We start from the raw sequence: 57,671 nt of genomic DNA on the forward strand, positions 1-57,671 counted from the left end.
CATCGTGGTTAAGCTCGATTCTGAAAATGAAAGACCTTTGCTTGGTAAAAAGGATATTAACAACGTGGTTACCGAGCAAGGTACTCGCTATTACACGGGCAAATACCTTCAAAATATTTCCTTGCACCATATGGAAGAACGGGTTAAACGTATTCCATTGGTTAAATCCTGTGAAGCACACTATGACTTTTCAGGAAAAATCATCATTTCTGTGAAGGAGTATAGCCCAATCGCACGCATACTTCGCAACACCTTAGGCGAATCCAATCAAAATGACCAATATGTCACCCAAGACGGGAAATTTATTGGAACAAGTCCGCTATTTACTCCTAGAATACTGGTTGTTTCAGGTCCGTTCTTCAAAAATAACCGTAAAAACTTGAGTGATTCCAAAGGAAAACACCTCATCGAGCTATTTGAATACATCAATAACAACGAATTTTGGCGGGCACAAATTTCCCAATTGGAAGTGGCAGAAGATGGAGGAGTGGTTCTTATTCCAACAATTGGTATCACAAAAGTTGATTTTGGTTTACCCATCAACATTCCCACGAAATTCAAAAAATTGGCCCTCTTTTATAAAAAAATTATCCCTAATAAAGGGTGGAATACCTATAGCTGGGTACGCCTAAAATATAAGAATCAGGTTATTTGCGATTATTAGTCAAAATAGCTATTTTTAAAACTTTATGGGTTCCTTGTGAGCTAGAGTAATCTTCAATAACAAATTATGCGGAACGATTTAATTATCGGATTAGACATTGGTAGCTCTTTTGTCAGAGCAGTTGCAGGTAGACAAAATAACTCAGGCAAATTAGAGATTATTGCCTCTGGTAAAGCCAATACAACAGGTCATATTTTACAAGGAGAAATTGTTAATATCAACAAAACTTCATTGGCTATTTCTGAGGCCATCAAAAAGATATCGGGAGCATTAGACGGGAAAAACACTAATTATTATTTTTCCTCCAATTTATCAGGGAGTCACATTAATGTTCAGCCATATACTAGTACTAAAATCAGAAAAAATCCTCGAGAAGCCGTTTCTGTACAAGAAATTCAGGCCCTAATCGAAGATGCCAAAAAACCTATCTTAGAAAAAAACCCCATCTTATTGCACACGCTGCCAATTGGGTTTAAGGTAGATAATTTACCTACAACCAATGATCCTGTGGGTCAAGTAGGTCAAAAGATTCAGGCTGAATTAATGATCATCACCGCCAACCCTGACAAATATGGTTTGCTGGTTCAATGCTTATTAGCCGCCGAATCTGAGCATATCAAAAAAGGCAATGTGTATTTTAGCCCAGTGGCTGCATCTACTGCCGTTTTAAGTTCAGAAGAAAAAGAAGAGGGTGTTATCTTGGTGGATATTGGAAGCGGTACCACTGAAATTAGCATGTATCAAAACAGAGGTTTGGTAAAATCCTTAGTCTTAAATTGGGGAGGCGATCGTTTAACGGAAGATATTCGAATAGGATTAAACGTATCCTATGAAAATGCTGAGGCATTGAAAACCACCTTTGGCTCGGCTATCAGTAAGTTAATTGACATCAATGAAGTGGTTATGATTCCAGGCATCGCTGGACGTAAACCTACTCCTGTTTCCGTTAAGAATCTAGCCATCATTTTAGAAGAGCGCTTAAAAGAATTAGCAGCAAAAATCATTGCTGAGGTGAGTCAAGTTGGCGATCCGCAATCCTTTAAGAGTGGAATTGTTTTATGTGGTGGAGGTGCTCAACTACCCGACATAGCCGAACTTTTCCAAAAAGTTACCGATTTAGAATGTCGTGTAGGAGTACCTATGGTAGTTCAGAACTCCCAAGTATCAGAAGAGATTCTTGACCCTTCATACGCTACAGCTATTGGTCTGATTCAAGTGTATTATGAACAATTGAACGAAGCCATTTTATCTGAGGAAGCGGAAGCTACAACTATCATTAGCCAGACGGGTGCTGAAATAAACCAAGGAAATAACAAAGACAAACCAGGTATTAAGAAAATTTTCACCCGAGTAGTAGATGTACTCATGGGTAGTAATGAAGCAGAAGGCGAATACTAATACCTTCGCTCCTATTTAAACATAAAAAAAAATCCGAGGAAGGTGATTCCTCGGATTTTTTGTTGATACCATACATTAAGGCTAAACTCTACCAAAGAGGTGAAACTCTACCAATTGAATCATGATATGAATAACTTTAATGTGAATTTCCTGAATACGGTCCGCAAAACCATCATGCTCCACACGAATCTCAACATCGCCAGTATCTGCCAATTTACCTCCATCTTTTCCTGTTAATAAAATCACTTTCATCCCTTTCTCCCTTGCTGCGCGTACGGCTTCAATAATACTAGCTGAATTTCCACTAGTTGAAATTCCTACTAGCACATCATCCTCTTGACCTAAGCCCTCTAAAAAGCGAGAAAATACATAATTATAGCCAAAATCATTACTCACACAAGTGATGTGAGAAGGATCAGAAATAGCCATCGCAGCTAATGCTGGACGATTTTCACGATATCTTCCTGAGAGTTCCTCCGCAAAATGCATGGCATCGCAATGACTGCCTCCATTACCACAGGAAATGATTTTGTGACCATTTTTCAAAGCCCCAACTAACAATTGAGCAGCCGCTTCAACTGCTTGAATTTGTTTAGGATTATTCATGAAACGGTCTAGTACCGAATGCGACTCAACTAAAGAGTTTTGTATGATTTGCTGTACCATGTTTGTATAATTCAATTAAAAATCTCCACCTGCACCACCCCCACCGAAATCACCTCCACCAAAACCACCAAAATCAAATCCGCCACCGCTACCTCCACCAAATCCGCGTCCATCATTTCCTCCTCCCATAAAAATAGGCGGGAAAAACATACCTCCACCACGTGAGCCTGGACCAGATCCACCTCCCCTATTGATAATTGCCCTAATGATGGTAATTACAATGAGTATAAGCAAAATTACAAAAACCAAAGGTATTCCTTCAGATGAATCTCCTTCTCCGTCTGATTGAAAGGTACCGCTGGCTCTCTGCATCATTTCTGAGGTAGCCGCATTAATTCCACCATAGTAATCACCCTGTTTGAGCGCTGGCTTTAAAATGCGGTTAATGATTCGCTTGCAAATGGCATCTGGTAAGACAGATTCCAAGCCCCGTCCAGTGACAATCCTAATTTTCCTGGTTTCTGAAGTAATCAACAAAACCAAGCCATTATTTTTCCCTTTTTGACCAACTCCCCATGATTTACCAATTTCCATGGCATAATCATAAGGATCAATTTGCCCTGTATTGGGTACGATGACCACTTCTAATTGAGTAGACGTGCTGTCGGCATATCCCCTCAATTTCTGTTCTAAATTTTGCTTTTCCTCTGGACTTAATTTATTGGACAAATCCACCACATAACCGTTCGGCTTATCCGGAATGCCGGATTGAGCTAGAGTATTAGGAATCCATATGCCTAAAAAGGCAATGGATACTATCACCATACGCAACAGGTTAAGCCCCAAAGGACAACTCATCCGTGAGCTCATTGATATCGTCTTTTTGGTAAGGAAAATACTGAGTAAGCACTTCGCCAATGCGACGAACTCCCCAAGCAAGTCCTGCGCCTATTTCATTTTTAGCCAAATAAGGCCTCATTTCGTCTCGAATCGTTTCCCAAAATTCAGGATTTACTCGGGCATCGATTCCTTTATCACCAATGATGGCATACTTACGGTCCTTAATAGCTAAGTAAACTAAGACCCCATTTTGAAGGTCAGTTTGGTTCATGCCTAGTTGAAAAAAGAGCACCTTCGATCGCTCGATCGGGTGCCCTTCACAATGACTTTCTATATGTACACGTATCTCACCAGATGTATGCAACTCTGCTTGCTTGATTGCTTTGATAATCTCAGCTTGCTGATCCTGGCTAACGTGCATACCTATTTCTTTTCGTCAAAATTAACTTCAGGTGCCTTTTCCGCTCCAGCCTCAGCTTGGAAAAAGCCTTTCTCAGTAAATCCAGAGAAAGAAGCAATTAAATTATTAGGGAAAGTTACTACTTGGCTATTATAAGCTTTCACTGAAGCATTAAAACGATCTCTTTCTTCTTTTATGCGGTTTTCTGTTCCTTCCAACTGAGCCTGCAATTCAGAGAAATTCTCAGTAGCCTTCAACTGTGGATAATTTTCTGCAACTACCATCAAACGTGACAAAGCTCCACTTAAGGAAGATTGAGCTGCCTGATATTTCTGCATATTTTCAGGACTTAAATCCTTCGCATCTAATTTCATTTGCGTGGCACTTGCACGAGCTTCAATCACCGCAGTTAAGGTTGACTTCTCAAAATTAGCTACTCCCTGTACGGTCTTGACTAGATTAGGGATTAAATCCGCACGACGCTGATAAGCTGATTGTACATTGGCCCAAGAACTTTTTACATCCTGGTCACTAGTGGCTAAACCATTACGCACGCCTACTCCCCAAAAAATCACAAGAGCAATTACGCCCAAAGCAATCCAAAGTTTTCTGTTCATTGTTGATAGTATTTATTTTTGCCTTACAAAGGTATACAATTTAACATCTGTCCTCTGCAAATTTCCATTAAAATGCTTTTTCAAGGATAAATGTTCCATTTAACTGACAAAAGAATTTAAGTGGGGTTAAAAAGCTTTTTGAGCCATCAAAAAACGGTCTTTGCCATGAAAATCTTGTTTCAATTCCACATTTTTCCACCGCTCATTATCAAATAATGCTGCTGTTTCTGCACCAAATAATTGATTAATTTCTACAATTAGCCAACCCCCAATATTCAAATGCTTAGTAGCCATGCGTTCTAAGACATGATAAAAAATAAGCGGATTTGCATCTGGCACAAAGAGGGCTAAACCTGGTTCAAAGGACTTGACATGGTTTTCCATGCTAGCTGCTTCGGAAAGTTTAACGTATGGAGGGTTGGAAACAATCATATCCCAAGGCTCTGAACTATTTCTATGAGACCACTGAAACACATCTTGCAACTCAAACTGAACTTGAGCACCTAACCTATTTGCATTCTCTTCCGCCTGTGCCTTTGCATCAGGAGAAATCTCCCAAGCCGAAACATTCGCCTGAGCGGCCTCCTTCGCCAATGAAATAGCAATACAACCTGATCCGGTTCCCACATCCAAGACACGATAAGGTGGATTCAAGGTAGTCAATTTGTCGAGTGCCAAATCCACCAATTCTTCTGTTTCTGGTCTAGGAATTAGGGTATGCCGATTCAAATAAAATATTCGATCTCGAAACCATGACTTACCCAGCACATATTGAACAGGTTCATTTTCTGCCAAGCGGCCCAATGAACTTTCCCAATCCTCCACGGGCTCTACTTCCTTCCCCAGCAGGCAATCCATGCGAGAAGCTCCCGTGGACATTTCCACGAAAAAATAGGCGATTGATTCTGCTTCTTGGGGAGAATATAATCCTTGAATGCGAACCTGCACTTGTCGGACTAAATCTGCAGCTAAAACGGGCATATTAGTAAGTTCTAGCCCCAATTTACGCAATATTTTTTTTAGAAATGGCCACTAATACCGACTAGTATTTTTGCGATAATTGTATATATTTGAAATCAGTATGGAAAAAATTGAACTATTTCAATGAATTACCTTGAATCCTAATAAAACAAATTGATTATGAACATAAACCGTAGAGAAGCTGTACAGCGAGTGGTCATGCTAATGGGGGGTGTTGTATCTGCTCCTGCCATGGCTGGACTGCGTGGAGAAAAGTTAAACCACGGCGCATTTGTCCAAGTAACGGCAGAACAAGAGTCCTTATTGGCAGAAGTGGCTGACGTTATTATTCCAAGCAGTTCAACACCGGGTGCTAAAGCAGCGGGTGTTGAAAAATTCATTGTACGAGTGGTACGTGATTGCTATCCAAAAGAAGACCAAGAGCATTTTTATGCGGGTTTAGCGAAATTAGAAGCAAATTGCCAAGCGAAAACTGGCAAGTCTTTTACTCAAGCTAATGCTGTAGAAAAGAAAGATATTCTTACTGGCATTATGCTAGAATCAGATGCAGAAAGAACAGCTAATCGTGGTAAGAAAGCCCCAACTCCATTCTTTTTTATGATGAAAGAATTAACCACTACCGGTTATTTTACTTCCGAAATTGGTGCGACCAAAGCCTTGGAGTATTTACCAATTCCTGGCAAATTCGACGGATGTATGCCATTAGCTCCAGGCCAAAAAACTTGGGCTCTTTAATTTTCATGTCAAGACAAGCATAAAATGAACTTAAACATAGATTCAATAAAAAATCAAACTTACGATGCCATCATCGTAGGTTCTGGAGTTTCTGGCGGGTATGCTGCCAAAGAATTAACAGAAAAAGGCTTACGTGTCCTGGTGCTAGACCGAGGTAGACAAATGGAGCACGTGACGGGATACACACCTAGTTACAAAGACCCATGGGACTTTAAATACAATGGTTTATTGACCAATGAACAAAAGGCTACTCACCCGAAATTAGCCCGTGATTATCCTTACAACGAGATGACGGAAACCTATTGGTTCAATGATTCCGATTCCATGTACAAAGAGGAAAAGAGATTCGATTGGTTTCGTCCGAATATCGTGGGAGGAAAATCCATCATGTGGGGACGTCAAACTTATCGCTTAAGTGATATTGACTTTGAAGCCAATTTAAAAGAAGGAATTGGGGTAGATTGGCCTATTCGTTACAAGGATATTGCTCCTTGGTATTCCTACGTAGAAAAACATGTAGGTATTTCTGGAGAGGCTTTGGGCTTACCACAGTTACCTGACTCGGAGTTCTTGAAGCCAATGGACATGTATTGCGTAGAGAAAGAAGTTAGAAAGCGTATTGAGAAAAACTTCCCTGGTCGCCATATGACGATTGGTCGTGTGGCAAACTTATCAGAAGCCAAACAAGCCCAATTAGGCATTGGACGTAGTGCTTGCCAGTATCGCAACAAGTGCCGTTTGGGATGTCCCTATGGCGCTTACTTTAGTTCACAGTCCTGTACCCTACCTCCAGCAGCTAAAACTGGCTTAATGACACTTCGTCCTGATTCTTTAGTTTCAGAAATTTTATATGACGAACAAAAACAAAGAGCTAAAGGGGTACGTGTAATTGATACAGTAACCAAGGATGTTCGTGAATATTATGCAAAAATCATTTTTGTTTGCGGTTCAACTGTAAGTACCACAGCCCTTTTACTAAACTCTAAATCCCGCCGCTTCGCGAATGGATTGGGAAATGATTCTGGCGAGTTAGGTCACAATTTGATGGACCATCACTTTAAAATTGGTGCTAGTGGTGTATGGGAGGGTGATGAAGACAAATATTACATTGGTCGCCGTGCCAACGGTATTTACATCCCACGTTACCGCAATATCGGAAATGATAAACGTGATTATGTACGTGGATTTGGCTATCAGGGAAGCGGCTCCCGTCAAGGTTGGAACCGTGGTGTGGGTGATTTGAACTTTGGTATTGATTACAAAGAGTCTATGACCAAACCAGGACCATGGATGATGGCTTTGAGTGGTTTCGGTGAGACATTACCTTACCACGAAAACAAGATGTATTTAGATCCAAACACCAAAGATAAGTGGGGTTTACCGGTGGTGGTATTTGACGCAGAATTCAAGGAAAACGAGAAGAAAATGCGTAAAGACATCATGGAAGATGCCCGCGAGATGTTAGAAAGTGCTGGTTTGAAAAACGTGAGAGCCTATGACAACGGTTCATATCCGGGTATGGCTATCCATGAAATGGGAACAGCACGCATGGGTCGTGATCCAAAAACTTCGGTATTGAATGGAAACAATCAAGTTCATGCGGTGAAAAACGTATTTGTGACGGATGGAGCTTGTATGACTTCTGCTTCATGTGTCAATCCTTCCTTAACCTACATGGCTTTAACAGCCCGTGCTGCCGATTTTGCCGTGAAGGAATTGAAGAAACGTAATTTATAAGTTGATTTTCTCCATGAAATGTGGGCCTACCAGCCCACATTTTTTTTCTCATGACCATGAAAAAATACACCTTTTACCTCTTTTTATGCTTAGTAAGCAGTCTTTATAGTATGAACGCACAGGAAAAAAGTTATCCAACTATTGGAAAGATACATCGACTGGATCCAGCTTTGGATAAATTATTAGATGTGAATAGTCCTATCGAAATTTTAGGAACAGGTTATACTTGGTCAGAAGGGCCTGTTTGGGTAAAAAAAGGGAATTACCTGTTGTTTTCCGATGTACCAGAAAATGTCATTCATAAATGGGCTCCAGGAAAAGAGGTAGAGGTATTTTTAAAACCCTCTGGCTATACAGGAACAGTGCCATATTCGGAAGAACCAGGGGCCAATGGCTTGATCATCAATAAAAAAGGCAATTTGGTTTCATGTGAGCATGGAGATCGTAGAATAGCCGAAATGCCTTTGGATAATCCCGCCAAAAAGAAAACATTAGCTCATTTATTTGAAGGTAAAAAACTAAACAGCCCCAATGATTTGGTACAACACAGTTCAGGTGACTATTATTTTACTGACCCGCCCTATGGCTTGCCAGGTAGAGGTAAAGATGAGCCTGCCAAAGAATTACCTTTTCAAGGAGTTTACCGATTGAACAAAAAGGGGGAGTTAAGCCTACAAGTCAAAGACATGACACGTCCGAATGGTTTGGCCTTCAGTCCAGACGAAAAAATCTTGTATGTAGGCCAATCTGACCCGAAAGGTCTGATTTGGAAGGCATTCCCAGTAGACAAAGATGGTAATTTAGGAGAAGGGAAAGTATTTTTTGATGGGGCTGAACTAGCAAAAAATGGATGGAGAGGAGCTCCGGATGGTTTCAAAGTTGACAAAGAGGGCAATTTATGGGCCACAGGTCCTGGTGGTGTTTTGATCATCAGTCCAGCAGGTAAATTATTAGGAAGAATTGAAGCGGGCAGTGCAACGGCCAACGTGGCTTTTGGCGAAGACGGGTCCACCCTATTTATCACAGCAGATATGAACTTGTTACGTGTAAGAACGAAAACCAAGGGGATGGGCTGGTAGGAGATGTTGAAAATTAAATGGTAAATGGTAAATGGTAAATTATAAATTGTAGATTATAAATGATAGGCTTGAGATGTATCTCAAGCCTTTTTTAAATCCCCTGTTCGACATATGCTATTTCGAAATCAGATTCAATGGATTTATAAGCCCACTAAATTGTAAAATATATCTGCCCTTATTTTTATGATAGCGAATTGAAGATGTTTATCATTCATCATCAATTCGACATGCCTTTTAGTACATGTCAAATAGCTACTTTAACTGCCTGTAAATTCATATAAAATAGGCTTGGGAGATTTATCAAGTCTTTTCTATCTATTGTTTTTAAATTATCAGTTTATTGATAGTAAATACCAACATTATATTGATATATTTATCATAAAGTTGGTTTATACAAACATAATAAACTACTCATCAACTTTTAATAAATTTATGATTATATTTGTTGGCATAAACCAACTTTATATACATATATTCAATATTAAGATGGAAAATACCAACATAAATTGGTCAAATAAAAGCGATCAAGCCATCCTAGAATCCATAGGTGCTTACGTAAAGCAAAAACGACTAGAAATCAATAAAACGCAGGCTCAATTAGCCCTAGAGGCGGGATTGAACCGATGGACCGTAACACAAATTGAAAAGGGAGAAGCTATTTCCTTGGTATCCTTGATTCAAATCATGCGGGCGTTAGACATATTGCATTTATTGGACATATTTTCAACAAAAGAAAAAATCAGTCCATTGCTATTAGCTAAACTAGCTAAAAAGAAAAAGCAAAGGGCACGCAGTCCCATAAATAAACCACTTCAAAGCGATTCATCATGGTAACTACAGCTATTATCAAAATATGGAATGAAACCGTGGGTGCTGTGGCATGGAATGCGGAGGAAGGAATCGCGGATTTTGAATATTCCCCCAAATTCTTAGAAAAAAAATGGAATTTATCTCCTATTAAAATGCCCATAGCATCAAGCAAGGGTCGCATATTCTCCTTTCCTGAGTTAAGAGGTTCAAAAACATTTAAAGGCTTACCAGGACTATTGGCGGATGTCTTACCGGATGATTATGGAAATCAATTAATCAACAGTTGGCTTGCTCAGCACGGGCGAGCAGAAAATAGCATGAATCCTGTGGAGTTGCTATGCTTTATTGGAGCAAGAGGTATGGGAGCTTTGGAATTTGAACCTAGTCAATATGCCCACATGAAAGGCACTAATGATATTGAAATAGACAGTTTACTGAAAACTATTAAGAAAATAGGCTATAAAAAAGAAGGCTTTGAAACCAACTTAAATCAAGATGAGGAAAAAGCCATGATGGATATTCTGAAAATTGGAACATCCGCTGGAGGGGCTAGACCCAAGGCCATCATCGCCTATCATCCGAAAACCGGCCAAGTAAAATCAGGCCAAAGTATGGCACCGACAGGTTTTGAGCATTGGTTAATTAAACTCGATACGGTGAGTGATGTGCAATTTGGTGAAAGTACAGGCTATGGTCGTATCGAAATGGCTTATTACTACCTAGCGAAAGCCTGTGGAGTGGACATGATGGAGTCCAAATTAATGGAAGAACATGGACGAGCTCATTTTATGACCAAGAGATTTGATCGAGGGAAAGGAAATGAAAAGTATCATATTCAAACGTTTTGTGCGATGCAGCATGTCGATTTCAACCAAATCACCAGCTTTAGTTACGAGCAACTCTTCCAAACCATGAGGCAACTACGTTTACCTTATCCAGCAGCGGAGCAACTCTTTAGACGTATGGTGCTCAATGTATTGGCCAAAAATTGTGATGATCATACTAAAAACTTTGCTTTCCGACTGCAAAAGGATAGCCACTGGGAATTAAGTCCTGCCTATGATGTTTGCTTTGCCTACCGACCAGACAGCCAATGGGTGAGCCAACATGCACTGAGCGTCAATGGAAAAAGAGATGAAATAAAGAAACATGATTTGGAAATTGTGGCAAAATCCATGAACATAAAACAAGCCAAAGGCATTATTGATCAAATTCACCAATCGGTAAAAAAATGGAACGAATTTGCTGAAATGGCCCAAGTTAATCCCATGCAACGAGATAAAATAAATGGGATCCTGAATAGTATTTGACAGGTAGTTCATCCCGCTGTTCAACATATGCTATTTCGAAATCAGATTAAATGGATTTGGAATCCCACCTCCCATAATAACAAAAAACTGCCTAAACAATTATCAAAGCAAATAAAAGATTATCTGTGTTAGCAAATCAATAACTGCGTAATTATGAGGACATTATTTCACCGTTAAACGAATCATGGGATTCATAAATTTACTTTTTTCAGGTAACGGGTACCTTTGAAGATAATCTCGATTATAATGCCAAGCACTAAAATCATCTTTAACAAAACCCAAATAACGATTCCCAAAGTACCCCATACCTAGAACTTGACCTGGATATTTACCTTTTGTCTGAATTAATTCAGCCGGTAAAACATTTTCAAAGTTTAGCCATTCCATCGCTAAAAGGCATCCTCCTTCTGGAACATAAATATCGTATTGACTAATATCAAATTCGTTCCAGCCCATATGGAGGGCTCGAACAATGACACTTTCTTGACTTAACTCTTTATCTAGCTCACCTTGTTTGATGGAATATATCCTGATCCGAAAGGGATATCTTGGATTCCCCCCATGTGCCAAATAAAAATGAGCTTTGAGCATTTTACGACCCATCAATTTTTCATCATCCAAGAGTAGCCCATATTGAGACCCAACCCCACCCCATTGCTGCAATGCACCTACTTTTTTAGGTTTCTTGCTAGTATATGGTTTATTATCAGAAAATATCCGAAACTCAGGTAATATGATGGATTGGACTGCTAAATAAATCAATAATTCACCCTTGACTTTCGATTTATCTACGATTAATAAAGTATCCTGAAAACCAATGGAACGAATCTTGATGGTATCGATCAATTGATTAGATTTCAAGCTGAATCTACCGAATTCATCTGAATGAAAACCCGTTTTTCTACTTTCAAACAATACTGATGCAAATGGAACAGCGGAACTGTCTGTCTTACTAAGCAATTGAATGTGATAACTCTGAGCTTGTAGGCAGAAACTTGTCAGAAATAAAACAACATAAAGCCTATACCCTCTTGGTTCGTTAATCCTCATAGGATTCAGTGAGAAATCCCAAAATTGAAGCAAATCATACAAAATAATCTTGCGTTTTCTCAAAAAAACTCTATTCCATGATATGATCAACAAATTGATAACCCGCTGTTCAACATATTCCATGTCGAAGACAGATTCAAAGGATACATAAGCCCAAAAAAAAGACCTGAGATCTCTCTCAGGCCTATCAATCAATCTATTTCAATTACAATTTCTTAATCTTAATATTTCTAAACCAAACTGGGTTGCCATGATCTTGAAGACAGATACGTCCTTTCATGTTCACACCAAAGCCTGGCATATTCTTAAACTTAGAACCTGCAATCATCTTTTTCCAATTTTCATCATCATAACGAGTTTCTACAACTTTCTCACCATTTAAGTACAACTGTAATAAACCACGATTATTCACAATACGTGCTGTATTCCACTCTCCTACTGGTTTTGCAGTCTCTTTAGAAGAATGAATCAAATCATATAAATCCCCCGCACGGTGATTGAAAATCTTTCCATCTGGGTGTCCGTCACTGTCCAACACCTGCATCTCTGGACCTGTATTGTACGAGCTGTGGTATTTGGGATCTTCCGTTACATTGAAAATAATACCACTATTTCCTTTAGGAGAAATCTTCCAATCCACCGAAAAATCATAGTTTTCAAACTCCTCATCGGTAGTCAAATCTCCTCCATCCTTTTTAGTTACATCAAAACCAATCTCTCCATTGCTCACGGACCATGAAGTTCCTACGGTGCCTGGTTTATTATAAGCATGCCATCCTTTTAATGAAGTACCATCAAACAAAAGCTTATACCCTTCTTTTTTCTCCTTGCTAGTCAATGTATTAGCTTTCTGAGCCAAAGTCAGTAAGCTGGTTGCCATCAAAGAGCAAACTAAAATAAATTTTCTCATAATTAAATTGTACATTTTGTGAACTGCAATACTATAAAAAGAATCTAAAATTTGTATCCCGAAAAGAAAAAATTACACAAAAAAGCTAAAAATCGAGGATTCATTCTTTCTTCGTAAATTGCAAGTTCATTTAATCATGCTTCATGAAAACTAAAGTTGTTGCCAAACCTTCCATCAATATCGTCACGCTAGGCTGCTCAAAAAACCTGGTGGATTCTGAAGTGCTATTTACCCAACTGAAGGGAAATGGCCTGGAAGTAACTCATGAAGCAAAAAAAGACAAAGCCAACATCGTAGTAATCAATACTTGTGGCTTTATCGACAATGCCAAACAGGAATCCATTGATACGATTCTACGCTATGCGGATGCCAAAGAAGCTGGTAAAATAGACAAACTATATGTAACTGGCTGTCTTTCTCATCGGTATAAAGATGATTTGGAAAAGGAAATTCCATTAGTCGATTCCTTCTTTGGAACCAACGAGTTACCGCGTTTACTGAAGGCTTTAAAGGCAGATTATAAACATGAACTGGTAGGTGAGCGATTACTGACCACTCCTGCCCATTATGCCTACCTTAAAATTGCCGAAGGATGTGACCGTCCTTGCTCTTTTTGTGCTATTCCTTTAATGCGTGGAAAACATGTCTCACGTCCGATGGAAGAATTGGTGAAAGAAGCCCAATCATTGGCAAAAAAAGGAACTAAAGAGCTTATTCTGATTGCACAAGATTTAACATTCTATGGTCTTGATTTCAAAGAAGCAGGCGGAGCCAGCGGAAGGAAATTAAAGGAATTATTGGAAAGACTATCTGATGTCAATGGTATCGAATGGTTAAGATTACAATATGCCTACCCTGCGGGTTTTCCAGTAGAAATTTTGGATACCATGGCCGAAAGAGAAAATATCTGCAAATACCTAGATATGCCTTTACAAAGTGGTTCAGATGCTGTACTTAAACGTATGCGCCGTGGTATAACGCGAGAAAAAACGGAGGCCCTCATCGAAACCATTCGCGAGAAAGTTCCAGGTATCGCTTTGAGAACGACCTTGATTTCTGGTTATCCGGGAGAAACAGATGCCGATTTTGAAGAAACATATTCTTTTGTTGAACGTATGCGATTCGACCGACTGGGTATATTCAATTATAGTCATGAAGAAAATACGCATGCCTATTTGGTAGAGGATGATGTGCCGGAGGAGGTAAAACAGGAGCGTTCCGATGAAATCATGGCGCTACAACAAGGGATTTCGGAAGAATTAAATCAAGCTCGAATTGGAAAAACCTACAAAGTAATGATAGACCGTAAGGAAAGTGGCTATTTTGTGGGGCGTACCGAATTTGACTCTCCAGAGGTAGACAATGAAGTACTGATTCCGGCTGAACAATACGCTCGTTTAGGAGACTTCGTTCAGGTAAAGATTGAACGTGCGGAGGAGTTTGACTTATATGGAAACATTGTTTCCTAGTAGCGCGGAATATCGGGATTAATTCGCCTCGACCAAGCGTCAATTCCCCCCGACAAATTTACGAGATGTTTAAAGCCTTGTTCCTGCTGTAGGTAAAGAATGACACTGGCAGAGCGCATGCCATGGTGACAAAGCACCACACCTCTAGAGCTTTTAGGCAAAAGGGAAAATTTTTCGGGTATTTCATTCATGGGAATATGAATGGCACCATCAATGCGGGCATAATCCCATTCATCTAGTTCTCGTACGTCCAACAAATAATCAATTTGTCCATTTTGCCACCGATAAAAAACTTCTTCTGGACTTAACTCTTTTACTACTTGACTATCGGCAGCAGCAGGAAATATCTTTTGTTCTGCCTTTGGGTCTCTTTCTAATTTAAAAAAATAGGATCGCATAGCTTGGGCATCCCATGTCATCAGTGCCCCCTGTGCGGGTGAATCCATCCCTACTAAAGCAAAAATGGCTTCTTTGGCCTGCATGATTCCTAACATACCGGGCAAAAACCCTAATACACCTGCCTCATCGCAGGTAGGTATTTCATAGGGACCAGGTTCATTGGGATAAAAACAACGGTAGGTCGGAGTCCTTTTTCCACTGCTCAAGGAAAAGTTGCACACACTTAAATGGCCTTCCCAAGTATGAATAGCGGCATAAATAAATGGCTTGCCTAAGGCTACGCAATAATCATTGATTAAATAGCGCGTGCTAAAATTATCCGTACAATCGACAACCAAATCCGCTGCCCGAATGAATGACTCCGCATTTTCTTCGTTCAATTTTTGCGCTATGCCTCGTACCTGAATACTTGGATTTAGCGCCTTGACAAAGGCCTCTGCTTGGATAGCTTTAAATTCTCCTACCCCGGCTTGTTGGTAAATCACTTGTCGGCCCAAATTAGACAAGTCCACGGTATCCTCGTCCAAAATAGTCAAATTTCCTACACCAGCTGCTGCCAAATAGGGCAAAGCACCGCTAGCCAAGCCTCCTGCACCCACGACCAAAACTTGGGCATTGGCCAGTTTCAACTGCTCCTCTTCACCCCAATCAGCCATTTTAAGCTGTTTTTGGTAACGTACGAAATCTTCTGATGTCAACATAGGTTACAAAAAAAGCCTCTTTGATTATCAAAGAGGCTCTAATTTCGTAAAAATTTTACAATCTATAGTGATAAAGTTCCTTTACGTGCAGATGCAATTAAAGTCTTTTCGAAACCATTCTTATTGATGGTACGAATCGCCTTAGCACTTACTTTCATACGTACCCAAACACCTTCAGATTCTAAAAAGAATTTCTTAGTTTGAAGATTTGGGAAAAACTTACGTTTTGTCTTATTGTTTGCGTGAGAAACGTTGTTTCCTACTCTAGTTCTCTTTCCAGTTAATTGACAAACCTTTGCCATAATATGTTGCTTTTAAATGAGACTTGCTCTTGAATTTTATATGTTATCAAATCGGATGGCAAAAGTACTCATTATTTTGTAAAGTTCCAATCCCCTTTCTAAAAATTATAAATTATCCATGCTATATTCTTTTGATTAGTATCTTTGAGCATGGGTAAGCGTAAAAGCTCTGATTCTCTTAGTAAAAAAATACTTTCTTCCATTATTTGGCTAGGAACCTTACCTCTTTGTCTCTACACCCTATTGACTTATTTGTTAAGTTATTCCTTGGTGGTGGATCATTGGCTTGCTGGATTCATCATGATGAGCATGCCTTTTGCACAAATTTTATGCTTGATTTCACTGATTTACTGGATATTCCAACGAGCAAAAAGAGCTCTGCTACCGCTAACCGTTCTTGTTTTCGGCTATAGTTTTATCCAACGTAGTATTGCGGTCAATAATCCCAAAGAAAGTTTGGATAAGCCCATTAAAGTGTTGAGCTATAACGTTTATGGCATGTATTCCAATGCCTATGAATCCAATGAGGAGAACGTAGAAAAGCTTAAAAATTTTATGCGAGATTACGAAGCTGACATCAAATGCTTTCAAGAGTTTTATTCGCATGCTGGTAGACCTGCTTACAAAACCATTAGCATGATGAAGGAGCAGTATCCGCATTATGCTTTTCTGCCCCTAAAAAAAGAGATCTTTGATGCCAAAGAAAAAATGGGCTTGGCCATTTTTTCCAAATACCCCATCATTCATGAGGAAGGGGAGCAATTTAAAAATTCGGCCAATGGATTTCTATTGGCTGATTTAGTGAAAGGAAAAGACACCATTCGTGTCATTAATTTACAGCTTTGGTCCATGGGGATCCGGGTAGGAAAAGTAACTGGCAAGATTAGAGACCAAGATTATGAAGATGCCAAAAAAGAAGGAAGGGGTATTATTGCCTCCTTAAGAAAGGGCTTCATTCGTCATAAAGAAGAAATCAGTCAAATTAATCGAATTATACAAACGAGCCCTTATCCGGTTTTGGTCATGGGAGACCTCAATGAAACACCATATGGATGGGTATATGGAACCCTTCGGGAACGTATGGAAAATGCCTTTGAGTCTGCTGGTAGAGGTTTTGGATTTACTTTAAACCGAAGCCCTTACATGGTCAGAATTGACAATCAATTTTATTCCAAAGAATTTGAAATCTTGGAATTTAACACCCTGCGTAAAATTAGCTTTTCAGACCATTTTCCTATTGTGGGTAGTTACGTCATTAAAAAACGCTAGAATAATCGCTTCAGAGTAATTTCTTTCAAGTGTACTTCGGTTCCCCTTTTGATTAAAAACACAACTTTATCGCCTACTTTGGTCTGCAATAATCGATTTAACTCATCCAGTCGATATTCGGTAGCCTTTTTGTTATTCACCATCCAAATTTCATCTCCAGGTCTAAAATCCACATCATCTGCTGGAGAACCATCTTGTACCGCCTCAACTTTAAATCTTTTAAAATCAGGGGAAAGAGCCATGATGGTCAAGCCCGATAAGCCTTCTTCAAAGGGCCGATTTAGTCTAGAAGGAATGGGCTTAAATACCACATAATTATCTGTATAGTGAAAGGTTAGTTTGAAGCGACGTAAAAATTCGCCACCGATACTCCCTGAAACTGTAGAGGCGCCTTGCATCTGCTTCACTTGATAGGACAATGAATCGGGGAAAGAACTTACAACATCATTCCATTTCCAGGGCCCTAGACCGACTTGATTAATTCTTCCTAAATGGCCAAGAATAACCCCGTTGAGGCCCTTGCCCAATTGAAATTGATAGGGCGAAAGATGAAACTTAGTCGAATCTCCCGTTTGACCCTCAATGGAGAAGGCATGTCCAGCACCAGAATCCAACAACAATAAATCCGAAGTCGTTTGACGTTTATTTCGCAGTTTAACTCCTTGAATGTAGGGCTTATTGTCCATTAAAATTATAGGAAATTTCAATCCTTTACTAGGTCGATACACATATCTGGAGGTATTTCTAAGCTCAACTTTACGGTTCAAATAGTCGACGGTAACTACTAGGTTTTGAAATAAATCAGAACCAATAATTCCATGGATTTTAGTTCCTACGTAACTCGACAAATCCAGCACATCCGTATCAAGATAAATCATAGAGAGTCGATTCGCCCGGGCCTCCCCGATACTCATCCGAATGTCAATGACAATATTAGCATTAATGGGTTCCCCCATTCCCACCCCATTGACTCTAATTTTTCGGACCGACTTCAATCCCAATTGTTTGGCTACTTCAGGATCTGATAAAATAGTGGTTCCAACTCCTGTATCTAAGATGAATTTGAGGGTATCTGAATTATTGATGACTACTGGAATAATCACCAAGTTGGAATACAAATCAAAAGGAATATAAACGGTCTTTTTAGATTTTTTCCAATGAAAACTGATATACTCTTCTTTCGCTGCTTTGTTCTTTTGAGCACAAAGAGCGTAAGATACAAGTAATAGAACACACAGCTTTATGAAAAGCAGTTTTTTCATTTATTTCATGGTAGGCGTGGTAAAAACTAAATTTATCTATTTTTGCTTATTATGTCGCAAAACAACACAACAAATAAACTATGGAAAGTGTTGGGTACAGGCTTTGGTGTGGCCGTCACCTTGGGGGGAACCGTCGGGACAGGCATCCTCAGAAAACCAGGGCCCATTGCTGATTTATTAGGAAATCCCTTCCTGATTATAGGATTATGGCTCTTGGTCGCTTTCTATGCCCTTCTTGGAATTTCCACGGTATTGGAACTTAGTCTTTCCATACCCAAAGCTGGAGCGTGGTACGGATATGCTGAAAGAGCCTTTGGGCGATACATCGGTTTTTTAGTGGGCATAAGTTCTTGGTTAGGTACCGTCACCGCACTTGCATTTGGTTCCTATACTTTTAGCGAATACCTAGGTCTATTATTTCCGGTCCTTGCCCACAAGGAAAATTTTCTGGCAGTTGGTACCTTAGTTTTATTATGGTCATTTCACCAAATGGGCGTCATTCTCGCGGGTAAATCTCAAGAATGGCTCAGCGGAATCAAAGCTTTGGCATTAGCCATTTTCATCCTAATTTGTTTCTGGTATGGTTCAGGTGGCGTTTGGTCTGAACCTATCCATACTCTAAGTGACAGTACTTTGGGGGCAGGTATCATGACGGCTTTATTATCCATTTTTTATGCTTTTGATGGATGGCATACGGCTGCCTATTTTACAGAGGAAAACGCAGACCCGGTCAAAAGCATGCCCAAGTCCATGTACATCGGAGTAATTGTAGTTGCCACTATTTACCTTTTAATAAATATTGTTATTCTGTATGTATTACCTTGGGATATCTTACGACATTCCAAATTAGCGGCTGCTGAGGCCATTTCTTTTTTATTTGGGGAAAATGCAGGGCAATGGATTACCGCCTTTTTAGCCCTCAGTATTTTTGGCATTCTGAACACCCAAGTCATGTTTGCCCCGCGCGTACTATATTCCATGAGCAGGGATGGCTTATTCTGGAACAAAGCAAAAGAAGTAAATTCCTTAGGCAGTCCTAGTTTTGCCACGCATTTAACTGTGGGAATGTCCTGCTTATTATTATTGGCTGGTAAAAATTTAAATGAACGATTATCGGATATTGCTACTTTTTTCTTTGTTGCCAGCTATTTTTCAGGATTTTCCTCATTACTGAAATTAAGACAATCAGAACCAGAATTGGAAAGACCTTATCGAGTGGTGGGCTACCCATACATACCCTCAATACTCTGCCTTGTATCGGGATTGTTTTTGGCAGGTACCCTGATTCAAAATCCCATTAGTGGGATATATGTACTGGGTTTTATTGCTCTAAGCTATATGATTTACTTGGGCCTATTTAAAAAACCTAATTGAGGCTGTTCAAAAATTCTAAAATTTGTTTCTTATTTATTGCCACAGATTGATTAGCCAAATTTGTCATGATACTGAATAAATACAGTTTACCCCGGGAGTTCTTGTAGTAGCCTGTTAAATTATATGTATTCCCAAATGAACCCGACTTAGCCCATGCTCGAGAAATTGGATTCGTTAATTTCATGGATTTTAAAGTACCTGAACGTCCTAGCTCTGGTAACAAAAATTTCCACTGAGAATCTGATAATTTTTCTTGCAATTTCTGCAAAATGAAAACCATATCTTTAGGACGAAATAGATTATACCTAGAAAGACCTGAGCCGTCCACCCATTTTAATTCTTTTAAAAACTCGAATCCGGGTTCTTGAGTCAAACGACTTATAATTTGATTAGTTGGACCATTCCATCCCTTTTGCGCCCCAATGAGATAAATCAATTGTTCTCCTACCATGTTATCGCTGAAGTGCAACAATGGAACCAAAAGGCTATCCAACTTAGATGAATAAATGGTCTTTACTAAGTTCGGGTCAGGCTTAGCGGATCGATAATTAACCTTTTTATGTAAAGTATCCGAGAGTATTTGAGCCGTTAATGCAGGGGATGTCAAAAAGGGGATCGTAATCCGTGTAGGGGAAGAGCTCAACTGTGCTTTAGGTAATCTAAATTGATTAGCATTTCGCTCTCGTGATGCCTCTTTGTCGGCAGTCATTTGAATACTGTTTTGAAAATTAGATGGAATCACCTTCCAACTTTTACCCGTATTGGTGAAATGAGCTAAATTACCAAACAGAGGCAAAGTAGTTGTTTCTGCCGCATAATAATCTTGATAGTCATCCCATGCCCAACCAGCTCCTTGAGGCAGCACATGTTGGGGATTATCAGCATATACTAGGTTTTTATTGGACTGTTGAAGAAAATTCCACAAGGCTACATTTTTAAGTTTTTCGTGTAAAGTGGAGGGATCTCCCGTACCCCAGAAATACAAACTATCTCCTTTCTCTTGATATTGAAAAGACGGAACAGAATCCGGTAAAATCGATTTAGCTACCAATAAGGTTAATAATTTGACATTAGAAGCAGGCATAAAATATTTGTCGGCCTGCTCTGAAAAGACCACTTTCCCCGTAGAGGATTGAATAAGAACACCCGTGTGAAATTGATTGAGTCCCGATTGAACAAAGGCCCTTTTCAATCGCATGGACTGACAAGAACTAATGAGCAAGCTAAGCGATAAAAACAAAAAATATACAGGAGAAATATGGCGCATAGAAAATCTTAGAGGCTATATAAGGAAAAAGCTTAGCTGAAAATTACGTATTTTTAGGTTCATTCTATACAACATGCTCATCGCTTTTGTCCTTTTTTATTTAGCATTAAACCTGGCTGTAGGCTGGTGGGCGAGTAAAAAGGTACATACCACCCAGGATTTTGTATTAGCAGGTAGAAATCTACCGTTTGCCTTGGCAGCTATGGTCACTTTTGCGACTTGGTTTGGATCAGAAACTATTTTGGGTGCCCCAAGGGAATTTGTTCATGGAGGTGTTATGGCCATTATTGAAGAACCTTTGGGCGCGGCTTTAGGCTTAATCATAGCGGGTGGGATCTATGCCCGCAAATTATATGCTTTACAGGTGCTTACTTTCAGTGATTACTTCCGACAAAGGTTTGGCTCATTTTCAGAAAAACTATCTGCGGTAGTGATGGTCCCTTCCTATTTTGGTTGGATTTCGGCCCAGCTGGTTGCCTTGGGTTTAACGTTGCATTTACTTTTGCCCATTAGCACGGAATGGGGCATAGTTTTGGGCGCCTTATTGGTAATGACTTATACCCTGTTAGGCGGCATGTGGTCCATTTCCATTACAGATTTTGTCCATAATATTATCCTGATTTTGGGCTTGGCATTTTTATGCTTCCTGCTGTTTCAACAGCATCCCAACTTAGCGGCTGCGGTAGAAAAGCAACCGGCAGATTTCTTTCGATTTACCCCTTCAGACAGAGATGCAGTCAGTTGGCTGAAATATTTAGCCGCCTGGATTACCATTGGCTTGGGCTCCATTCCTCAGCAAGATATTTTTCAGCGAGTGATGTCCGCCAAATCAGCCCGCGTGGCTAGTACAGCCAGTTTTTCAGCAGGCATTATGTACCTAAGTGTTGCTATCTTACCTTTATTGATTGCCTTTATGGGCGTCAGCTTATACCCCAGTTTAATGGAGGAAGACATGCTACTTATCCCGCACTTAGTTATGAAGTTTACGCCAACGAGCATGCAAATATTATTTTTGGGCGCCTTACTTTCAGCCTTATTGAGTACCACTAGTGGCGCCATTTTAGCTCCGGCATCTGTATTGGGAGAAAACCTCATCAAGCCTTATATGTGCCATCCTAGCGACAAAAAAGTCTTATTCATGATTCGATTGTCCGTCATAGGAGTTACCATGGTTTGTATATACATGGCCATCAAAAGGCAAAATATTTTCGAACTAGTAGGAGAATCATCTGCCTTTGGTTTGGTTTCTCTATTTCTACCATTGAATGCAGGACTTTGGTGGAAGAAGGCAAGTCCAGTTGGCAGCCACCTCAGTATGATCTTAGGCTTAGTAGTCTGGGCTTATTTTCAATTCATTGCCCCTGATGCTATTCCTTCCATTTGGTTTGGACTCGCAGCTAGTTTATTAGGGCTATTGCTCGGAACCTATGCTTGGCCTAATCCACCCAAGGCTGTTGAATAGCTCCAATATATTCCCCCTTTTTTTGTAAAAAGAATGAATCTTGGATGGCCTCTCCCACGTTAGGGTATAAATGAAGTTGAGATAACTGTGAAATGGGTATCCAACAAATTTCTTGAGCCGTTGTTTCTTTGGATTGCAGTATGGGGATTCCTGAAACAATTTTCCCTTCAAACAATATGTGCAAAGACTCTTTATTCTCCTCTTTATTCGTGATTTGACCCATTAAAAGCATTTTCCCAACCTCCACCTCCACGGCTAATTCCTCTTGACATTCTCTCACAATAGTCTCTGTAAAAACTTCCCCCGGATCTGGATTTCCACCAGGGAAATTATATACCATTCCTGTACCAAACTGATAGCGCATTAATAACACATGATCGTTCTCGATGATCACAATGGCCGGTCTACAACGCATAAACTAATTAAATTGAATAGGGTTTATTTGTTTAAATATAACCATTTTTTTCAAAGCTGACGAAAGAATTTTACCTTTGAACACCTAAAAAATAATATGAAAGTTATTGATGTTTGTCGCAGTATGGAAGCCTGGGCTCCTTTAGCCTGGCAAGAAAGCTATGATAATGCAGGCCTCCTAGTGGGAGACCCTCAAATGAGCGTTACAGGCATTTTGATCAGCTTGGATTGTACTGAGGAAATTGTGGAGGAAGCTGTACAAAACGGCTGCAACATGATCGTATCACACCATCCCATTGTATTTAAAGGCCTTAAATCATTGACTGGGAAAAATTATGTGGAAAGGACGGTCATCAAAGCGCTGCAACATTCCGTTGCACTTTATGCCTCACATACCAATTTGGACCATGCACCTAAGGGCGTTTCCTATCATTTGGCTCAAAAATTAGGCATACAAGGTCAAGTACTATTAGCGGCCAAAGACAATTTAAAACAACTGACTTATTACGTTCCTACAAGTCATCAAGCTGAGGTAAGAGAAGCTTTGCATGCCGCAGGAGCGGGAAATATTGGCGAATATTCAGAGTGCAGTTTTAGTGCAGAGGGTATTGGTCGATTTACTCCATCCGAAAATGCCAATCCAACATTAGGTCAAAAAGAGCAAGCCACGGAAGTGCCAGAAGTAAAAGTGGAAATGATTTTTCCTTCTTATTTGGAAACTAGTTTGTTGACAAGTTTGAAAAAAGCCCATCCCTATGAAGAGGTCGCTCACTCCATTCATCACATATCCAATACTTGGCAGGAGGTCGGTACAGGATACATAGGTGAATTACTTGAGGCTATGGAAGCGGATGATTTTATCCAATTTGTCAAAAAAAGTCTGGACCTTTCCGTCATTCGTCATAGTCCCATTGTAGCTAAAAAAATCAAAAAAGTAGCTCTTTGCGGAGGTGCTGGAAGTTTTTTAATCTCAGAGGCTAAAAGACAAGGAGCCGATGTATTTTTGACAGGTGACCTTAAATATCATGAGTTCTTTGATGCCGAAAATAGCTGCATGCTTTGTGATATAGGACATTATGAATCTGAAGTAATGATAAAGGATGCTATCCATGATTATTTATCAAAAATTTTTAGTACTTTTGCCGTTCTAAAATGCAAAACCTTGACCAATCCGGTTAAGTATGCATAAGAATAAAGAGAGTTAGAAACTTTCAAACGTAACAATAATAATGGCTACAGCTACCGAAACTACGATTGCCCAAAAGTTAGAAGCTTTATTGAAGCTTCAAACCATTGACTCAGCCTTAGATAATATCAAGAAAGTTAGAGGAGATTTACCTGAAGAAGTACGTGATTTAGAGGATGAAATCATGGGTTTAGAAACTCGTTTGGCTAAATTCCAGCAAGAAATCGCATCTTTTGAAGAGCAAATTTCTAACTACAAAAACTCCAAAAAGGATTCTGATAAGTTGATTGCGAAATACAAAGAGCAACAAATGAACGTGCGTAACAACCGTGAATTTGAAGCTATTTCAAAGGAAATCGAACTTCAAGGTCTGGAAATGGAAATTGCCGACAAGCGAATTAAGGAGATTGATTTTAAGATTTTGAACAAGAATGACGAAATTGCTTCAGTAGAATCTACCTTGTTTGAGCGCAAAAAAGATTTAGAGCAAAAGCAAAAAGAATTAGAAGTTATTATCAATGAGAGTGAGGAAGATGAGCAAAAAGCGATCAAAGATCGTGAGAAAGCATTGAAGTCTGTAGATCCTCGTTTATTGAAATCATACGATAAATTACGCGAAAACGCACGCAACGGTTTGGCCGTAGTGATGGTGAAGCGAGGGGCTTGCGGTGGATGTTTTAGTTCAGTTCCGCCTCAAAGACAAACAGATATCAAAGACAAAAAGAAAATCATCGTGTGTGAACACTGTGGGCGTGTCTTTGCCGGAGTGGAAGACATCATTCCTCCTCCAGAAAAAGAAAAGAAAAGCCGGAGCAAGGCAGCCACCGCGGCAGCAGCTCCAGCAGCAGAGTAATAAAAAAAGCTCCCAGAAAATTCTGGGAGTTTTTTTTATATCGATTTGATTAAGATTATTTCTTCAACATACCCAACAAAGATGTTAATTTATCTTTGAGGTCTTTACGGTCAACGATAAAATCTAAAAAGCCGTGTTCCAATACGAAATCTGCACTTTGGAATCCTTTGGGCAAATCTTTACCGATAGTTTCACGAATAACTCGAGGACCCGCAAAACCAATTAAGGCACCAGGTTCGGCTATATTAAAATCACCTAACATCGCAAATGAGGCTGTAACACCACCCGTGGTTGGGTCTGTTAACAAGGAAATATAAGGAATCTTGGCTTCATCCAATAAGGCCAAACGAGCCGAGGTTTTTGCCATTTGCATCAAGGAGAATCCTGCTTCCATCATACGGGCTCCACCCGAACGAGAAATCATTAAAAATGGTTGTTCATGCTCCAATGAATAGTCTATCGCTCTGGCAATCTTTTCTCCAACCACAGAACCCATAGAACCACCAATAAAACTAAAGTCCATGGCTGCGATGGTAATTGGCATACCATTCATTTCCCCATAAGCCGAACGTACCGCATCTTTCAATCCAGTTTTCTGCTCAGTAGCCCTTACTCGATCTGGATAATTTTTTGTATCCACAAAATTCAAGGGGTCACCTGAACTCATTCGGGCATCCAACTCAGTATATTTTGTTTGATCAAATAATAATTCGAAATATTCTTGAGAACCAATCTTCTCGTGATAATTACAGCTGGAGCAAGTATAGGCAAACAAACGATGTTCTCTAGTATGAATAGCCTTCTTACAGGAAGGACATTGATACCATAAACCATCGGGAGCTTCTCTTTTAAATTCAGTAGGAGTTTGAATTCCCTTATCTTTTCTGGTAAACCAAGACATATATTCTTTTTTATAAAGGACTGCAAAGATAATTAAAAAGAGTTGGCTAGGAAAAATTATTCCCTTTTAGCTATTTATTTAAGCAAAAATACACGTTTAACCCACTGTTGCTTAGCTGTTCTCACGACACAAAAATATGTTCCCGTAGGCCAATTGCCCGCCTGGATTTCCTGGTCGAGTAATGAACCTGCTACTACTTGTTGGTCCTGATACACCACTCTTCCTTGCAAATCAATTACTTGAAGCTCTACACTTTGCCCTATTTGCTCCAATGGCAATTGTACCCTAAACAGTCCTTGACTAGGATTAGGGCGAATGGACAAGCCCTTGTTTTCCAAATTTTCTTCTGTAGCTAATACCAATTTAGCCGGTGCAGAAGCCTGTGGACCTTGAATATTTAAATTATCAATGGCCCACCCCCAGCCATATGCCCCTACATCTGAATGCAATCGGAAGCGTAACAATACCCTATCGCCGGGATTAAATTTCCCTGAACCGAGTATGTCAATTTCTCTTTTCTGAAATAAGGTAGCCGTTCCTTTAAAAATAGAATTACCATTTCTATCCACGTTACTCCCCGTCCAGGCTTTTTGCCACTCTGAATAATCATTTGAATCCCAACCATCGCGTAAATTATACCAAGTAGTGCCACCATCCTTGGAACCTTGCACCACCACATAATCATAAAAAGAGCGATTCACGGATCCGTCTGCATTCAAAAAGGATGTGCCTACCGACTCAGCGGGCTCCACCAACACAACTTCATCAAAAAAGATTTTTGCCGTATCAGCACGCACAATTATCGGTTTCAACAAGATAGCGTCATAGTTGGTAAATTTATCAGAACCACCAGAATTATCATATGACTCTTCAGAGCCATTGGCATAAGGATGATCTGAATTAAGTCCGAAAGAGCTAAAATTAGCTGGCTGCGTAATTCCAAAACCCTTCAAGTAAAAATCAGTGCTAGGCTTATTTTCAAAATCCGTTTTATAGGATGTCACTGCATCCATAGATGCCAATACTACAAACTCATAATTACCTGTGGATGGGAAATATAAATAATTAGCAATTTTGGCTTTATCCTTTACCACTATCCGATATTTAATAATATCTCCCGACTTGATTTGTCCCGTAGAAAAAACAAAAGAACCGTTAAAACTGAAGGCATCAGAGGTAGAACGAATGAATCCAGAACGAATCACTGGACCTGAGCCAATACTGTACTCCATGTAAACCGAATCAATGCCCAAATTGTCACTGGCCAATAAAGTTGGGAGTTTAATTTCCTTTTGATTGGAAAACACATACTTGAGCGGGTTAGAATATATGGCGATAGGCTTAACCGTATCTTGTCCTATGGTAAATTTATAAAAGCTAGCACTGGTAGTTCCTGTGATAATAGGAGCTTGTGCAGGAGTGGTAAACTTTTTTCCGCTAGCTTCTTCTGCTACCCAATAATAGGCTATAGTTCTTAATTTACTGTCTTTGGGCAAGGTGTAGCTGTAACTAGTCCCAGATAAAGTCAATGGCCTAGATGTGGCATTTTGAATATTTCCGTCTGTGGACAGCATGAGCTTCAAGGAATTCTCCTTGAGAAGAGTATCGGAATATACTTTGGCAGAAAATACAAGGTCCTTTGTAAGATCCTCTGTATCGGTAAATAAAGCCCCATCTGGAATCACACTGGAAGAATACCAACCCAAATCATTGAAGATTGCTGGAACAATAGTTCCTAATTCACGAGTAATTTCTCCCTTAGCTATACTAGGCGTCATCAAAGCATTGGGGTCCTTGGGGCGATATTTGGAGGCATCCACGTGATAAATGGAAGAGCCTTGTGTATAAGTTGTAGGTGCATAGAGCTTAGCCTTTTCTTTATTTGCAAGTAATAATTTAGGCGTACCCATAAATAAATTATTTGAGGTCAATTGAGCCTTTAATTCAGGTGAATCATTCTTAAAGGACAAAGTATCAGTCAAACTGATTCCCGTACCATTCACCATAAATTGATCAAATATCCCTGGATAAATGTAATAAGCCGTAGTATTATCTACCGAAACCTGACCAATAAAACCAAGTCCATGGCCAAACTCGTGTAAAACGACAGAATATAAGTCGATTTGATTGATGGTAGGAACCCCATCTAATCCTTTGTACCAGTTGGCATAATCGGCATTAAAATTAGCCACAATATCAAAGTCCGTCCCATTCAAATTTTTATGCGCCATTTTCTCAGCAAGAGCAATGGGATAAAAGGTATTAACCTTAGCGGCACCTGGGAAATTTCGCACATTGGCCGTAGCACCCGCACTCCCCAATACATTGGTAGCAAGAGTTCTCCAACGACACAAAACTTTCACCTCAATATCTGAATTCAACACGGAGGCCCAAGTTTCCGCCGCTTTTTCAAAGATGGCCCGTACATCGGCTGGAGGTGTGGTTTCAAAACTCAAACTAAATTTTGCTGCACTAGCAGAAGTTCTATTAGAGAAACCCTTGATTTCTATGTTTTTCTTTCTTACCCATTCTTGCATTTCTTGGGTATAGCCTTCGGGCAATTCGCGCTTAATTTTAGTGAATTCTGGCGTATATTCTTCCACCATTTTACCCGGAATAAATTCCATGGGATAATTTTGCGAATAAGCCAAGTGCCACAGGCCCAGCACAACTAGCAAAGTGAGTAAATATTTCTTCATGAGTGGTAATTATCCCTAAATATAAAGATGTTCTGCTAAATTATAAACCAAAAAAGTCCCTATAAAAGGGACTTTTTCGATTAACTCGCAAAATACGTCGATTAATAATTCGGATTTTGCTGAATATTAGAATTCACACGTAGTTCATTGCTTGGAATTGGTAATTGCAGACGATAATCCGTAGCACTCAAAGACAAGAAACGAGCAGGAGTTCCTGTTCCATCGGCCTTATCACCTCTAGATGAACGGGAGATTCCTAAACCTTTACGCTTCAAGTCAAACAAACGATGACCTTCGAAAGCAAATTCCAAGCGACGCTCTAGGTCGATGGCTGCTTTTAAAGTATTACCTGATTCTGAAAAATTACCTGGATCGAAATTTGTGTAGCGATTCTTACGTAGATTATTCAATGCCGTCAATGCATCTGCATCTTTACCTAAATTCGCTAAAGACTCTGCCAAGTTTAACCAAACCTCCGCTACACGAATCACTTTAGAATCCGTTACATTGGCGTTACCTGTTGCTCTACCAAACCACTTTGCGATGGAATTATATGGCTGACCATTAAAAGTAGTTAAACGAACAGAAGCTGCAGTTCTAACATCATTCGATTTAAAAGACTGTAAGAATAAATGATCTACTACGTATTCATTACGAACACCAGAGGCAGAACTTTGGCTGTATTCCACACCCGGCGAAATACGATCCTTGTCCACAATTTGTAATTTCAACAATACACCTGTATTTACGGCATCTGTCCAAATTCTGGCGTAATCCGCTAAACCACCTGGATTGGAGCTTAACGCCAAAGAGCGTGTAGCAGCATCTGCTGATTCTTGCCATTTGCCTTCATACAAATAAACTCTTGACAACAAGGCAGCCACAGAAGCTTTATTGAATCGGTAAATTCCATTGGTAGATCCAATCGCCGCTTCAGCAGCTTTAAGGTCAGCTTCAATCTTCGTGAAATTTGTCTTCACAGATTCTCTGCTTGGCTTTAAGGTTGCATCAGTAGAAGTTACGTATGGCACGCCTAAATCAGTATCTGAAGCCTGAGTATAAGCTTTACCATATAAACGAACCAAATCAAAATGAGCCATGGCACGGAAAGCTAAGGCTTCTGCCTTGTAATTCTCCTTGGATGCTCCAGCTGGCAAACGTTCAATGTTTTCCAGAATGGCATTGGCTCTACGAATACCGGTGTAGGCAGTCGCAAATAATCCCCAAGTACCATCTGCTGTATAACGCCATTCATGGAAGGACAAGTTGGATAAACGTCCTGTACGAGCCACCAATACATTGTCCGATAAAATATCGGGTAAGCTTATCATAGAACCTCCATAATATGAACCACCCAATGCAGAGGCATACATACCTCTTACAGCATTAGCAAAATCAGAATCTGATTCAAAAGCTTGTGCGATGGTCGCTGAGTTATATGGTCCCAGTTCCAATCCTTTCTCACAAGAGCCTAGTCCCACTAGGCAAACTGTACTTATCGCTAGAATGAATTTTTTCATTTTCATATCTCTACTAATTAAAAAGTGATGTCTAAACCTACATTAACTGTTCTTGTCTGCGGGTAAGAATAGGCAGAAAATAGACCTTGAACGGTTCCACCAGTACTTTCTGCTTGACCAAAACCAACCTCTGGATCTCCCTTAAATTCAGGTGCCCAGTATAACCAATTTTGTGCTTGTGCATACACACGTACCGACTGCATCTTGGCTTTCTTTACCCAATTGCTCGGTAAATTGTAAGCTACAGTTACGTTTCGTAAACGGATGTAATCTCCTTTTTGTAAAAAGCGATCAGAAGAGAATGATTGATACAATTTACGTGGATCAGGTAATACATTCACATCTCCTGCTTTTTTCCAATAATTCAAGGCGTCTACCGCCTGATTTTGGTAAACATTCTCTCCATCTGAAGTCAAGTCCTGCCATCTGTAGTTCAATACGTAGTGACCTCCTTGGTATACAGCATCCGCAGATAATGTCACGCCTTTATAAGTTACCGAGGTAGCTAAACCTCCGAAATACTTAATTTGACGAGATTTTCCACTTAAAATAACAGCATCGCCTGCACTCCAAGTTTCTGTATTTGAGCCATTTTTATCTAAATAAATAGGAGCACCTGTTTCCTTATTTACCCCAACATATCGATTCAAATAATAAACGTCAATAGGTTCTCCAATTTTCAATTTAGACACACCACCTGAACGGTTTAAATTGTCTTCCGTTAGCTCCAACACCTTGTTGTTGTTGTTGGTAAAGTTGGCCGAAATATCCCAATACAAATCCTTGGTTTGAATAATCTTGTAATTTAAGGTCAATTCAATACCCGAGTTTTCTACGGCTCCTACATTTTCCGTACGACTGGAGAAACCAGTAGTGGAAGACACCGGACGATCAAACAATAAGTTGGAAGTTTTTCTTTGATAATAATCCACCGTACCTGTCAACTTATTTTTCAATAAAGCAAAATCAATACCTACGTTAGCAGAAGCTGATTTCTCCCAAGTTAAACTTGGATTAGGCAATTGAGAAGGGAAAGTCGCCGATGAAGTTCCGTAACTAGAATAACGGTACAATCCTAAAGAAGTATAATTTCCGATTCGGTCATTACCTGAAGTACCATAAGAACCTCTTAATTTCAATTGATTTACGAAGGTCAAATCTTCCATGAAAGATTCTTTAGTAAGTTCCCAACCAGCACTCACTGAACCGAATAATCCGTAACGGTTATCCACACCAAAACGAGATGAACCATCACGACGGATAGAAGCATCTAAGAAATACTTTTGGTTAAAATCATAACCCACACGTCCAAATAAAGAGAATAAAGCCCAATCCGTCTTAGCTGATGTAGCCGAAACAGGAGTTGAGGCATTGTCTTGTGTACTTACTTTTCCGTTAGGGAATCCTTTCGTACTGAAGGAGAAAGAGCGGTAGTTGTCATTCGTATATTCCACACCTACCAAAGCACGAATGTTGTGTTTATCAGCAATCGTGTTGTTGTAATTGATGGTGTTGGAGAATACGTAATTGAAAGACTGATAACCATTATCTGTTTTAGAACCACGAGCTGCAGGGTCACCTACGTATTGGTCTAAAACTGAATTTGGCTTAACATAACTTTCACGGTAGTAGTCTACCCAAGTAACACCCGCTTGTGATCTAAACTCAAAATTTTTGATAGGAGTTAAAGATAAATAAGCACTCGATAAACCCGTATTGGTAGTTAATGACTCTGGGTTGTTCTCTAAAGCTTCCGAAATTGGGAAACCTTGATGTGTTAAGTTGAAAGATCCATCTGCTAAGCGCTCTGGCTCGTATGGATTATATGCATAAATTGCAAAAGCTGGATTTTGTGCATTATAACGGTCACGAACTTCATTGGTCTTAATATTGGAGAAGTTGATATTCGTTCCAATTTTCGCCCAATTATTAGGTTTAAACTCCACATTAACACGACCTTGTTTTCTCCACAAATCAGATGCTAATTTGAAGATACCCTCATTAATTTGATTCTCTAAGGACACATTGTAGGTAAATACATCGCTAGCCCCACTTACCCCCAAACGAGTAATCTGATTCATTCCTTTACGTAATAAAGTATTGAACCAATCGGTCTTTTTGGATTCCAAGCTAGCCCAAACTTTGTCTAAATCAGCTTGAGAAGCACTAGCTGGACTTGTGATACCTGCGGCATCTACGTATTCATTGGCATAATCCAAGTCACGCTCGTATTCCAACTTCTGACGCATGTTCATCATTTGAAAGTTATCCGGAGTCTTTTCGTTAATACCATAGGAAGTGGAAAGGGTTACTTTAGCGTTTCCCTTCTTTCCTTTTTTGGTAGTTACTAAAATAACACCATTCGCTCCACGAGAACCATAAATGGCTGCTGAAGAAGCATCTTTCAAAACTGAAATATCTTCAATGTCATTTGGGTTCAATGAACTTAATACGTTAACACTTCCAATGGATCCCTCACTATTGGCAGTGGGTACTCCATCCACTACGATCAATGGTTGAGCACCTGCTGTTAGAGTACCTTCTCCACGAATGCGGATAAAGGCTGGCGCACCTGGACGACCATTTTGAGCAGTCACTTGAACCCCAGCTGCTTTACCTTGCAACAAGTTCTCGAAACTAGTCACTGGCTTATTTTCTAAAGCCTTGGAACTAACGTTTACTTGAGCTCCGGTTAAATTTTGTTTTTTGGCAGTACCGTAACCGATTACGACCACTTCTTCTAAACTAGAGGCCTCAGGCACTAAAGAGACATCGATGACAGTTTTGTTGCCCACTGACACTTCTTGTTTGGCAAATCCCACAAAAGTGAAGGATAAAACGGCATTTTTTCCAGGAACTGATAAACGGTAGCTACCGTCACTTCCTGTTGTGATTCCACGTGAACTTCCTTTGATGGAGACACTCACACCTGGCAAGGCCGACCCATCTTCCGAAGAACTCACCTTTCCAGAAATCACTTGGTCTTGAGCAAGCACTGGAACTATCCAGAGCAGCATCATTCCAAGGCTGAATAATAATTTTCTTTTCATAAGGGAATGTTTTTGATGAAATAATTAGATTAATTAAGGAACAATAAGTAAGAACCCTTTAATAGCTTAAAGGTTTTGAAAATTAGGAAATATCTTATTTATACCAAAGAAAATTTAGATCAATCTAAATATCTCGTACAATTATTTGGCATGAATCAAGTCAAATAAATCTACAAAATGGGGTACCTGAATCTGCGTATGAGATAGTTCTGCCGCGGTATGGGAGGTGGTCATCCCTACCACTTGCATTCCTGCCGATAAGCCGGCTTGAACGCCTTGTAATGAATCTTCTACCACCCAACATTGAGCAGGATCTACTCCCAAAATTTGAGCAGCTTTTAAATATATTTCAGGATCTGGTTTTCCTTTTTTTACTTCGCCTCCACCCACAATGGCCTTAAAAAATGAACGAATCCCTAATCCATCTACGATGAAATCAATATTTCCTTTGCCTGCAGAAGTGGCCAAAGCACAAGGAATACCCTCCTTTTGTAAAGTTTCTAAAAAAGTCACCAAACCTGGTGCAGCTTTTCGATGGTCTGCGTAAAAATTGCGGTAAATAAGTTCTTTTTTCTCTTCCAAATGGGCTACTTCTTCGGCAGACATTTCTCTCTGATAAAACCACTCAAAAGTATCTTTCGAATTCATCCCATTAAGCTCTTTGTAAAATATCTCACGAGTTAATGGAATTCCATGCTGTTCACAAAACAATAACCAAGCATCTACATGGTAGGGTAAATTATCCACCACTACACCATCCATATCCAACAAAACAGCAGCAATAGGCATATTATATCGTAATTTGTAAACCATCATAGGCTAAAAAAACATGCTTCGGAAGTTCTTTTTGCACCTCCGCATGAAGTCCCATTTGATGGCTAATATGAGTAATGTAGGCTTTCTCAGGCTGCACTTTCTCAATCACCTCTAAGGCTTCATCAAGAGTGAAATGAGAAATATGTGAAGTCTTCTTGAGTGCATTGATGACTAGGACCTTGGAGCCTTTTACCTTCTCCAATTCCTCATCTGCAATGAAATTAGCGTCAGTGATATAGGTGAAATCCCCAAAGCGAAAACCTAATACATCCAGAAAATAATGTCGAACTAAAATGGGCTGAATAAGCACCCCTTGAATTTCAAAAGGTTTATTGGTAATCGGCACTGTCTCTATCTCTGGTACACCTGGATATTTATTTTCACCAAAAGCATAGGCAAATTCCCTTTTCAATTGCTCAATGACATTTATCTGTGCATAGAGTGGAATACTGGATTTTTGGGCATAATTAAAGCCCCGTAAATCATCCATTCCGGCCGTATGGTCTTTGTGCTCGTGAGTATAAATCACAGCATCTACATGCTTGATACCAGCACGCAACATCTGCTGTCGGAAATCTGGACCCGTGTCAATGATAAAACTCTTGCCCTGGGTTTGAATGTGCAAAGAAACTCTCAAACGTTGGTCATGATGGTCTGATGATGTACAAACTTCACATGAACAAGCTATCATAGGAATACCTTGTGAGGTTCCCGTACCCAAAAATTCGACCGAGATCGGCGACATGCCGTTATTCTGTTAATGCTTTAACTTGAGATACAAGCGCATCAAAATTTAATGGCTTAGCTAAGAAATCATCAAAACCTGCCTCTTTAAAATCTTCCATGCTGTAATTTCTAGCATTACCTGTGATAGCAATCATCGGGATTTTTGCCTTATTGGCATCAGATAAGGCTCGTACTGCTCTAGCACATTCCATACCATCCATCACTGGCATATTGATATCTAAAAGAATGATATCGAAATCAGCTTTGGCTAATTCGTCCAAGACCTGCTGTCCGTTCTTCACCGCATGAATTTCAAAATTTTGAAACTCTAATATTTTCCTGGCTAAATTCTGAATGACCGAACTATCCTCTGCAATCAATACTTTTTTCATAAGACAATCTTGTTAAAATGGCTTAGGTTCTTATACCCATAATGAGGTAAAAATAACCAAAGCATTGAGTAATTCAAATGAAATTATGACATAAAAAAAGGCGGACCTGTTGAGCCCGCCTTTTTTTTGACATTTTACCTATTTCACGTAAAATGAAACGGATGTTTTGTCCCAGTCTAACGTTACTTGGCCGGTTTCAGAAATACCTATAGTAAACTGCTCAGTCTTAGCATGTTCACTTGGCTTAGCCGTAACTCGTAAGGCATCTTCCTCTGCCTTATAGGTATAAGCACCCCACATTTTAGACACTTTATTAAAAATTATAGTCCACTCAGTTGGGCCAGGGATTGTCAACAAAGAATAAACACCTTTGGCTAATGGTTTTCCCTGTACCAGAACATCATTGGAAAATTCAATGGTGGTAGCTTCATTTGCCCCAGTTCTCCAAACCTCGCCGTAAGGAACCAAAGCCTTTTGTTCTTTTGTACCAAAAACCAAACGTCCTTTTACCGAAGGTTTGGCATATTTAATCATCACTTGAGTCTTTCCGACCTTTTGTGATGCTACTGCCGGTGGAGAAGCAGGTGTTTGTGCTAATGCACCAAAACTCAAAATACAGGAGAGAAGAATAAGTAATTTTTTCATGGATGATGTTTGTTAATTTTTGAACTACAAATTAAGCCAATAATTCAACTTTAATACTATTGATCGATTTCTAATATGAAAATTCTCTGGTAAATAATTGTCTGTGTACACCAAAAACAAATCAGAGGCTGGCTTATATCGCCATTGTAGGCGCGCATTCAGGTTCATATTTTTGGTTTGTTGATTTAACTGAAAGAAGGTTGTAAAAAATAATTTATTGGTAAAAGTGATATCAACCTTCGGACGAATAATCCAAAACTCGGAGGCCGAAATGATTTTTCTTGTGGTACCATCTACTTGTGTTACAGGGACTTCTACATCCCCAATATTATTGTAGTCAACTGCCATGGAAATTCCCACATGAGGTTGGAAACGGTATCCCAATTCACTGGTAATACCGGTTCTATAACCATTACCATAATATCCACCAAAACGAGAGGTAATGGAATAAGTAAATAATTTAATCGGAGAAGAAATATATCCAAAACCTACTGAGCGCCATGTATGCTCTGAACCTTTTTTCTCAGGAATATTTCCCATTCGGGTAGGATCAAAATCATAGAGCAATTTCACGTAATCATAGCCATGGAAAGCCGAAAAGCTAGACTGATCCTTCATTTTTCCTTCCAAGGCGATGTAGGTGGTATTATCAGTTAAACCTCCAGAATTGTTCCAGAAGCTTAGACTATTCAAACGAACCTGAGCATAGAACAATTGACTGGTCTTACTTTTAGGGTAAAAGATTTTACCAATTTCCGGATTGATGTTGGTATAATTCACACGAGGAACATATCCTACTTCTGGATTGTAGTTGTCCCCCACCCACTGATGCTTCCAGGTGAAAATCCAGTGATTATCCTTGTAGGCTAAGGAAGCCGCATGAGCAAAATTATTGGCTTTGGCATCTGGGCTAATCGACTGATAATAGAAAATTTTTCCAGTCCAGAAGTTATTTGCCGAGGCTAAATTGTATTCAACCCCTATGTTTCTATTGTACTCAGCAAAGCCATTTTGGCGTTGTAATTCCGTGTCAATGAAAGACTGTTTGTTAATCATGAACACACCTACATTGGAACGAGCAAATAGCTTTCTTTGCAGCGCCACCATGGAATAGTTTTGTGTTGGAACACCCTTATCATCAATACGTTGCGACTGCACATTCAACAATCCAATTCGCCAATCATTGGTCAATTTTCCACTTACCCTGGCCCCATAAGTAATGGGTGTCTGCTCATAAATCCCTGTCCGAGCATTCAAGGCCAATCCGATTCGACGAGAGAAAAATGGACGGATGGTCTCCGTTCCAAAACCATCAAATAAATCGGAATTCTCGATGAAAAATTGACGCTTCTCTGGATAAAATAATTCAAAACGGTCCAAATTGGTCTGTTGACGGTCCACATCTACCTGCGAAAAATCAGGATTAATGGTTAAGTCCATGTTTAAACTGGAACTTAGCGCCACCTTAACATCACCTCCTATTTGTTTTCTAAAGTTTGTTGGATCTTTGGTTTCATAATTGCTTGTCACCCCTGACAACACATAAGGAATCACAGAAATGTTTTGTTTTGGTGCTGGTGGCGGAGTTTCCCATAATAACACCCCAGAATAAGCTAATGAAGCCGTTGGAAATTGTCGCGGAACGGGTGCCCATGCCGATTTTTCTTTGGCCTGTAAATCCAATCGACTGAAATTAATGCCCCACCGAGTAGAGTTATTTTTATATCGAATAGATTTAAATGGAATGGCCGCTTCCCATATCCAAGATTCTTTATTGTAAGACGTTGAAGACTCCCATTTATTATCCCAATTTAAATTTACCTTAGCCCCCTCAGACATTTGTCCGTCCCATTGGGCACCAGCCGCATTAGCTCCAAATGAAAAGCCGGTAGTTTTATCATCAAAGGTGTCAATGAATACCAAAAAATTATCATTGATTCCAAAACTAAAATCACGTTTTAAGGATTCCACCACATAGCGAGATTGATCCTTTAAAAAACACTCCGCCGAAATGTATAAATATTTATCGTCATAGGTCATTCGTACGTCTGTCCGTACATTGGAACATATAGTGTCTGTAGGATTACACATCATAAAGTCACTCACCTTTGATGCTTCCATCCAAGCCTCCTCATCCAGCTTCCCATCCATTTTAAGAGGACCTTTGCTTGGCTTTATAAGCATTTGAAAATTTTCATTCCTTTTTGCTGTTTGAGCTACAGAGTAAAAAGATGTACCAAGAAAAATAAAGATTAACAGGAGAATTCGATTCATATGTACGTAGTTCTGTATCAGAAGAAACTGCAATTTAGCCAAATTAAACCGAAGGCTAAGTAGGTATTGTGGGGCATCTATAGGAATTGAAAGAAATAATTCGACAGATTTTTCAAGTGGAAAGACAAAAATCCTTTTGCATGTTTTATTTTTGCAGCCAATATCAATTATCGCACGAATTATGGGAAGAGCTTTTGAATTTAGAAAGGCAAGAAAGTTTAAGCGTTGGGGGCAAATGGCCAAAACGTTTACAAAAATTGGGAAAGACATTGTCATCGCGGTGAAAGCCGGTGGACCAGATCCTACGGGTAACTCCCGACTGAGGGCCATCATTCAAAATGCCAAGGCTGTAAACATGCCAAAAGATAATGTGGAGCGTGCCATCAAAAGAGCTGTTTCTAAAGACCAAGAGGATTACAAAGAGATTGTATATGAGGGATATGCGCAGCATGGAATAGCTATTTTGGTTGAGACTACTACCGACAACATCAACCGCACGGTAGCCAATATACGCTCTTCTTTCACTAAATGTGGCGGTAGCTTGGGGACTCAAGGGATGTTGGACTTTATTTTTTCTCGTAAATCTGTATTCAAAATTGCCGCTAAACCTGATATTGATTTAGAAGAGTTGGAATTCGAATTAATTGATTTGGGTGGAGAAGAAGTATTTCTAGATACAGAAACCAATCAGATTAATATTTACGGAGAATTCACTGCCTTTGGTGCCATTCAAAAGTTTCTAGAAGAAAAAGGCTATGAATTATTGGGCGCTGACTTTGAGCGTATTCCCAATGAAACCAAAGAACTAACGGATGAACAAGCCGCCGATGTGGAAAAATTAATTGAACGATTAGAAGAAGATGATGACGTTCAAAATGTTTACCACAATATGGGCTAAAAATACCCATAAAAAGCACCTCATCGCAGGTGCTTTTTATTTTATATTCAGCCTACTTGCTGTAGGTCAAATTCCTACATTCAGGTTTCAATCCATAGGAGGCACACCCGCCCATTCACTACCTTATTTTCAAAAATACATAGGAAAACAAGCCTCCACTGCCGACTTTGATTTGCAAATGCAAGTGAAGGAATTTGAGTTCAAATCAAAGGATTTGTTTCAATTCCATGCGGATATCTTTGTAGTCCGAGATACCATTTCTGGCCCTCAACTACTATATAGTTACAAAAGCCAATTCAAAACCCAAGGCTATAAAAGTAAAGCAGAACATGGGGAGGAAATGGCCAAACTCAGTTCTCAAAGCCTATCTGAAAGATTTAATGCTTGGTGGAAAAATAATTGGGATAGAGATCCTAAACTCATTCAAGAAGTAAGGGTAGATTTTCTACCTGACTATTTACCCCAAAAAGCAGAAGAAGATACTTTATTCTATGGACAAAAAACCTTAGACTGGGGTGACTTCAAATCCAAGTCATACCCAGGCTCCAGATTTGCCGCTCAAATATTCAGCAATTTTGAATACCATGCCTTTCCCAAAATAGAAAAAGGGATCCTTTATTTGCCCATACAAGTAAAAGTGTATATGCTCCGATCGCATTCATGGAAAAAGGAAAACCTCCCAGATAGAGCCCTAGAGCATGAACTAACTCACTTTAAAATAACTCATCAAGCTGCGCAGCAATTCAAAGATCAAATTAAACGCATGAAACTAAGACCATTGTGGTATGATAGCGAGCTTCAATGGTGGTTTTTAGATGCCTATCGCTGGATGAATAATACACAAAAAACCTATGATACAGAAACAGGACATGGTATTCATCCGGTGGAACAAGAAAAATGGAACGATAAATTTAGATAATTAGATGTGTATCTAAATTATATATTAATTTGCGATAAATAGACCTTGGCTTTTTTCGCATCAAATCGATACTCATAAGGCGCCTTATGGGCTCCCCCCAAAAAGCGTTTTTCTAGTCGCACCAAAATATCCATGCTCAAAATCTTACGCTGAAAATTAGTTCGAACTAATTTCTTACCTAAAATGGTCTCGTAAACTTGTTGTAATTCAGACATAGTAAAAGTCTCTCCCAAAAGATTAAATGCCAAAAGCTTTTGATCTAGTGACCAGCGTAATCTTTCCAAAGCCTTCTCAACAATTGCGCTATGATCTAAAAACATATTTGGGATGTCGTTAATATCGTTCCAAGAAAACTGGTCTGACATTTGATCCAAATTCACCTTCACTTTAGAGAAGTCAACCAAAGCATAATAACCTACTGACACATAACGCTCTGAAAGAAATGAGGTATCGATACGGGATTCTCCTATCTGTGCCTGAATCTTTTCATGCTGCTGAATGGCATCTACATTTCTTTTAACATCACCGAAAGTATAAAACTGCTCTAGGTATATGTCCTTCAATCCAGTCCGTTCAAATAATACCCGACTAGCTGCCTGATCAATATCCTCATTAGCCTTTACAAATCCACCTGAAAGGGACCAAACATCTGTATTTTTGAATTTCAACAAAAGTACTTTCAATTGATTTTCGTGGAAACCGAAAATCACACAGTCCACTGAAATATGAGGTAGCCAATTCACTCCCGAATAATTATTCGCCATATACGTCAATTTTAAGGATGCTTTTGAATGAACTCATGTATTTGTTTGACAAAAATCTGATAACCTTTCTCGTTCAGATGCAAACGATCCGCTACAAAAATATCGTCCATCAAAGAACCATCAGGTCGAAAAAATGGACTCTGCATATCAATAAAATAGCGCCCTTTTTCCTTAGCTACAATTTGTTGAATTCGAGCATTCAAGTCTCTTTGCTTATCTAACATATTCAATCGAGCTAAACTAGGTCTTGCTGCGATAAATACCAATTGGGTTTTAGGCAGTTTACTTTTAAGCCGTTTCGAAAATTCTACAAATTCTTGAGCAATGAATTCTGGACTTTGACCTTTAGCTAAATCATTATCGCCCTCGTACATGAAGACCCAAGATGGCTGATATTTAAGTACCATACGGTCAAAATAGTACAAAGCCTCCTCCAAGGTAGAGCCTCCAAAACCACGATTGATGGATGGATAAGCAGCCATATCTTGGTCAAAGCTTTTCCACAATCTAAAACTAGAACTCCCGAAAAATAGTCGAAGGTTTTTTGCGGGCATAGCCAAAGAATCTTTCGATTCATAAGCCCTGATTTCTTTTTCAAATTTGTCGATTTGTGCCAATAAGCTTGTACTTACAGAAAGTAGCAAGCCCAATAGTAATAGGTTTTTTTTCATACTTATTCATTAGGATAGACTAAGCCTATCTGTTTTCTAATTTCATCTAAAAGGCCCATAAGCTCCTGACTAAACTGATGCGTCATCCATTGGTTTTCTTTTCTTCCCGCTCTTAAATCCGCCTGCACCGCTTCTGCTTCATAGGAATAACCCCAGCCCTTACGCTCACAGGTAATTTCCTCTTCTTCTCCACTTTCTAAAGTAAGGGTTATAGCAAAGGTTTCATGAAAACGTGAATGCATAAAAATTTTACCCTGACTACCATAGATAGTACATGTAGTATCTGTCTGGGCCGCTAATGTAGAGAATAAACTGGCGGTAGCACCGCTCTCATAACTAGTTGCAATGGAACAGTTCATATCCACTCCCGTAGGAGCCATGGTAGCGGTAGCTACCAACGTTTTAGGCTGCCCTAGTAACAATTTAGAAATGAACAATGGGTAAATACCAATATCCATCAAAGAACCTCCTGTCAGAACGGGGTTGAATAAACGACTCTCCACATCATATACGGCTTTAAACCCGAAGTCGGCCGTTATATGCCTTATTTGACCAATTTTACCTGAATCAATGATAGCCAATACCGTAGCCACCGAGGGATGAAAACGAGTCCATAGAGCCTCCATTAAAAATAGATTCTTTTCCCTGGCTTTCTGAATCATTTCAGACACCTGCCTAGCATTTACCGCAAAGGCTTTCTCACATAAAACAGGTATACCTGCCTCTAAACATAATAAAGTATGTGCATGGTGCAGTCCATGAGGAGAAGCTACATAAACCACATCTATCAATCCACTAGCAAGCATTTCTTCATAAGACCCAAAAGCCTTAGAGCCAGGGTAATGAGAGGCAAATTCCTCTGCTCGATTAATGTCTCGAGAGGAAACGGCTGTCAACTGGGCATCAGGCACATAGGCCAAATCATCGGCAAATTTGCGAGCAATTTTTCCACAGGCTAGTATGCCCCAACGGATTGGATTTCCTGAATGACTCATTTGTTTAATTAAATAGTGTTCAAGGTATGTATCAATGTCTCTACCTGTTCCAAAGAAACGGCAGGGAAATTAGCAATTCTAATTTGAGTTTCCTTCATTTTTCCATATCCAGATCCAACTACCATTCCTGAAGACTCTTTAACTTTATTAATCACAGCTCCAGCCGCTTCATGGCAATTTAACACTACTACCGTAGCTGAGCGGTGTAACTCATTTTCAACAAATGCCTCAAATCGATCTGATTTCTTAGCGAAATCGTACAAGGCTTTTGCTTTTTTATCTGTCTCTTTTCGAATTTGTTCTACCCCTATTCGATTAAAATCTTCCGCCACTTTTCCTAGGACATAAATACCCATCACATTGGGTGTCTCAGGTGTTTCAAACTTCTTGTAATTTTCCCAAAGGCTTGGTAAAGAATGATAGGTTCCTATCACTCCTTCATGCTTCTTCATTCGCTCAGCCTTCTCCAGCATGGACTCGTTGGCTATCCAAACTCCTAAACCTGCTGGCATACCAAAGGCCTTTTGAACAGAAAAAAACGCAGTATCCACCACTGTAAAATCTAAATTAGTGTAGGGTGCTGAAGAAACCATATCCACCGCCATAAATTTCGACTTATTGGCTCTTTTTAGTTTATGAATTTCCTGAGGACGCATTTGTACGCCCGAACTTGTTTCATTGGCCGTTGCGCAAATTAATTCCGCATATTCTGGAACACTAACATCCGATGCATCGAAGCCCTCCCCAAAAGGTTTATGTGCCGCATGGGCATATTTGTGAAGCTCTTGAGCAAAATCAAAAAACTTTTTAGAAAATGAACCATTCACCAAATGAAAACATTCATGCTCCACCGTATTCATGATGATGCGTTCCCATATTTCCGTGGCAGAACCCGTAAATAAAATGGCATTATTCTGTTTGGGAAGATTAAACAGCTGCCTTAATTGCTCATCGGCATGTTGATAAATTTTCCTAAACTGAGCCGAACGATGCGAAATAGAACCAATAGACAAGCGGAAAGCTTCCTGATAATGCTGTTGAACAGTAGGATAAAGTGCCGCTGGGCCAGGGGTAAAAAATACAGGCTGCATCATAAATATTAATAAAGCATTCTAAACTTAATGGTATTATCAATGAGTTTCAATTCATTTACTATTTCCTCAGAGTATTCTTTGGCAACATCCGTGATCACATAACCTGTTCGCTCCGTAGTTTTCAAATATTGCCCAATGATATTAACCTGATACTTGGCAAATACATTATTGATTTGTGCCAAAATACCCGGGACATTGTGGTGAATATGCAATAATCGGTGAGCATTTTCCAAGGGAGGCAATTGCAATTCAGGAAAATTCACAGAACCATAAGTACTTCCATTATTCATGAATTGCAATAATTTCGCAGGTACAAATTCGCCGATATTAGCTTGCGCCTCTTCCGTAGAACCACCAATATGCGGTGTTAAAATAACATTGGGTAAGCCTCTCAGCTCACTAATAAACTCTTCATCGTTTGTTTTAGGCTCATACGGAAATACGTCAACCGCCGCACCCCATACTTTGCCTGATTTTATGGCCTCCACCAAGGCGGATATTTCTACCACGTGTCCTCTGGAAAGATTTAGGAAGATCACATTCTCCTTCATCCAAGAAAATTCCTGTTTCCCAATGATATTGGTATTTACTTTTCTTCCGTCCACATGCAAACTCACAAAATCAGCCAGGCTCAACAATTCCTTCATGCTGCTGCATTTCTTGGCATTACCCAGTGCCAGTTTATCCACCGTATCATAAAAATACACTTCCATTCCCAATGCCTCGGCAATCACCGAAATCTGCGTTCCAATATTTCCGTAACCCACTAATCCCAATTTCTTTCCACGAATTTCATAGGAGTTGGTCGCAGACTTATCCCAAACGCCTGCATGCATGCGATTGGATTTTTCAAAAATATTGCGGGTTAACATGACCATCAAACCAATGGATAATTCTACTACGGAACGCGTATTCGAGTAGGGCGCATTGAATACGGCAATACCACGGTTTTCACATTCTGCCAAGTCTATTTGATTCGTACCTATACAAAAAGCTCCCACACACATCAATCTAGCGGCATTAGGATGCTCTAAAACCTTTTTCGTTAAATTGGTCTTGGAGCGTAATCCCAAAATAGAAACGTCTTTGATTTTCTCGATCAATTCGGCTTCATCCAATGCCCCCTTCAATAACTCCACCTGAAAACCTTCTTTTTTAAATGCTTGTACGGCGTGCGGGTGGACATTTTCTAACAATAAAACCTTAATTCTAGATTTAGGATAAGACTGAGCCCGGCTCAATCCATTGATAAATAAAAACTCATCCAAGGAAGGTACCACATGGTCCGCCTTCTCTACCACCACTTTTCGAGAAACGTTCTCCGTAAATGCAAAAAACTTATTGGCCAATCCCGCTTCTCGCAATTCATAATCGGTATAGCCATCACCAATGACGTACACTTCCCCTTCTAAATTCAAGGATTGCAATAAACTTACTTTACCACGATCTTTCGATAATAAATTATCATGATCGTAGCCTGTAATATTTCCCTCTGCATCATAATTAAATGTATTGGCAAAAACGTTTTCCGCAGGTATGCCTAATTCCTGCACTACAGGAACAATGAAATCTTTGAAGCCGCTGGAAACAATGAGAATTTGCTCGGCATACTCTTGAAAAAACTCCCTATTTCTTTTGAAAGAATCAGAAATTTTCCCCTTTAAAAACTGGATTAATTGTTCTACATGACCACGATTGGCCGATAAAAGAGCCACACGATCACGTAATGAATCTGCGAACGAATAAGATCCCGTCATCCCTTTTTCTGTAATTTCCCGAATCTTAGCTACAATTTCTTGCTGCTTCGGGTTTCCCTGCAAGGCGATATTCGCCAGCTCGTCCAGCCCTTCAACCTTAGTAAAAGTGCTATCAAAATCAATCACAATGTGCAATGGCTCCAATTGTTTATTAGACATAATTAATCGTTTCTTTATTCAAAAACCAATTCATTGCCTGCTGTTCCGACCACAAGGTTCCTTGATAATTCACAGGATAAAATCCACAATGACCCCCTTGCTCTGGTAATTCCAAAAAGACATGTTCCCACTTGGAAGCCATATCTGCAGGTAAGCATTCTGGCGAAAGAAAAGGGTCATTTTGTGCATTTACCACCAAGGTTGGCACCTGGATTTTACTTAAAAAATACAGCGAACTATTTTGTTCATAATAGTCTTCTGCATCCTTAAAACCATGCCATGGACCCGTAATTACATCATCAAACTCCTTCAATGTTTTAATTTTTCGCAAAATAGCCGGATCCACAGCTCCCGGAAATTTGGCAGCTTTGGCTTGGGCTTTGGCTAGAAGAGTTTGTAAAAAGCGATGAGTGTAGAGTCCATTTTCCAGTCGAGCCAACTTTCGGCTACTACTTGAAAGGTGCAAAGGTACAGAAAATGCCACAGCTTTTCGAATCAAATTGGGATGATTTTGTCCCTTTTCACCTAGCCATTTTAAGGTTAGATTTCCTCCCAAACTAAATCCTGCCAAATAGAGCTCTTTCGCTCCCTGCTTTACGCAGGCTTGTATCACCTCTTCCAGGTCATCAGTAGCCCCACTATGATAAGATCTTAATTGTGTATTTAGCTCGCCAGAACAAGATCTGAAATTCCAAGCCAAGACATGGAATCCTTTTTCCCGCATGGTTTTTGTTAGCCCCAACACATATTGCGCCTGACTGCTCCCTTCTAAACCATGAGAAATAATCAACAAGGGCTTTTCTGATAAAGGCCCATCTACATACCAATCCAAATCCACAAAATCGCCATCACTCAAAATTAATCTTTCCCTCTGTGCACTCAGGTACTGTACCTTTCTAAAAAGAGAAGGAAAAATACTCTGACTATGTCCCTCAGGCAACCAAAATGGAGCTTGATACGAGTTTTCTGGATTAATTAATGGCACTGGATTAAATGAAAAAGTCTGGAATTAATTCATGATCACCTAAGGCAGGGTTGACCTTGTATACATCGAAATCAGTATAATTAGCTGCTTTTAACACCTCTTCATCAATAAAAAATTGACCTGTGGTCGTCTTATGATCCTGCTTAAAAATCTCATATGCGGCATCAGCCATGATACTCGGCTTTCTAGCCTTATCGAGCATGTCAGCATTTCCTACGGCAAATTCTATAGCGGCCGTAGCAATAATAGTCTTAGGCCAAAGTGAATTAAAGGCTACTTTATTTTTAAATTCTGCGGCCATCCCCAATGTACAAAGCGACATTCCAAATTTAGCCATGGAATACGCAACGTGATTTTCAAACCAACGAGCTTCTATGTTGAGCGGGGGAGAAAGTGTTAGCACATGAGGGTTTTCAGCCTTTAACAAATGAGGCAAGCAGGCTTTCGATGTCAAAAAAGTTCCTCTAGCATTCACTTGATGCATCAAATCATATTTTTTCATGTCAGTCCACAAGGTCCCAGTCAATGAAATAGCCGAAGCATTATTAACCAAAATATCAATGCCACCAAAGGTTTCCACGGCCTTTTCTACCGCCTCAAAAACATGATTTTCATCACGAATATCCAGTACCAAAGGCAATGCACGGCCTCCGATTCGTTCGATTTCCTCGGCAGCGGAGAAAACTGTACCCGGTAATTTAGGATGAGGTGTTGCCGTTTTTGCGGCTATAACCACGTTTGCACCCAATGAAGCCATCTTTTTGGCAATTTCAAATCCAATTCCACGGGAAGCTCCCGTAATAAAAACCGTCTTGTTGCTGAAGTTCATTTTGTCTTATTTAAACTTTGTCTAATTTACTATTTTCTTGTTAAGACAGTACATAAAATAAATTTTGGTTTGTACTTTTGTTAATTATTTTTCAAAACCACCGAATGTCAATTCCGTTTAAGTCTATCAGTATTTCTCATCGTTCTGCGCCACTCACCATCCGTGAGCAAGTAGCCTTAAGTGAGGAGGAAAGTAGAGCCTTTGCTATTAAATGTAAAGATCTTTTTGGATTACAAGAAATGTTGGTTGTGTCTACCTGCAACCGAACAGAGGTGTACTATAATACTCCTGAGGATATTTCTCAGGATTTGGTGAAAAGTTTGTTGATTGAAAAAGGGATACACCAAACAAAGGAATATACGCCCTATTTTCACCATGAAAATGATGCAGAAGCTTCGCTACGTCACTTATTTGAGGTGGCTACAGGTTTACAATCTAAGGTAGTGGGGGATTTGCAAATCCCTAACCAAATTAAAAAAGCTTATCAGCAATCGGCTGATTTAAATTTGGCTGGCCCTTATTTGCACCGTTTAATGCATACCATTTTTTATGCCAATAAGCGGGTTGCACAGGAGACTTCTTTCCGTGATGGGGCGGCCTCCGTTTCTTATGCTACAGTAGCTCTAGCGGAGGAGTTATCCCAGGCCATTGCCCAACCCAAAGTATTGATTTTAGGACTAGGGGAAATCGGTTTAGATGTTTGCAAAAACATGGAGGACAAAGATTTCGCTGAAATCACCGTCATGAATCGTACCTTGGAGAAGGCTGAAAAAATAGCCCAAGGAAAGCCATTTAGAGTAGCTCCCATTGAGGATTTATGGAAAGAAATTGACCAAGCGGATATCATCATTTCCTCAGTTAGAAATCAAGATCCTATCATCACTCAAGCTGAGCTTAAAAAATTGTCTATTTTGACCTTTAAATACTTCATTGACTTATCAGTACCTAGAAGTATTGAAGAAGGCATTGAAAAGATTTCAGGTGTTTTATTATATAATATCGACTCGCTGAAAGAAAGAGCTGATGAAGCTTTGCGCGTGCGTATCGCCTCCATTCCAGATGTCAAGAGGATCATTGAAGAATCAGTACTTAGTTTCAATGATTGGTCCAAAGAAATGGAAGTATCTCCTACCATTCATAAATTAAAGAATGCATTGGAGCAAATCCGTAAGGAGGAGATCAACCGTCACTTGAAAGGATTAAACCCTCAGGAGGCTGAAAAAATAGAAAAAATCACGGCTAGTTTAGTTCAAAAAATCATCAAACAACCTATCATACATTTAAAAGCGGCTTGTAAAAGAGGCGAATCCGATTCTATGGTAGATGCTTTGAATGATTTGTTCAACCTAGAAGCCTACGAGGAGCAAGATTCCAACGCTCCTGTTCAATAAATATTTCCATGGATGCTGAAGTATTGAAAAAACTGGCCCGCTACTGCGCCTACCAGGAACGCTGTGTTTGGGAAGTTCAAGTAAAACTGGAAAGCTTATCTGTTTCTGAGAATGAACAATCAGATTACTTTCTTTGGCTAGAAGACAATAATTACTTGAATCAAGAACGCTTTGCCAAACTTTTTGTCCGATCAAAATTCAACCAAAAATCATGGGGAAGAAATAAAATCAAGTTTGAGTTGAAGAGATTACAAGTATCAGATTCTCTCATTCATTTGGCCTTAAAAGAACTACATGAACTGCCCTATGACTCCGTTCTGAAGAAGCTAATATTTGACAAATTCGAACAGCAAAAGGAAAATAATTCCTGGCTAAAAAAGCAAAAATGCTTTCAATATGCGCTTAGAAAAGGATTTGAGGCAGATATTGTTTCTTCATTTATTCAGGAACTTCCTACCGAATAAACAAAGGCTTATTTTGCTAGTCGATTGATGTAGACAAATGTTCGAATAGTTGGATATTTTCCATTAAAATCAACAGTATAGTAATAAGTCCCATCAGGTAAACGACCATCATTTGTCAATACACCCAGGGTTTTATCGGTTAAGCCACCCCAATTATTTTGGTAATTTTCTGTTTCATAAACCAATTCTCCCCAGCGGTTATAGATATACAAATGATTAGGCTGCATGCGGAAAATACCTGGAATAATCAAGACATCATTCAATCCATCCTGATTGGGAGAAATGGCCTGAGGGGCAAATATATCACAAATATCAGCATCTAATCGATTGTCGATTCCATCCTTGTCACAATCCGGCAATGCCCCATAATTGATATCATTTTCATATATGTCTAGAATTCCATCATTATCATCATCAACATCTCTGTAGTCTGCAATACCATCGCTGTCGGTATCTAAAGGATGTAAAGGATCCGGTCCTGCTTCTACAGTGTCTGTTAATCCATTATTATCTGAATCAATATCACGGTAATCGGGCATTCCATCTTGGTCACTATCTATGGGATTATTGACATCAGGTCCGACCTCCAATTGATCTGGAATAAGGTCATTATCCGAATCTATATCCCTGAAATCATATTTGCCATCTCCATCCGTATCCCATGGATGATACACATCTGGGCCCACTTCTACTCGGTCGGGAATACTATCATTATCGGAATCTAAATCAATGTAATCTGGTAGAGTATCATCATCTGTATCTACTGGCTTCAAGGGATTTAAGCCTGCCTCAATTAAATCAGGAATACTATCTCCATCCGAATCCATATCACGATAATCTGGCAAAGCATCTTTATCTGAATCTACTGGAATAAGTGGGTCTGAACCTGCCTCTATGGCATCGGGAATCGTATCATTATCGGAATCAATATCTCTAAAATCCTCTTGCCCGTCACCATCGGTATCTAGTGGTTTGCTGGGATCTGATCCGGCCTCCACCACATCAGGAATCCCATCATTGTCAGAATCAGTATCCCGGTAATCTGGTTTAGCATCTCCATCACTGTCTAGGGGATGAATCGCATCCTTTCCTGCTTCCAAAGAATCTAGCATTCCATCTTGGTCGGAATCTGTATCTCGGTAATCCGACAAACCGTCCAAATCTGTATCAATGGGATTGGAAAAATCTACTGCCTCTACCCGATCCGGAATCCCATCATTGTCTGAATCAGTATCTCGATAATCCGGCAATGAATCCTGATCAGTATCCACAGGGTGCATAAAATCAATGGCTTCCAATTGATCAATCAAGCCATCCCCATCTGAGTCCAAATCCCTGAAATCTTCTTGCCCATCCCCATCGGTATCAAGTGGCTTATTTGGAATAGGTCCCGCCTCTAAACTATCCAACATACCATCATTATCTGAATCCAAGTCGATATAATCCAGCAATAAATCTAAATCAGAGTCAACTGGCTTATCTGGATTTTTTCCAGCCTCTACAGAATCTGGAATACTGTCATTATCTGAATCTTCATCTTGATAATCTGCCAGACCATCGCGATCAGAATCCACAGGAATTTTAGGGTTTTTTCCGGCCTCCACCTCATCAGGTATCGTATCACCATCTGAGTCCAAATCCAAATAATCAGGTTTTCCATCAGCATCAGTATCTACGGGTTTAGTAGGAATTCTACCTGCCTCTACTACATCAGGTATGCCATCATTGTCTGAGTCGTTATCTTCAAAATCATGCAATCCATCCTGATCACTATCCCTTGGATTTTGACATTCTCCTGCTTCTAAACTATCGGGCATTCCATCATTGTCTGAATCTAAATCTCTGAAATTAGGAATCTCATCTCCATCTCCATCCGCCCCTAACTCGATACGATCAGGAATACAATCATTGTCTGAATCTAAATCCAGAAAATCTGAAGTTCCATCCGCATCCGTATCAATTACCTGAACATATTGACCTCGATCATCCCAGCCATCATCCAAATCATCTTTTAATGACTGGCAAAGGGCACATTTATTTTTTCCCTCCCAGGCATCTGGAATACCGTCATTATCCGAGTCAAGATCAATAAAATTGGCCAAGCCATCCTCATCATTATCCACATTTCTTTCATCTTGATCCCCTAACCAATCTCCATCTGAGTCTAAATCTCTATAATTTGGAAAACTGTCACCGTCCAAATCGGCTGTCCCTTCCTGTGCATCCCATATCCCATCATTATCGGAATCCAGGTCAATATAATCAGGCTTTCCATCCCTATCTGTATCAGGTATTGGGGCAGGTTTACCTCCAAACCCTATTTCTAGAAAATCAGCTAATCCATTTCCATTAGCATCAGGCAATTGCCCTTTGATATCTACCCGTCCATCGTAATTTTCATCTATGGCCCCCCGCTTATTGTCAGTAGCTTCCCAAGCATCTAAAATCCCATCATTATCAGAATCTAAATCCAAATAATTGGGAATACCGTCTCCATCCGGGTCAAATTCTCCCTCAATAGAATCAAGTATACCGTCATTGTCAGAATCCAAATCCAGGTAATCAGCATGTTTATCGCCGTCAGAATCCCGATTCTTCTCCCGCTCATCTGGAATTCCATCCCCATCAGAATCGGTGTCTAAAGAATTAACTAAGCCATCTCCATCAAAATCTTGACAAGTTCCTAGTAGCGTATAGGTTTGATAACATTCCATGAAATTAGGTATCCCATCGCCATCAAAATCCGCCATGCTAATTTCTATTAATGGACTCTTTACCCTTACTCCGCTTTGACTTCTAAAGGTAAAAAAACCTTTTCCTTCCCTGCCTAGGTAGGTAAATCCGAGACTGCTCAAATCAGCTATGCCTCGTACAAAATCGGTGGATTTATTCAGCTTATCTCCGCCAGACAATCCAATCACAAATCCCGGTAAATCAGTACTTACTTCCACAGGATTAATCGCCGCATCATAATCTTCTACGATATTCCCAAATTCATCCAATGCTATCAATTTATTTACCCCTACAAAAGGTGTTTCCGTGGTTTGAGGACTAGTCATCTGAATGGAAAACTGAGAAAATGTACCCGATTTGACACGAACTAGGAACAAAGGGGTATTGACTAAATCATCCGATATGATTTTAATTTGGATTTTGGCCAGTTCGGTAGCAAATAGAGTCAAGGGAATGGAGGCCAAACCTTGCACAAACTCCACAGACGTGGCAAAACCCAATCTTCTAGCTTGATGATCTTTATCTAAGGCAAAAGGAAACTGAGAAAGGTAACTTGGATTTGCTCCACTAATAACTACGGTCTTAGTTCCTGAATAGGTATTCACTACTTGCCCTAGGGCATTGAGTACTTTGACGGTTAAAACTTGTTGGCTACCTGCTAATTGAATCGAGTCTCCTACAATTTGTAAATGACTAGGGTCAATAATCTGATCCACTAAGTCCAAGGCTGCCCTCGTCCCTATTCCAGAACTCGGAGTAAAAATCAAAGTATCAATTCCTGCAACACCCGAATATCTAAGTCCTAAACTGGTCAAATCAGCCCGACCTTTTACAAAATCGCTAGTCAAGTTTAATAAATTTCCTCCGCTTAATCGAGTTACATTGGCCGATTTAACACTTTGAATGAGCACGGGATTATTGGAAGCATTAAAATCAATAATGGGGTTATTATATTCATCCAAAGCGCTAAGCACGTTGGTTCCATAAAAAGCCGTATTCAGCACTTGAGGACTTTGCAACGTAACAGCCAAATGGTGAAAGCTTTTGGCTAACACCTCAACTGCTAATCGGTCAGCTGATTGCGTTTGAATGACACCCTCCATGGCAAACAAAGTATCCAAGCCCGCAGTAAACAATTCCACAGAAATATCTGCTTCGCCCTGATTAAATACAACCGGCGAAGTTTGACCAAAACTGATACCATTCGCTCGAGCAGAAAAAGGACTAGTAGATGATGCTGAAAGGATACTTCCTACCACAAGATTCTTTGTTCCTGTATAATTGGTCATAACAACATTTTGGGAATTTACTGCCCGCAAATGAATTACTTGGCTGCTACCTGCCAATTGTTGATTATTTCCTGATAACAGAAACTTAGATGCCTGCGTGATATCCAACAAAGTTACTTTGGCCGTAGCACATACCCCCGTATTTACATTGCACACTTGATATATAATGGTGACTGAATCTACTTCCGAAGCTAAGGGAACATAGGTCATAGTGCCTTCATTCGGATTAAAACTCACCATACCTTGTGCTGTTCCACCTATACGACTTAAAATCAACAAATTGCTTGGAATAAAATCATCATTAGCTAAAATGTTTAAAGTGATAGGGCCATCTCGAAATGACTGCTGCTTATTATCAGGAACTGCCTTGGGAATGGTAGGATTGGGATCACTGGCATTAGGGTTACCATCATTATCCAAATCGTCATCACAGCTATCTCCTAATCCATCTTGATCTAAATCCTGTTGGCCCGGATTAAATACGGCTGGACAATTATCTTCAAAGTCAATGATTCCATCACCATCTGTATCTGTCTCGTCCCTATACTCCAAGGTGGAAAAATACGTTTTTTGATTATAGCCAATCGATTCAATTCCCACACTCATGATACTTAGATTGGAACCTGTCTTTAAAAATTGATTGGAGTTGGCATAATGATTCAGCGTATAATAATTACTCCCATCGTTTTTACCAATATCATAACCTAATCGTAGAGAACCAATACTAAAAGTAGTGGAGCTAGTATGAACATCGGCATAATTGACCACTTGAGAGCCCACGAAATTGGGCCCAATTCTATTGGCCGAAGTAATAAACCTCATTTTTCTATCACGAGCAATTCTAAAATTCCTTCTTAATAAGCCATGATCATACATTGCAGGACTGAGATTTTCTATCAACACTTGTCCTCCCGACAATCGACTGATTTTAGTCGAACGATTGGCCAAATAAAAGGCATGCAAATCATTGGGATAGTCCAATAAATTGATTTGATGCCTTTTTTTGATCAATACAAGATAGGAATCTAATACATTCCCTGCAGCATCCTGCATCTCTACCGTTAAAGTCACTTCATTCTGATTCCCTAAAATGGAATAAGGAATTTCATTATTACCATGCGTGGAAGAGGAAATCACCACAGCTCCCTTTTTCAGTACATATTTATGAGTAGTATTTAAATAATTGATACTACGAATATTCAAGCGTATGGTATGGAAAGGAGTAATAAACCAAAGTACATCCTCGTATCGAATCAACCGATCTGCATGGCTAGGGAGCGCATTGATAGAAGATTCTGTGGCAGCATTTAAATTAAACTTAGCCACATTCTTGAAAAAAGGAAGCACATTGGTCTGGGTACAATTTGCGGTGGCTTGGGCGATATTACTTAGCGCATCCTCAATAGTATTTACTTTGGGCATTTTCCTCAGCTCTAGAAAAAACTTCGGAAATAGTTTATCCTTTCCAAAGGTGCTAAATATCCCCTCGAGCAAGCCTACCGGTTTCCAGGCTGTTTCATCATCCGTGTTGGTTCCTGTTCCACGGTTATAATCATTATATCCAATCCTATCCCATTTAGCCCAAACATTATAAGGATTCGCATCTAAGTCATTGATGTAACCTATGAAATTCTCTTTAAACCAAGAGATATTCAACAGAGATTCATTAAATACCCTCTGTTCATTGTCTGATAAAATAGTATCGAATGCGTAGGCGGTAAATAAACTGGCAAAAGCCTCCGCCATGCCTCCATTCTTTTCATTGGTGTTAGGATTATAAGGGAATAAAACCTTACTACTAAAGTCAAAAAAGTTTCGTCCAAACTCATAGGCTAAAATCACATCTCGATTAACATTGGTGTTGTTTTTGATATTGAAAAACATATTATCAAAACCGCTCACCTCTATCCCCTTCGCGCCCACTAAACCACAACCTGAACCACAGGAAGGTTTTCCAAAAAATACACTAGCACGATTGCCAAAATTGGGATTTCCACCAGCGGGTTCATAGCCTAAGGTATTTTTATAAAAATCATAAATGGCATCCGTCCTTTCTATCAATTTTACCAAGGTGCTAAAATCATTTAATTGATCATTAGTGATGTAGGATTTATCAATTCTCAAAACCACATTTCGCCCTTTGATGGACCAAACGGGAATCTGCCTAGCATTAAATGAAAAATAAATATCACTCGTGAGTTCATACTGATTACCTGTACTTGGATTACTAATTTCCGCTGGCAGAATTTGAACTATTAATTTGTCGATTGGCAAAGAACTACTTAAAGTTCCTTCCTGTACCTGAATTGTGTCCTTATCCGCCAAATTATTGAGTATTATTTCTACGGTTGCCTTCCCCTCAAAAAAATCTACCGAGGTGTTGCTTCCCATATTTATCCCTAACACGGTAGAAGCAATTGCCCCTATATTTTTGGAAACGCTTTCTGTAAACACGAGAGATTTTGTCCCTGAATAAGTTCTTACCCATATTCCTTGGGCATCCAATGCTTGTATTTGTATATATTGACTCCTTCCTAAAAATTGTACGCTCGAACCTGAAATAGCAAGTCGTTCCACCTCCCCAGAAATTTTCATATTGCTCACTGTCATACTAATAAGACTAGAATCAGCGCTCAAACTAAATATGAAATTCGGTGCTGATGGGTCTACGTTGGTCGAAAGAGTCTTATCCAATTTTGACCAAGTAGTTTGTTTTTTTGTTCTAATGGAAGAACTATAATAACTCAAGCCTAAAGCGGTTAAATTGGCTACTCCATTCACAAAATCGCTTGATTTATTCAACACATTCTCCGCATTTCCAAATAGGAAACTGGCATTAGTATTGGTAGAAATTTGAATTGGATTTTTAGAAGCATCAAAATCTAGGCAAATATTCCCAAAAGCATCCTGAACAGTCAAGGTATTGGTTCCCACAAATTTTTGACCATTGGTTTGCGGACTTGAGATAGAAGCAAACATTTTAGCCACTTGATTTGCCTGCACCTGAACCAGCCAATCCGAAAGTGAGATGACTCCTTGATTAGAATTTTCTTTTAAGGATATGGCCGCGAGTTCCGCCAAATAAAGCGTCATCTTGACGAAGGCTTTACCATTTTTGAAGTTAATATTGATTACCTGACCAAAGGTAGCTGTACTTAGACCCGCAGAATCTTGTACGATAGGTTTAAAATTACCTATGGCTCTAGCTCCTGAAAAAATAATGGCTTTAGTTCCTTGATAATCCGTAACTAAATTACCCTGTAGGTCGATGGCCTTAATTTCCACCCATTGACTGTTTCCTGCTTTGACAGTATTACTTGTTCCATTAAGTGAATAATATGTGATGGGAATAAACTTATCAATGCGAATGGTATTACTTAGCCCAGAAAACCCTGTGGAACTTGTAAAATTTATTTGTACATTACCTGTAGCACCACTAAAATAAAAACCCAAGGCCGTTAGATCAGCTACTCCTTGCGTAAAATCTGAGGCTCGGTTTAGCAATGGCTGATCACTGGCATTTTTGAAGCCAAGCTTTGTAGCAGAACTGGAGCTTAAACTAATGGGATTCTCAGCGGCATTAAAATCCAAACAAGTATTTCCATATTCATCGGCAACGGTTAGGGTATTTACCCCAGTAAAGGGCTGCGAGTTATTTTGTGGACTGGCTAGTTGGGGCAATAATTGGTAGACAGATGATGCCAAGACATTTATCTTCAATTTATTCTTTTCCAATGGCAATAGCGTTCCTAATTCATAAGCCCCCAAGGAAGTTGTTTCCGCTTTATAAAGCGTTACTTGAACCTGGGCTACTCCAGCGGTAAAATTTAAGGCGGTAGCTTGACCAAATGGGATGGGCACATTTAAGTTATTGTAAGCCAATGCTTGGAAGTTGGAACTTAATGGTTTGCCTGCACCCGTAAAAATGACCGATTTTATTCCGTTAAAGGCGTAATAAATATTTCCTAGGGTATCCAATAAGCTTACTTTTACCACCTGACTTTTACCCGCAGTCCATAAGGAATCCCCTTGGATTTTAAGCGGGTAAATATTTTGATAATTGGGATATATGATAATGAGTGGGCTCTTCACTTCAACCCCATTGGCGGATCTAAATGTAAAAGTCCCTTCTCCAATAGCTCCTTGATAAGAAATTCCCAAACTAGTCAAATCCGCCAGGCCTAGTTTGAAATCTGTCTTTTGATTTAGTATATTATTATTATCTTTTCCTAAACCCAACACCTGACCATTCATGGTGGTACTAACGGTGATAGGATTAAGTGAGGCATCAAAATCAGTTATTATATTTCCAAAATTATCTAGAGCGATAAGTTGATTGGAATCCACCCAAGTGGATTCCACATATTGCTTATTGGAAATAATTAATTGGAATTTGGCAAAATGGCTGGGAGTTACTTCAATCAATAATGGTTCATTTGTCGCAATTCCCGCTTCCCTCACGGTAAATAATATTGGACTTGCCTTGTTCAACATCAACTCTACTTTAGCTTCCCCAGAAACAAATTCCACATCAATGGGAGTATTTATTGATTGATTATTCACTTTCGCTATTACTTGCTCCATTGTACCATTGATTACCGCTTT

The 57,671-nt window shown here is 39.6% G+C and carries 46 protein-coding genes (2 of these 46 only partly in view); 17 read left to right on the forward strand and 29 right to left on the reverse strand.

Going from position 1 to position 57,671, the window contains the following annotated elements; translation table 11 throughout:
• Together ESB04_RS03765 and ftsA are read left to right on the forward strand one after the other, a co-directional pair.
• Positions 1 to 664: the 3' portion of a cell division protein FtsQ/DivIB gene (locus tag ESB04_RS03765; RefSeq protein WP_129026387.1), read on the forward strand. The gene continues 128 nt to the left of window position 1, outside the view; the window shows 664 of its 792 coding nt (coding positions 129-792); its start codon lies off the left edge, out of view; it ends in the stop codon at positions 662 to 664.
• A gap of 66 nt (positions 665 to 730) precedes the next feature.
• Positions 731 to 2,062 carry a cell division protein FtsA gene (gene ftsA / locus ESB04_RS03770; RefSeq protein ID WP_129026388.1) on the forward strand — a complete coding sequence of 444 codons (1,332 nt, stop codon included), beginning with the start codon at positions 731 to 733 and terminating at the stop codon, positions 2,060 to 2,062.
• Positions 2,063 to 2,143: 81 nt separating this feature from the next.
• Here the strand turns inward: ftsA and lpcA are convergent, their stop codons facing one another.
• The 5 genes from lpcA to prmC all read right to left on the reverse strand — a co-directional run bounded on the left by lpcA (position 2,144) and on the right by prmC (position 5,506).
• Positions 2,144 to 2,728, reverse strand: a complete 585-nt coding sequence (gene lpcA / locus ESB04_RS03775; protein ID WP_129026389.1) for a D-sedoheptulose 7-phosphate isomerase — start codon at positions 2,726 to 2,728, stop codon at positions 2,144 to 2,146.
• A gap of 15 nt (positions 2,729 to 2,743) precedes the next feature.
• A complete protein-coding gene (locus ESB04_RS12640) occupies positions 2,744 to 3,493 on the reverse strand; it encodes a TPM domain-containing protein (RefSeq protein ID WP_129026390.1) in 750 nt (249 codons plus the stop codon).
• A 10-nt stretch (positions 3,494 to 3,503) separates the two neighbouring features.
• Positions 3,504 to 3,929, reverse strand: coding sequence for a TPM domain-containing protein (locus ESB04_RS03785; protein ID WP_129026391.1), 426 nt, complete (start codon positions 3,927 to 3,929; stop codon positions 3,504 to 3,506).
• 2 nt (positions 3,930 to 3,931) lie between these two features.
• Positions 3,932 to 4,525, reverse strand: a complete 594-nt coding sequence (locus ESB04_RS03790; protein ID WP_129026392.1) for a LemA family protein — start codon at positions 4,523 to 4,525, stop codon at positions 3,932 to 3,934.
• A gap of 126 nt (positions 4,526 to 4,651) precedes the next feature.
• Positions 4,652 to 5,506 (reverse strand): peptide chain release factor N(5)-glutamine methyltransferase, encoded by an 855-nt coding sequence (gene prmC / locus ESB04_RS03795; RefSeq protein WP_129026393.1) that lies wholly within the window; start codon positions 5,504 to 5,506, stop codon positions 4,652 to 4,654.
• 165 nt (positions 5,507 to 5,671) lie between these two features.
• Here prmC and ESB04_RS03800 point away from each other — a divergent pair, with 165 nt between their 5' ends.
• The 5 genes from ESB04_RS03800 (at position 5,672) to ESB04_RS03820 (ending at position 11,177) form a co-directional block, all read left to right on the forward strand.
• Entirely contained in the window at positions 5,672 to 6,241 is a 570-nt protein-coding gene (locus ESB04_RS03800) for a gluconate 2-dehydrogenase subunit 3 family protein (protein ID WP_129026665.1), read from the forward strand.
• A 24-nt stretch (positions 6,242 to 6,265) separates the two neighbouring features.
• Complete coding sequence (locus ESB04_RS03805; RefSeq protein WP_129026394.1) at positions 6,266 to 7,978, forward strand: GMC oxidoreductase; 1,713 nt, start codon at positions 6,266 to 6,268, stop codon at positions 7,976 to 7,978.
• Between the two features lie 56 nt (positions 7,979 to 8,034).
• Complete coding sequence (locus tag ESB04_RS03810) at positions 8,035 to 9,057, forward strand: SMP-30/gluconolactonase/LRE family protein (protein WP_129026395.1); 1,023 nt, start codon at positions 8,035 to 8,037, stop codon at positions 9,055 to 9,057.
• A 486-nt stretch (positions 9,058 to 9,543) separates the two neighbouring features.
• Positions 9,544 to 9,891 carry a helix-turn-helix transcriptional regulator gene (locus ESB04_RS03815; protein WP_129026396.1) on the forward strand — a complete coding sequence of 116 codons (348 nt, stop codon included), beginning with the start codon at positions 9,544 to 9,546 and terminating at the stop codon, positions 9,889 to 9,891.
• The gene (locus ESB04_RS03820; protein WP_129026397.1) at positions 9,885 to 11,177 is read left to right on the forward strand and encodes a type II toxin-antitoxin system HipA family toxin; all 1,293 of its coding nucleotides are present in this window, start codon (positions 9,885 to 9,887) and stop codon (positions 11,175 to 11,177) included. The genes ESB04_RS03815 and ESB04_RS03820 overlap by 7 nt, the downstream gene beginning before the upstream one ends.
• 162 nt (positions 11,178 to 11,339) lie before the next feature.
• On the opposite strand, the gene ESB04_RS03825 is transcribed toward ESB04_RS03820, so the two are convergent.
• A complete protein-coding gene (locus ESB04_RS03825; protein WP_129026398.1) occupies positions 11,340 to 12,227 on the reverse strand; it encodes a peptidase associated/transthyretin-like domain-containing protein in 888 nt (295 codons plus the stop codon).
• A 205-nt stretch (positions 12,228 to 12,432) separates the two neighbouring features.
• On the reverse strand, positions 12,433 to 13,137 hold the full coding sequence (locus tag ESB04_RS03830) for a 3-keto-disaccharide hydrolase (protein ID WP_129026399.1): 705 nt from the start codon (positions 13,135 to 13,137) through the stop codon (positions 12,433 to 12,435).
• Positions 13,138 to 13,280: 143 nt separating this feature from the next.
• Here ESB04_RS03830 and rimO point away from each other — a divergent pair, with 143 nt between their 5' ends.
• Positions 13,281 to 14,606: a 30S ribosomal protein S12 methylthiotransferase RimO gene (gene rimO / locus ESB04_RS03835; protein ID WP_129026400.1), complete on the forward strand. Its 1,326-nt coding sequence runs from the start codon at positions 13,281 to 13,283 to the stop codon at positions 14,604 to 14,606.
• On the opposite strand, the gene ESB04_RS03840 is transcribed toward rimO, so the two are convergent.
• Both ESB04_RS03840 and rpmB read right to left on the reverse strand, forming a co-directional pair.
• Positions 14,603 to 15,706: a HesA/MoeB/ThiF family protein gene (locus ESB04_RS03840; protein WP_129026401.1), complete on the reverse strand. Its 1,104-nt coding sequence runs from the start codon at positions 15,704 to 15,706 to the stop codon at positions 14,603 to 14,605. The two genes, rimO and ESB04_RS03840, sit on opposite strands and share 4 nt — an antisense overlap.
• Positions 15,707 to 15,768: 62 nt before the next feature.
• Positions 15,769 to 16,008: a 50S ribosomal protein L28 gene (gene rpmB / locus ESB04_RS03845; RefSeq protein WP_129026402.1), complete on the reverse strand. Its 240-nt coding sequence runs from the start codon at positions 16,006 to 16,008 to the stop codon at positions 15,769 to 15,771.
• Positions 16,009 to 16,158: 150 nt separating this feature from the next.
• Between rpmB and ESB04_RS03850 the strand changes: the two genes are divergently transcribed.
• Positions 16,159 to 17,277, forward strand: coding sequence for an endonuclease/exonuclease/phosphatase family protein (locus tag ESB04_RS03850; protein WP_129026403.1), 1,119 nt, complete (start codon positions 16,159 to 16,161; stop codon positions 17,275 to 17,277).
• Here the strand turns inward: ESB04_RS03850 and ESB04_RS03855 are convergent.
• Positions 17,274 to 18,539, reverse strand: a complete 1,266-nt coding sequence (locus ESB04_RS03855) for an aspartyl protease family protein (protein ID WP_129026404.1) — start codon at positions 18,537 to 18,539, stop codon at positions 17,274 to 17,276. The genes ESB04_RS03850 and ESB04_RS03855 overlap by 4 nt on opposite strands.
• A gap of 51 nt (positions 18,540 to 18,590) precedes the next feature.
• Between ESB04_RS03855 and ESB04_RS03860 the strand changes: the two genes are divergently transcribed.
• Positions 18,591 to 19,913, forward strand: a complete 1,323-nt coding sequence (locus ESB04_RS03860; protein ID WP_129026405.1) for an APC family permease — start codon at positions 18,591 to 18,593, stop codon at positions 19,911 to 19,913.
• Here the strand turns inward: ESB04_RS03860 and ESB04_RS03865 are convergent.
• A complete protein-coding gene (locus ESB04_RS03865; RefSeq protein ID WP_129026406.1) occupies positions 19,906 to 21,180 on the reverse strand; it encodes a D-alanyl-D-alanine carboxypeptidase in 1,275 nt (424 codons plus the stop codon). The two genes, ESB04_RS03860 and ESB04_RS03865, sit on opposite strands and share 8 nt — an antisense overlap.
• 73 nt (positions 21,181 to 21,253) lie before the next feature.
• Between ESB04_RS03865 and ESB04_RS03870 the strand changes: the two genes are divergently transcribed.
• Positions 21,254 to 22,642: a sodium:solute symporter family protein gene (locus ESB04_RS03870; RefSeq protein WP_129026407.1), complete on the forward strand. Its 1,389-nt coding sequence runs from the start codon at positions 21,254 to 21,256 to the stop codon at positions 22,640 to 22,642.
• On the opposite strand, the gene ESB04_RS03875 is transcribed toward ESB04_RS03870, so the two are convergent.
• Positions 22,617 to 23,057, reverse strand: a complete 441-nt coding sequence (locus tag ESB04_RS03875) for an NUDIX domain-containing protein (RefSeq protein ID WP_129026408.1) — start codon at positions 23,055 to 23,057, stop codon at positions 22,617 to 22,619. The genes ESB04_RS03870 and ESB04_RS03875 overlap by 26 nt on opposite strands.
• A 96-nt stretch (positions 23,058 to 23,153) precedes the next feature.
• Here ESB04_RS03875 and ESB04_RS03880 point away from each other — a divergent pair, with 96 nt between their 5' ends.
• Both ESB04_RS03880 and ESB04_RS03885 read left to right on the forward strand, forming a co-directional pair.
• Positions 23,154 to 24,245, forward strand: coding sequence for a Nif3-like dinuclear metal center hexameric protein (locus ESB04_RS03880; RefSeq protein ID WP_129026409.1), 1,092 nt, complete (start codon positions 23,154 to 23,156; stop codon positions 24,243 to 24,245).
• Between the two features lie 40 nt (positions 24,246 to 24,285).
• Complete coding sequence (locus ESB04_RS03885) at positions 24,286 to 25,095, forward strand: zinc ribbon domain-containing protein (RefSeq protein ID WP_129026410.1); 810 nt, start codon at positions 24,286 to 24,288, stop codon at positions 25,093 to 25,095.
• A gap of 55 nt (positions 25,096 to 25,150) precedes the next feature.
• Here ESB04_RS03885 and accD read toward each other — a convergent pair whose 3' ends face one another.
• The 9 genes from accD to ESB04_RS03930 form a co-directional block, all read right to left on the reverse strand.
• Positions 25,151 to 25,996: an acetyl-CoA carboxylase, carboxyltransferase subunit beta gene (gene accD, locus ESB04_RS03890; RefSeq protein WP_129026411.1), complete on the reverse strand. Its 846-nt coding sequence runs from the start codon at positions 25,994 to 25,996 to the stop codon at positions 25,151 to 25,153.
• 74 nt (positions 25,997 to 26,070) lie between these two features.
• Positions 26,071 to 28,695 (reverse strand): T9SS type A sorting domain-containing protein, encoded by a 2,625-nt coding sequence (locus ESB04_RS03895; RefSeq protein WP_129026412.1) that lies wholly within the window; start codon positions 28,693 to 28,695, stop codon positions 26,071 to 26,073.
• Positions 28,696 to 28,796: 101 nt separating this feature from the next.
• A complete protein-coding gene (locus tag ESB04_RS03900; protein WP_164969586.1) occupies positions 28,797 to 30,215 on the reverse strand; it encodes a RagB/SusD family nutrient uptake outer membrane protein in 1,419 nt (472 codons plus the stop codon).
• Between the two features lie 17 nt (positions 30,216 to 30,232).
• Complete coding sequence (locus ESB04_RS03905; RefSeq protein ID WP_129026414.1) at positions 30,233 to 33,265, reverse strand: SusC/RagA family TonB-linked outer membrane protein; 3,033 nt, start codon at positions 33,263 to 33,265, stop codon at positions 30,233 to 30,235.
• 141 nt (positions 33,266 to 33,406) lie between these two features.
• Positions 33,407 to 34,081: an HAD family hydrolase gene (locus ESB04_RS03910; protein ID WP_129026415.1), complete on the reverse strand. Its 675-nt coding sequence runs from the start codon at positions 34,079 to 34,081 to the stop codon at positions 33,407 to 33,409.
• The gene (locus tag ESB04_RS03915; protein ID WP_129026666.1) at positions 34,056 to 34,817 is read right to left on the reverse strand and encodes an MBL fold metallo-hydrolase; all 762 of its coding nucleotides are present in this window, start codon (positions 34,815 to 34,817) and stop codon (positions 34,056 to 34,058) included. Before ESB04_RS03915 ends, ESB04_RS03910 begins: the two co-directional genes overlap by 26 nt.
• A 13-nt stretch (positions 34,818 to 34,830) precedes the next feature.
• Positions 34,831 to 35,199 carry a response regulator gene (locus ESB04_RS03920; RefSeq protein WP_129026416.1) on the reverse strand — a complete coding sequence of 123 codons (369 nt, stop codon included), beginning with the start codon at positions 35,197 to 35,199 and terminating at the stop codon, positions 34,831 to 34,833.
• 138 nt (positions 35,200 to 35,337) lie between these two features.
• Positions 35,338 to 35,844 (reverse strand): DUF2911 domain-containing protein, encoded by a 507-nt coding sequence (locus ESB04_RS03925; RefSeq protein ID WP_129026417.1) that lies wholly within the window; start codon positions 35,842 to 35,844, stop codon positions 35,338 to 35,340.
• A 24-nt stretch (positions 35,845 to 35,868) separates the two neighbouring features.
• Complete coding sequence (locus ESB04_RS03930; protein ID WP_129026418.1) at positions 35,869 to 38,118, reverse strand: DUF5916 domain-containing protein; 2,250 nt, start codon at positions 38,116 to 38,118, stop codon at positions 35,869 to 35,871.
• Between the two features lie 181 nt (positions 38,119 to 38,299).
• On the opposite strand from ESB04_RS03930, the gene ESB04_RS03935 reads away from it, so the two are divergent.
• Both ESB04_RS03935 and ESB04_RS03940 read left to right on the forward strand, forming a co-directional pair.
• Positions 38,300 to 39,016, forward strand: coding sequence for a YebC/PmpR family DNA-binding transcriptional regulator (locus ESB04_RS03935; RefSeq protein ID WP_129026419.1), 717 nt, complete (start codon positions 38,300 to 38,302; stop codon positions 39,014 to 39,016).
• On the forward strand, positions 38,979 to 39,935 hold the full coding sequence (locus ESB04_RS03940; protein ID WP_129026420.1) for a hypothetical protein: 957 nt from the start codon (positions 38,979 to 38,981) through the stop codon (positions 39,933 to 39,935). Before ESB04_RS03935 ends, ESB04_RS03940 begins: the two co-directional genes overlap by 38 nt.
• A gap of 17 nt (positions 39,936 to 39,952) precedes the next feature.
• Here ESB04_RS03940 and ESB04_RS03945 read toward each other — a convergent pair whose 3' ends face one another.
• The 7 genes from ESB04_RS03945 to ESB04_RS03975 are packed head-to-tail and all read right to left on the reverse strand — an operon-like array spanning position 39,953 to position 47,189.
• Positions 39,953 to 40,699 carry an NUDIX hydrolase gene (locus ESB04_RS03945; RefSeq protein ID WP_129026421.1) on the reverse strand — a complete coding sequence of 249 codons (747 nt, stop codon included), beginning with the start codon at positions 40,697 to 40,699 and terminating at the stop codon, positions 39,953 to 39,955.
• A gap of 11 nt (positions 40,700 to 40,710) precedes the next feature.
• A complete protein-coding gene (locus ESB04_RS03950) occupies positions 40,711 to 41,370 on the reverse strand; it encodes a GDSL-type esterase/lipase family protein (protein ID WP_129026422.1) in 660 nt (219 codons plus the stop codon).
• Positions 41,371 to 41,372: 2 nt separating this feature from the next.
• Positions 41,373 to 42,365, reverse strand: coding sequence for a Gfo/Idh/MocA family protein (locus ESB04_RS03955; protein WP_129026423.1), 993 nt, complete (start codon positions 42,363 to 42,365; stop codon positions 41,373 to 41,375).
• An 8-nt stretch (positions 42,366 to 42,373) separates the two neighbouring features.
• The gene (locus tag ESB04_RS03960) at positions 42,374 to 43,456 is read right to left on the reverse strand and encodes an aminotransferase class V-fold PLP-dependent enzyme (protein ID WP_129026667.1); all 1,083 of its coding nucleotides are present in this window, start codon (positions 43,454 to 43,456) and stop codon (positions 42,374 to 42,376) included.
• An 8-nt stretch (positions 43,457 to 43,464) separates the two neighbouring features.
• Positions 43,465 to 45,375 carry a phosphoglycerate dehydrogenase gene (serA, locus tag ESB04_RS03965; RefSeq protein ID WP_129026424.1) on the reverse strand — a complete coding sequence of 637 codons (1,911 nt, stop codon included), beginning with the start codon at positions 45,373 to 45,375 and terminating at the stop codon, positions 43,465 to 43,467.
• Positions 45,368 to 46,360, reverse strand: coding sequence for a YheT family hydrolase (locus ESB04_RS03970; protein WP_129026425.1), 993 nt, complete (start codon positions 46,358 to 46,360; stop codon positions 45,368 to 45,370). The genes serA and ESB04_RS03970 overlap by 8 nt, the downstream gene beginning before the upstream one ends.
• Positions 46,361 to 46,364: 4 nt before the next feature.
• Positions 46,365 to 47,189, reverse strand: coding sequence for an SDR family oxidoreductase (locus ESB04_RS03975; RefSeq protein WP_129026426.1), 825 nt, complete (start codon positions 47,187 to 47,189; stop codon positions 46,365 to 46,367).
• 104 nt (positions 47,190 to 47,293) lie between these two features.
• On the opposite strand from ESB04_RS03975, the gene hemA reads away from it, so the two are divergent.
• A complete protein-coding gene (gene hemA, locus ESB04_RS03980; RefSeq protein ID WP_129026427.1) occupies positions 47,294 to 48,580 on the forward strand; it encodes a glutamyl-tRNA reductase in 1,287 nt (428 codons plus the stop codon).
• A gap of 8 nt (positions 48,581 to 48,588) precedes the next feature.
• Positions 48,589 to 49,044, forward strand: coding sequence for a regulatory protein RecX (locus ESB04_RS03985; protein WP_129026428.1), 456 nt, complete (start codon positions 48,589 to 48,591; stop codon positions 49,042 to 49,044).
• Positions 49,045 to 49,052: 8 nt separating this feature from the next.
• On the opposite strand, the gene ESB04_RS03990 is transcribed toward ESB04_RS03985, so the two are convergent.
• Positions 49,053 to 57,671: the 3' portion of a T9SS type B sorting domain-containing protein gene (locus ESB04_RS03990; RefSeq protein ID WP_129026429.1), read on the reverse strand. The gene runs 960 nt beyond the window's last position; 8,619 of the gene's 9,579 nt are visible here — the last part of the coding sequence; the start codon falls outside the window, past its right edge — the gene reads right to left on this strand; it ends in the stop codon at positions 49,053 to 49,055.

The organism is Aquirufa rosea, from assembly GCF_004118285.1.
Classification (GTDB): domain Bacteria; phylum Bacteroidota; class Bacteroidia; order Cytophagales; family Spirosomataceae; genus Aquirufa; species Aquirufa rosea.

Coding starts and splice junctions, on each gene's coding strand:
- ESB04_RS03875 (WP_129026408.1), bottom strand. CDS start 23,057: ATGCGTTGTAGACCGGCCATTGTGATCATCGAGAACGATCATGTGTTA.
- ESB04_RS03945 (WP_129026421.1), bottom strand. CDS start 40,699: ATGGCGAATAATTATTCGGGAGTGAATTGGCTACCTCATATTTCAGTG.
- ESB04_RS03895 (WP_129026412.1), bottom strand. CDS start 28,695: ATGAAGAAATATTTACTCACTTTGCTAGTTGTGCTGGGCCTGTGGCAC.
- ESB04_RS03850 (WP_129026403.1), top strand. CDS start 16,159: ATGGGTAAGCGTAAAAGCTCTGATTCTCTTAGTAAAAAAATACTTTCT.
- ESB04_RS03910 (WP_129026415.1), bottom strand. CDS start 34,081: ATGATGGTTTACAAATTACGATATAATATGCCTATTGCTGCTGTTTTG.
- hemA (WP_129026427.1), top strand. CDS start 47,294: ATGTCAATTCCGTTTAAGTCTATCAGTATTTCTCATCGTTCTGCGCCA.
- ESB04_RS03880 (WP_129026409.1), top strand. CDS start 23,154: ATGAAAGTTATTGATGTTTGTCGCAGTATGGAAGCCTGGGCTCCTTTA.
- ESB04_RS03950 (WP_129026422.1), bottom strand. CDS start 41,370: ATGAAAAAAAACCTATTACTATTGGGCTTGCTACTTTCTGTAAGTACA.
- ESB04_RS03925 (WP_129026417.1), bottom strand. CDS start 35,844: ATGAAAAAATTACTTATTCTTCTCTCCTGTATTTTGAGTTTTGGTGCA.
- ESB04_RS03805 (WP_129026394.1), top strand. CDS start 6,266: ATGAACTTAAACATAGATTCAATAAAAAATCAAACTTACGATGCCATC.
- ESB04_RS03860 (WP_129026405.1), top strand. CDS start 18,591: ATGTCGCAAAACAACACAACAAATAAACTATGGAAAGTGTTGGGTACA.
- ftsA (WP_129026388.1), top strand. CDS start 731: ATGCGGAACGATTTAATTATCGGATTAGACATTGGTAGCTCTTTTGTC.
- ESB04_RS03905 (WP_129026414.1), bottom strand. CDS start 33,265: ATGAAAAGAAAATTATTATTCAGCCTTGGAATGATGCTGCTCTGGATA.
- ESB04_RS03975 (WP_129026426.1), bottom strand. CDS start 47,189: ATGAACTTCAGCAACAAGACGGTTTTTATTACGGGAGCTTCCCGTGGA.
- ESB04_RS03840 (WP_129026401.1), bottom strand. CDS start 15,706: ATGTTGACATCAGAAGATTTCGTACGTTACCAAAAACAGCTTAAAATG.
- ESB04_RS03930 (WP_129026418.1), bottom strand. CDS start 38,118: ATGAATCGAATTCTCCTGTTAATCTTTATTTTTCTTGGTACATCTTTT.
- ESB04_RS03815 (WP_129026396.1), top strand. CDS start 9,544: ATGGAAAATACCAACATAAATTGGTCAAATAAAAGCGATCAAGCCATC.
- ESB04_RS03855 (WP_129026404.1), bottom strand. CDS start 18,539: ATGAAAAAACTGCTTTTCATAAAGCTGTGTGTTCTATTACTTGTATCT.
- ESB04_RS03865 (WP_129026406.1), bottom strand. CDS start 21,180: ATGCGCCATATTTCTCCTGTATATTTTTTGTTTTTATCGCTTAGCTTG.
- serA (WP_129026424.1), bottom strand. CDS start 45,375: ATGTCTAATAAACAATTGGAGCCATTGCACATTGTGATTGATTTTGAT.
- ESB04_RS03935 (WP_129026419.1), top strand. CDS start 38,300: ATGGGAAGAGCTTTTGAATTTAGAAAGGCAAGAAAGTTTAAGCGTTGG.
- accD (WP_129026411.1), bottom strand. CDS start 25,996: ATGTCTTGGTTTACCAGAAAAGATAAGGGAATTCAAACTCCTACTGAA.
- ESB04_RS12640 (WP_129026390.1), bottom strand. CDS start 3,493: ATGGTGATAGTATCCATTGCCTTTTTAGGCATATGGATTCCTAATACT.
- ESB04_RS03870 (WP_129026407.1), top strand. CDS start 21,254: ATGCTCATCGCTTTTGTCCTTTTTTATTTAGCATTAAACCTGGCTGTA.
- ESB04_RS03790 (WP_129026392.1), bottom strand. CDS start 4,525: ATGAACAGAAAACTTTGGATTGCTTTGGGCGTAATTGCTCTTGTGATT.
- ESB04_RS03900 (WP_164969586.1), bottom strand. CDS start 30,215: ATGAAAAAATTCATTCTAGCGATAAGTACAGTTTGCCTAGTGGGACTA.
- ESB04_RS03940 (WP_129026420.1), top strand. CDS start 38,979: ATGATGACGTTCAAAATGTTTACCACAATATGGGCTAAAAATACCCAT.
- rimO (WP_129026400.1), top strand. CDS start 13,281: ATGAAAACTAAAGTTGTTGCCAAACCTTCCATCAATATCGTCACGCTA.
- prmC (WP_129026393.1), bottom strand. CDS start 5,506: ATGCCCGTTTTAGCTGCAGATTTAGTCCGACAAGTGCAGGTTCGCATT.
- ESB04_RS03920 (WP_129026416.1), bottom strand. CDS start 35,199: ATGAAAAAAGTATTGATTGCAGAGGATAGTTCGGTCATTCAGAATTTA.
- ESB04_RS03825 (WP_129026398.1), bottom strand. CDS start 12,227: ATGAGGATTAACGAACCAAGAGGGTATAGGCTTTATGTTGTTTTATTT.
- ESB04_RS03785 (WP_129026391.1), bottom strand. CDS start 3,929: ATGCACGTTAGCCAGGATCAGCAAGCTGAGATTATCAAAGCAATCAAG.
- rpmB (WP_129026402.1), bottom strand. CDS start 16,008: ATGGCAAAGGTTTGTCAATTAACTGGAAAGAGAACTAGAGTAGGAAAC.
- ESB04_RS03830 (WP_129026399.1), bottom strand. CDS start 13,137: ATGAGAAAATTTATTTTAGTTTGCTCTTTGATGGCAACCAGCTTACTG.
- ESB04_RS03985 (WP_129026428.1), top strand. CDS start 48,589: ATGGATGCTGAAGTATTGAAAAAACTGGCCCGCTACTGCGCCTACCAG.
- ESB04_RS03960 (WP_129026667.1), bottom strand. CDS start 43,456: ATGCAGCCTGTATTTTTTACCCCTGGCCCAGCGGCACTTTATCCTACT.
- ESB04_RS03885 (WP_129026410.1), top strand. CDS start 24,286: ATGGCTACAGCTACCGAAACTACGATTGCCCAAAAGTTAGAAGCTTTA.
- ESB04_RS03955 (WP_129026423.1), bottom strand. CDS start 42,365: ATGAGTCATTCAGGAAATCCAATCCGTTGGGGCATACTAGCCTGTGGA.
- ESB04_RS03820 (WP_129026397.1), top strand. CDS start 9,885: ATGGTAACTACAGCTATTATCAAAATATGGAATGAAACCGTGGGTGCT.
- ESB04_RS03810 (WP_129026395.1), top strand. CDS start 8,035: ATGAAAAAATACACCTTTTACCTCTTTTTATGCTTAGTAAGCAGTCTT.
- lpcA (WP_129026389.1), bottom strand. CDS start 2,728: ATGGTACAGCAAATCATACAAAACTCTTTAGTTGAGTCGCATTCGGTA.